The organism is Floridaenema flaviceps BLCC-F50, assembly GCF_041929275.2.
Lineage (GTDB): Bacteria > Cyanobacteriota > Cyanobacteriia > Cyanobacteriales > Aerosakkonemataceae > Floridanema > Floridanema flaviceps.
In genome coordinates this window covers 477,501-535,171 of the sequence record NZ_JBHFNR020000002.1, presented here as the reverse complement: position 1 = coordinate 535,171, position 57,671 = coordinate 477,501, and the positions used below count along the sequence as shown (strand labels likewise).

Sequence of the window (57,671 nt, the reverse complement as noted above, 5' to 3'; positions counted from 1 at the left end):
CCGGTAAATTGGCAGGAGAAAGATTTGCAGGTAAACCCAAAGATTGAACAGTTTCTAATACTTTTTGAATTGGGGTATCGGCGGGGAGGGGTTGTAAATTTGGTTGGGGCGCACTTAAGCCTTGCCAAAAATGTTGTAATTGCTTGCCAGCCAATCTAGCAGATTGAAATAAAAGGTAAATGGGATAAACGAGAATCTGCACTCCCCAGACAGTTGCGACACTCACCTGTCTAGTAGCACGTTCCGCCCGATCTATCCAACGGCGGGTTTGTCGTGATACAAAATTGAATAATCTACTACGATAGCGATCGGCGGAGGATGGCATAGTACAATCACAGGAATTGCGGGATGAGAAACTCTCAGGAAGAGGTTTACTATTTTACTATCCCCTTTTAAGTTTAAAGTATACAGGTTTCGGGCAGTAATATTGCTAATTTTTTGATTCTACCGCAAACTTTCAGTTAATTTCTGGAGCAAGGGTGATTGGGATGAGCGAAGATAACTTATATAATCAGCAAACTAATTTTGCCAATATTTCTGATTCTCAATCTCAAAGCGAACAGATATTAGCAGCGATAGAAAAGTTACGGCAACTGGGGCAGGTAGATATCATATCCCATTGGCGCTATTCGCCGACAGACCTTAATTTATCTGATTTAGAAAATTCTGATTTTTGGGAAAATTCGCCTACCGTCGAACTAAACAATAAAGGTTATGTGATTTGGGAACCTGGAAAAAAGGTTTTGTGGCTGGCACAAAAATTGGTAATTCCCGAAACTTTAACTGGCTATCCTTTAAAAGGTTTATCCTTACGTTTAGCCTTAACTTGGTGGGCGGAAGATGTGCAGATTTTTGTCAATAATCAATTGGTGCAAGCTGGGGATTTATTGGATTACTTTACCAGAGTTTTGTTGAGTAATTCGGTAACTCCGGGCGAGGAAATTCTTGTGGCTTTACGGTTAGTTAGTCCGGGACATGACCGAGGGGCACTGATGCGTGCTTGCTGTGTTTATGAATCGACCCAAACTCAAAATTTAGAACCAGGTTTTATAGCTGATGAGTTAGCGATCGTCCTCAAACATTGCGAAACTTTTGCCAGAGATAAGATCAGTATTTTAGCAAATGCGATTTCGCAGATTGATTGGTCAGCCCTACCAAACAAAGAAAAGTTTGATGGATCTTTGGCGTTTTTGCGGGAAAGTTTAAAGGCAGAAATTCCCGATCGCAAAACCAAAATTTCCCTCTTAGGTCATGCTCATTTAGATATGGCTTGGTTATGGCCTGTCAGTGAAACTTGGTTAGCAGCACAAAGAACTTTTACCTCAGTTCTGAATTTACAAAAGGATTTTCCCGATTTAATTTTCTGCCACACTTCGCCAGCTTTATATGCTTGGATTGAAACCCATCGACCCGACTTATTTGCAGAGATTAAAAAACAGGTAGAAGCGGGGGTTTGGGAAGTAATTGGCGGGATGTGGATTGAACCGGATTTAAATTTGATTTCTGGGGAATCGATCGTTCGCCAAATCCTTTACGGTCAGCTGTATTTCCAAGAGAAATTCGGGCAATTGAGCAAAGTCGCTTGGGTGCCAGATAGTTTTGGTTTCTGCGCGACTTTACCCCAATTTCTCAAACTTGGGGGAATTGAATATTTCGTGACGCAAAAGTTGACTTGGAACGATACGACTAAGTTTCCTTATGGCGCTTTTTGGTGGCAATCTCCTGATGGCACAAGAGTTTTTAGTTTCATGTCTGCTTTAATTGGCGAGGGAATAGATCCAATTAAAATGGCGAATTACGCGGTTGATTGGGAGATTAAAACCGGGGTGAAAAATGCCCTTTGGCTACCGGGCGTGGGCGATCATGGGGGAGGGCCAACTCGTGATATGTTGGAAACAGCGAAGCGATGGCAAAAGTCGCCATTTTTCCCGCAATTAGAGTTCACGAAATCCGAGAGTTATTTGGAGAATTTGCGCGAACAACTGCAACAAGAATCGCAGCCAATCCCTTATTCTTCAATTCCAGTTTGGCAAGATGAATTGTATTTGGAATTTCACCGAGGTTGCTACACAACTCACGCGGATCAAAAGAGGTGGAATCGTCGTTGCGAGGGGTTGTTGTACGAAGCGGAGTTATGGGCGAGTTTGTCAACTTTAACAACAGGCGCGGTTTATCCAAAAGCCCAATTGGAAAATGCCTGGAAGCAGGTTTTGTTCAACCAATTTCACGATATCTTGCCGGGAACTTCGATTAACCAAGTGTTTTTAGAGGCGAATCAAACTTGGCAGGAAGTTGAATCAGTGGCGCGGGAAGTTTTGCAGAATGCTTGGAGTGCGATCGCATCTCAAATCGCCTTCCCCCCACCCCCCAAACCAGGTGCTTTGCCGATACTGGTCTTTAACTCTCTCAATTGGCATCGTTCCGAAGTCGTCACCGTCACTTTACCGAGTTCGGAAACGCTGTGGCAGGTTTGCGACTTGGAGGGAACACCCCTTCCTAGCCAGGATATCGCCGCCGAAAATGGGCAAAAAAGGCTAATTTTTGTCGCACATGATCTGCCATCTGTGGGTTATCGAGGCTTTTGGTTATATCCTGGACAAGCTGAAACGCTTGATTTGCCGTTGGTAGAAGGGGAAAATCCAGCAGAAAGCAATAGAACCGCTAATCATACTATATATATAGTAGCAGAAAATGAACTGGTTAGTTCAAATGACAATTTCGGGGTAAAAGATTGGGTTTTAGAGAATCAATTTCTGCGGGTAGAAGTGAGTGGGGAAACGGGGAATTTGAGGAGAGTTTTTGACAAGGTTAATCAGAGGGAAGTATTGGAAGAAGCAGAGGGAAATCAGCTGCAAGCGTTCCAAGACAGTGGACAATATTGGGATGCTTGGAACATCGATCATAATTATGGGAAAAAACCTTTACCGCCAGCGCAATTGCAATCGATGGAATGGGTAGAAAAGGGAGAGATTAGACAAAGGTTGCAGGTAAGGAGAAAAATCGGGAAATCGGAGTTTGTGCAGGATTATGTGTTGTCAGTGCGATCGCAAATTTTAAAAATCAGCACCAAAGTAGATTGGCAAGAGAGACAAGTTTTAGTCAAAGCAGCATTTCCGTTGAATGTAACTGCGGAAATGGCGACTTACGAGATAGCTTGCGGCGCGATTCAAAGAAGAACCAAACCCCAAGAACCAAGAGAAACAGCGAAATGGGAAGTGCCCGCATTACGTTGGGCAGACTTAACAGAAGATGACTACGGTGTGAGTTTGTTGAATGATTGTAAATACGGCTATGACAGTCAACCAAATCAACTGCGATTAACACTTTTAAGAAGTCCGAATTGGCCCGACCCGGAAGCAGACAAAGGCGAACATGAATTTACTTATGCCCTTTATCCGCACCGGGGAAATTGGAAAAGGGCGCAAACAGTTCGGCGAGGCTACGAATTAAATGTACCATTACAAGTAATGGTGCTAAACTCGGCAAAAGAAAACCCAAATCCAACTTTACCTGCGGTTGGTCGATTGTTAGAATTAACAGACGAGAACTTAATTCTAATGACGATGAAACAGGCGGAAGGAAACTCGAAGCAATGGGTGATGCGGTGTTATGAAAGTCATGGAGAAACAGCAGAATTAAAATTGCGAAGTGACTTAGTGGAGATTGTGCGATCGGTTGATTTATTAGAAAGACAACTTGATGCACCCCAAAGGTCATCGGAAAGAGAAACCTGGAAAATAGACCCTTGGAAAATCGCCAGTTTTGAAATTAAAAAGGTAGAAGGAAATAATAAAGGTAAAATCTAAAAAACAGATGAAAAAATCTCTATCTTCATCTGTGTTTCATCTGCGTTAAAAAAAAGATCTCGCATCCCAACCAGAAATATCCGTGAATCATCTGTGTTCATCTGTGTTCATCTGTGTTCATCTGTGGTTAAAAAAAGAAATCGCATCCCAACCAGAAATATCCGTGAATCATCTGTGTGAGACCGTGATAAAATTATTTAGATTTGTGAGAAGAGCAGAGATAAAGAAAGATGAGTAAAAAGAGATTGGGAAACATTGGCGCTCGAAGTTTAGTAAAGAGAGTGGTGGGATTAGCGATCGCACTTACCCTAATCAGCACCACTTTCGTTGCTACACCTGCCAATGCCGCAACTAATGCAGAATTCAAAATTCATTGCATGAATCGTGTAATGTATTACGGAAATCTGCGTCGTTCAGAAATTAGTGAAACTGCGGCGAATAACGCTTGTCAAAATGCCACAACAGCCCCAGAAAGTAGCTATATTAGTAGTTGTATGAACGACTTAATGTACAAATCGAATACTGTAATCAGAGAGAAAATGAATGCCGTAGCAGCGGCTTCAGTTTGCCAAAAAGCGACTACCCCAATTATGGTGCAAAAAGTTAGTAAATGTATGAAAGATAATATGTATGATGCCAATGGTCACTTAAGAAGAAGTGCCAATGCTAATAGAGCAGCGAAACAGTGTACATTTTCTTAAAATTAAAGGTGAAAGTCGAGCATCAATATAAGATAGAAAACTTGCATCCCAACTTTGAAATATAAGTAAATCATCTGTGTTTATCTGTGTACCCTGCGGGAAGGCTGCGCCTACATCTGTGGATATCTGTGGTAAAAAAAAAGAACTCGCATCCCAACTTTGAAACCTAATAAATCCAAAAATAAGCAATTAGCAAAGTCACCAAAGTCAGAGGCAAACCAAAGCGTAAATGTTGCCCAAAAGATAAACGATAACCTTGCTTACCACCCAACTCCGCCACAATCAAATTAGCTACCGAACCCAAAAGCGTCAAATTCCCTGCCAAAGTAGAACCCGCCGCTAAAAGTAACCAAGCCTTTGTATCGCCGTGAGGAATCATTGATTGTAAAACTAAAACTGCGGGAACATTAGAAATCAAATTAGAAAGTACTACTGTCACCCCCAACAAACTGGGAGGCGCTTTCACCAACTCAGTCAAATCATCTAAAATTCCTAATTCCTGAGTCGCTTTAGTAATAATAAACAATCCCGCAAACATTACCAATAAATCCCAATCTACCGCCTTTAAAATTCGCTGAGGTTTCAGCCGCCGAGTAATGAATAAAAAAGTTGCTGCTATCCAAGCTGATTCTGCTAAAGGTGCGCCTGCTAAAAAAGCTGCTAATAGTCCGATCGTCACTACCAAACTTTTAATCAATAAAGGTTTATATAAACGGTAACGAATTTTGGGAGATGCAGGAAAAGGATTAAAAGAACGCACTTCAGGATATAACCAATATAACCAACCCACTTGGACAATTAAACAAATTAAAGCAACTGGTGTGAGAGAACGGGCAAATTCCAAATAACTAATCCCGGAAAAAGAACCGATCAGAATATTTTGGGGATTTCCACTTAAAGTCGCTACCGAACCTAAATTTGTTCCTCCTGCCAAAGCTAAAAGATAAGGAAGAGGATTAATTGATAAAGTCCGACATAAACTAAGAGTTAAAGGAGTCAAAAGAATCGCTGTTGTATCATTGAGAAATAACGCTGATAAAATCCCACTGCCAAAGGTAATTGCTACCAAAATCCCCAAAGGACTGTTGGCAAAGCGAGTAAAAAATCCCAATGCTAACTGAAAAAAACCTGCTGCACCCAAACAAGAATTAACCACCATCATTCCCAGCAAGAATACAATTGTTCCAGGATCGATCGATTGCCATGCTTCTTGCAGATTTAATACACCTAAAGCTACCATAAAAGCTGAACCTGCGATCGCAATCGTAGCGCGATTCATTCGCAAGGCGGGTAAATATCCCAAACCTAAACCAAGATAAGTTAGGGCTAATACGATATATTTAACCAATAACATCATTTAACTCTTTTTGCCATGTAAATATCTGGTTTTCCCCAACCATTAGCATCTGGCATGACTCCCACAATTACAAAACCCATTTTTTGGTAAAATTCGTAGGGATGAGCGTGCAAATTTTTAATGTTAGCGATATGTTCAAATACATTGGGATAAAGGTCAATATTTCCCAGAGAAGTCATGCCATCTTCGTCATCCGTACCCACCCAAAGAGTAATACCTCCCCGTTGTTTTACTTGTGCTTCCAAGTCAGTAACTAACGCTGTGCCAATACCTTGTTTTTGCCAGTCCGATCGCACAACTAAAGGATGCAATTCCCAAACATTACCATCATATTGACTCATCCCGCCAATCCAACCTAAAACCTGATGCTGTTCATCAATAGCAATTCGACTAATTCTATCCTCGCCCAAAGATAACTTTACCTCTGCCAAAGCATCTGTTAAACTAGGCCAAGCATTCGCCCAATGAGTTTTAAACCCTGCAAATAATAAACTCGCTGTTTGTGTTACAGCGTCTCGATCGTCAGCAACTAAATCAATAATTCGCCAATTAGTCATTTGTTATTGGTCATTCGTCATTTGGGAACTATTATATTAATGACCAATGACCAATGACCAATGACCAATGACTAATTAACTAATTCCCGAAACTGATTTACAACTTTGTCTAATGCTACCGAATGAGAAGCTTTAAATAAAATCCGATCGCCCGGTTGCACCAATTTCTTTAATCGATCCAAAATTGCTTGATGATTAGTAAAACATTCACAAGGAATACCCGCAGCACCATTAGCGATTTCCTGTGTTTCTGGATCGTCCACCAAAATCAACAAACGATCTAAATTTAATTGCTTGACTGTCTCGCCAACTTGAAAATGTAATTGTGCCGATCGCACTCCCAATTCCTTCATCGTTCCCAAAACAGCAATATGCCTTTTTCCTGGTGTTTGAGCTAACAAATGCAACGCCGCGACCATTGATTCTAAACCTGCATTATAAGTCTCATCTAAAATCACCAAATCATTAGGTAAATCATAACGTTTCGCCCTACCTTCTGGTAATTGTACCGTCAAACCCTGACTAAATTGAGTCAAATCAATTCCCAAAACCTTCGCCACCGCCAAAGCAGCTAAATAATTTTGAGCATTATGACGACCAGGTAAAGGTAAAGGTAACTTTATTCCCTCCACCATCATAGTTTGCCCGTCAACTAACTGACCTTGCAAATCCCCATTTTCCAAACCGTAAGTTACCGTTTTTCCCTGCCACAATCTTTCCGCCGTTGCCATTAATAAATGATTATCTGCATTCAAAATCGCCACACTATCTTTAGGCATTTCTACCAATAATTCGCATTTAGCTTGAGCGATCGCTTCAACCGATCCCAACCTGCCAATATGCGCCGTTCCCACATTAGTAATTACACCAATATTAGGTTGTACTATTTTTGACAATAGAGCTATTTCTCCTCGCCCCCGCATTGCCATTTCAATCACCGCAAAATCATGTTCTAAATTCAGTTCTAACAAAGTTTTTGGTACGCCTATTTCGTTATTGTAATTTGCCTGAGTTTTCAGCACCTTTCCCTGAGTTGCCAATACTGCCCCAATCAATTCCTTAGTAGTAGTTTTACCGAAAGAACCTGTAACACCGATTACCGGAATTGTCAGCTGATTGCGCCACCATTGCGCGATCGCCTGATAAGCTTGTAGAGTATCTTTAACAACAAACTGCGGTATCTCCTCTCCCACCTGACTACCAAGATCTTTCCCCGTCACCACCGCCACAGCACCCTTTGCTACGGCAGTTTGCACAAATTCGTGTCCATCAAAGTTGCTGCCTTGCAAAGCGACAAACAGATCCCCACACCGAATACTACGAGTATCCGTAGAAACACCTGTTATTAAGTAATTATTTGCTGACTTAGCCAAACCTTTTGGTGTAGCTACTAAAACCTCAGACAATTGAGATATACTAATTGAAAAGGGCATGGTCAAAAATCAAACCTCAGTGAAACTTGAATCACAGCCCGTAAGTTAACAGAATCTTTAAATAAAATCCAGCTTTTTTTTTAATGTCTTTATCAAAATACTATGTAGTAGACAATTAGATATGGCATCTTAGTAGTGAAATTACTTTTATAGTCGTAAAAAATACAAGGGGTGATAACCCCTTGACAAACTCTGCTTTACTTGGAAACCTTTTAAAGGTGATGAATTCATCAATTAGTTTCTCAGTAAAAATTTATGAAACAGTACAGAACAACCAGACTGAGTTAAAGTGATGTAAGTCACTGGGACTCTTTAGATAGTCTGGTTAGGATCGAGACAAACATGGAAAAAAAACATGGCAAGCTAAACATTCAAAGCAATGACAGCAAGCATCTACTTGACTGAGTGTGCTAAGATTGGGCACTTAGAAAGAATCAGGCAAATAAATTCAACGAAAGAAAACAGGAAATGACGATTAACAAGTCATCATTTTCTCCAAGGTTTCCTTAAAATCCTCATCAGGATAGATTGACAATTCACGAAAAGTTAGTAATCAGGATACAAAAACTGTTGTTGCCAGAATTATATGCGCCCTGGTAAGAGAAAGGGAAAAAAAGTGACTACTTGGAACGAACCATACACACGCCAGTCCTCTTTGGCAGAACAAAAACTGTATCAACACTGGCTAAAATTAGTACAAGTCGAACCGCCAAACCGCCTGATTGAACGCTTTAAACTTTTGTTCATAGAAGGTGGAACATATCCTGAGAACGAAATAATGCAGGCGTTGGATGAGATTATTAGCTCAAAACACGCTGAGGCGCAATTTAAATTTGTGCTGAATCGATGCTGCCATATTTTAATAAACCGTTGGCAAATTCATCCGCAACAGCGATCGACAATTCCCCAATTAATAGCCTGCTTTGAAATTCAATCTACTCATTTTGACCGATCGTTCCGTCACAAATCAGTCAGACGCTTGCGGGAACTAATTAAAAACTTCCGCCAGACGGAACAATACACCACTCTGCAACGGTTATCGCAAGCAGTCACTAAAACAGTAGCGCAAAAAAGTGAAATAAAAACCACACCCTTAGCCAAGTTAATTAATCGCTACCCCTACTTATACGATCATTGCTTACTCAGTGAGGATAGCACCTATGAAGACCAGCAAGCGATCGGGAAAATGCGAAGTGAAGCCCAACGAAATTATGAAATAGAATTATCGCAATACATCACTCACCAAGTAAGACAAATTCAAGTAGCACGTCAGAGACCAGAAGAGCATCCCAAACAAATCATTCGTCCAATTAACAACCCTACTTTATTGACTGATAACGAACTTTTTTCTGCTGTGAAACAATATGTTGGTAAAGTCGAAGGAGCTTATAGCTATCGTGACTTAGCTCATAGTTTCGTCACTCATAGTAGCCAAACTCGTACATATAAAGACTTTAAAAAAGAACTCTATGCTTATTTGACATCTTCCATCGATCCCAATTATGGGAACCGCCAATTTAATAAGCAGTTATACACTTATTTGCAAAATACCCTGCCCCACAACGATGCCCAACCAGTCAGCGAATTTTTAATCATTAGAACCTGTAGCAACCTATTAAACTTTTTGGTAGTTAACAATCAGAAGCAACCCCAACATTTTGTATTTATAGATTTGGTAGCTAATTTGGGTACTACCAGAACAGTAGGTTTACTACTAAAACTGGTGCTAATTTGCCGGAAAGTTAAACCTTACTTAGAAAAGCGATTTTCCATTTTATTTAATCACTATGAGTCAAGCGTTGGCGATGCCGTAATGTGGCTGATTCAATGCCTAGAAAATTTAAATATTGCCCTGAGCATCCACTTTGGGGCAGTAGACCTTTCTTACTTGAGCCGATTGAAATAAGCATGGCTGCAACCCCCGATCTCCTTCAGAGCTAAGGATTTCATGTTAAAGTACTAGTCGTGAATCAAGTTCGGTTGTAGGCTTTGTTCTTTGTTGCAGAGTATAGGCTTCTGTTTTGGCGGGCAGATCTCCGAAACTAGGTTCCTCAATTGACTTGCATTAGGAGATATTGCCTTGCTGATTTATTTGTTCTCTAGGTGAACCTAATTAAATTTACGGCAAAAACAAACCGATCGCACTAAATAGTACCAAACGTAACACATGGAGAAGAAAAAATGACCCAAGTCCTCTTAGGTGAAAATGAAGGATTAGAGTCCGCGCTACGTCGATTTAAGCGTCAAGTTTCTCGCGCCGGGATCTTGGCTGATGTGAAAAATCACCGTCATTTTGAAACCCCCTTAGAAAAACGCAAACGCAAAGCAGTCGCAGCAAGACGTAAAAGAAGAATGCGTTAATTAAAAGGCTCCAAGGCTCCAAGGCAGACGGCAGACGGCAGAAGGCAAAAAGTAAAAATTCTCCTCTGCTCCTCTGCTCCTCTGCTCCCCTGCTCCCCTGCTCCCCTGCTCCTCTGCTCCCCTGCTCCCCTGCTCCCCTGCTCCTCTGCTCCCCTGCTCCTCTGCTCCCCTGCTCCCCTGCCGCATCAAGAACGGGAAGTTTCTGCTACAACTTGGCGGTTATTGTAGAGACTCATTGCTTTTTCCACGCCCTGTTTTAAACTTAGTTCTACTGCATCTACAACTAGTTGAATAACTTCCGACATTAGCCCAGTTTCGTTACTAGAAAAACGGCCTAAAACGTGGGAAATCGGGTCTTTGTCTTCTGTGGGAGTTGGTGGTTTACCGATACCGACGCGCAACCGGGGAAACTTATCTGTGTTTAGGTGTGCGATCGTCGATTTCATCCCATTATGACCACCAGCCGAACCAGACAACCGCAGCCTAATTTTCCCCAAAGGTAAATCCATATCATCATAAATCACCAACACTGAATCTGGAGACAGTTTGTACCAATCCGTCAGAGCCCGAATTGACTGCCCAGAAAGATTCATGTAAGTTAGTGGCTTAAGTAACCGGATTTTTCCGGTTGAGACAGCCAAACCTTCACCAAACAACCCTTGAAACTTGCGATTTTCCGATAAAGTAATTTGCCAACGCCGCGCCAGGGCATCCACCGCCATAAAGCCAATGTTATGCCGCGTTTGCTCATACTTCGTACCCGGATTTCCCAACCCAACAATTAATTGTGGAATCACTAACGCAGGTGAATCGGCTGCCGAACTCATAATTGTAAAATACCTTAACTTTTTTGGCTGGTTTCCGAGTTAGCCTTAGCCACTTCCTCAGACTTAGCTGGTGTTGCTGACTTCATCGAAGCTTCTAACTGTTGAGCTTCTCGTTGAAACTCACTTTCAAATTCCTTGGAAGCATCTTGGAAACCGCGAATCGCTTTACCGAAGCTGCGACCAATTTCTGGTAACTTTTTCGGGCCAAAAACTAATAACGCCACTACCAGAATCACTGCCATTTCCGGCAGTCCAATCCCAAATATGTTCAAACCTTTACCCTCTCTAAGAGCCTCAAATAATTTATAGCACTTCAGTTTTGTTCCCGGTAGAACAAAAAAACCCGGTCAAGCCGGGAAAGCTGAAAATTTATCTCATCACCTTGAATAGCCAGAAATTATCTACCAAGGCTTCTCCAATCTACCTTGAAGCTTTCTAGAATCAGCGATGAGTTGTAAATTTGCAGAATAATCAACAGAAAAACCAAAAACAGTACCATGAAAACTCCCATTACTGGAGTCGTTCCCCAACCGGGAGCAACTTTACCATACTCCGAGTTTAAGGGTCTAAGTACATCTCCCAACCAAGTTCTTTGTGCCATGTGTCACCTAGTATGAATCTAAAATACTTATACTGTGGCAAGAAAAACGACAAGTTTAGCCCACTGCCTAGACTATGAGCTAATTTGGCGCTTTCGTAACGTTCTGTAATATTATAGAGGAATCGTACTCATAAATTTATCTTAGATATGGAACCCGCAACAGTTCTTAGCATTTCCATCGGTGTGGTGATTATTGCCATTACTGCTTTGTCTATTTATACAGCTTTCGGGCCTCCGGCAAAGCAACTGAGCGATCCCTTTGAAGATCACGAAGACTAAACCCCACAGGGTTTAACCTTAGCTGAGGCTAAACCCTCAAAACTTCAACACCTGAAAAACTAATACTTATTAGCAGTGTTAAGAAAGTGACAAAGTATTTTCCGTTTTTTATTAATAAGTAGTTGTATGGCTCAATAGTGATTTAAAACTTATTGTAAATAAACTCAAAATTATGAGTGTTTAATTAAGTTTATTTTCCCAGAATGATTGAATAATAAAGTTTTATTACGAAGAATCAATATTACAGATAAAGATCTAGTGCAAATCAGAAGTTTAGGATAGAATGCTTTCGTTACGGCTGAAAAATTCTGAATTAGCCCTTCAGAAATTAGCCACAAACAAGGAGACAGATATTCATGGAAACGCTTGCATACTTACATTGTGCTTCCACTTGTGAGGAGATTGCTCCTGTTGAGCCAGTTTTCGGAGAAGATGATGCCTATTTATTTGATGGTGTCGTCAGCGTTAAAAGACTCTCCAGCTTAGCTCTGTTGGGACTTCTGCCTCTCTCTGTTGCTTTTAGCGTTATGGCTAACCCCGGCGCTGCTCAAGCTGGTGGTTGCTATGGTGGTTGTGGTGGTTACTATCGTCCCCACTACAGCCTGTACAAGAAGGTAGTGTTCAAGAAGATTGTGTTCAAGAAGGTTGTGTACTTCTACAAGAAACATTACAAACACTACTGCCATCGTCCTTTTCATTACAAAATAGTTTGCTACAAAGTCAAACACTACCATCCTCACTACTACCGCCCTTCTTGCGGCTATGGCTATTAAGTAGTTGAATGTAGCTTGGGAAGCAGAACTATAACTATCAATTCAAGCTAAAAGTAACTTGTATCGACAAGTGAACTTATCATCAAATAAAAAAGGCGTTGCATCTTAGAAAGTAATGGCAACGCCTTTTCTGTTTTTCGGTGGGAAAAATTTTAGATTATACCTTGTCCCCGATGGCGCAGATCGTTTTCCATCGTTAGTTTACCTTGTTCGTCTTCACTTAAATCCTGGATTTCTTCAGCGCGTTCTGCGGTTAATTCTGCTTCTTGTTCTCTTAAATCTCCGGGTTCGTTGATGTACATTTCTGGTTCGATCGCAAAGTTATTGATCAAACCTTCTTTATCAACGGTATATCCCTCGGTAGTATTAAGGCTACCAGAATCTGTTTGGTCATTAGTTCCAGCTTCAGCTTCCCGTCCTTTGCTAGGCGTAGTTTTGAAAGTATCGCCTTCTCTTTCTTTCCGCGCTGCGGTTTCTGCGGGAATTATATGGGGATCGTAGTTATCTGCTTGGACGCGATCGGATGTATCAGCAGTGAAATGCGGTGTTTTATCTTGCTCGTTCATAATCTAACCTTCCTCAAAATTAAACCTCTGATGATTCCAGATTAATTGATGGTTTATTTGAGGGGTAACTGTCTAGGGTGAGAAGTTGCGATCGCTTCCGAATCATCCTTTAGACTAGTAGACAATGGCAGCAATAAAGTTTATTTTTTAACGACTTAATAGTGACCTAACAAGTCTGAAACCATTCTAGCATCATTGAGATTAGTATCTCGTAAATCGGCATCATTGAGAATTGCCCCAAACAAATTTGTTTGAGATAAATTTGCCCATCGTAAAATAGCCAAAGTTAAATTAGCATTCTGAAGATTCGCGTTTTTCAGATTAGCACCTTCTAAATTTGCACTAGTTAAATCAGACTTACTTAAATTAGCACCAGTCAAATTTGCATTATAAACATAGGCATTAATTAATTTAGCTCCTGTCAAATTAGTTCCGGTTAAATTAGCCATATTCATTAAAGTTTTACTCAAATCTGCATTAGTGAAATTAGCCCTACTTAAATCTGCTTGGCTTAAATTTGCCCCTTGTAAATTAGCGTTGCTCATATTAGTCTGTAGCAGTTTAGCTCCAACCAAAGTTGCTGTTACTAGATTTGTTCCTTTAAAATTGGCATTGGATAAATTAGCATCTTTCAAAGTAGCATCGCCTAAATAAGCTGCACTGAAATCAGCATTAGTTAAGTTAGCACTTTCCAATTTAGTAGCTTCTAAGTCAGCATCATTAAGTTTAGCACCTGACAAATCAGCGGCTCCTAAATTAGCATTAGTTAAATCAGCTTCCCGCAACACTGCATCTTTTAAAAAGGTATTCATTAGGTTAGTATTTCTCAAATCAGTTCCTCTAAGTTTGGCATCTCGCATTCTCGCACCCCGAAAATTCGCACCTCTCAATTTAGCGTCTCGCATCATGACTCCGCGCATTTTGGCATTTTTAAAATTAGCTGATTCTAAATTGGCACTTCGGAAAACTGTATTTTGCAATTGCGCGTCTTGGAGGTTAGCATTTTTTAAATTAGCTCCTTCTAACATGGCACCTGATAAGTTAGCATTACTCAAATCTGCACCCTGAAAATTCCCTCCCCGCAAGTCGATTTTACTTAAGTCGCAATTAGGACAATTGTTAGTTGCTAATAGTTGTTTAACATGAAGTGGGTTAGCAGCTTGTGCGGAAGTTGCTAAAAAGATTGATGTTAAAGAAATTACCAAACTCCAGATGTGTTTTTTCATAAGAACCTAATGGATATTTCTGCTCAGATCCCCTCAGATCCCCGACTTCTTCAAGAAGTCGGGGATCTTAATAATTAAATACCATGACTTTTGCCAATTACCCAATGTCGGCGGAAAAATCTTGCTAAAGCTGATTCTTCTAAGGATAAAAAAATCGGACGACCATGTGGACAGGTGCGGGGATTGCGGGTGCGCTGCCATTGTTCTATTAATGTTTGCATTTCTGGTAAAGTTAGGGTTGTACCGTTGCGTATGGCGCTGCGACAAGCAACAGCAACTTGCGCTGTTTGTAAGTCTCCTCCTAAGCTTAATTCTCTTAAAGCGTCTGCACAATCCTCTCTTTGGGAAAGTAAAGTTGGGGCGCTACGAATTGCCCAAATTTGTTCACCAAAAATCTCAATTTCTAAACCAATGCGTTGTAGTTGTTCCAATTGTTGCGGGGAAAGTTGATTGAGAATTATGGGAGGTTCTAAGGGGACGATTTGCCAATGTTCGCAGATTTGTTCGTATAATACTCGTTCGTGGGCAATATGTTGTTCTATTAACCATAATCCGGCTGGGTGTTCTGCTACTATGTAGGTGTTATTGACTTGGGCAACTGCCCGAAGTTCCATTAAATTTATTTGGTCTTTTTTTGCTGTTTCGGGTTGAATAGTCCGATCGATCTTATAACTAGCTTTTTCTTCAGCAACAGTGAGTAATTTTCCGACTCTTTGGTTATGAGCGGTTTCTGAGATATTGTTAGGATTAAGATTTAATGCTTGTTCGATCGCACTCAATATCTGTTTCTGTAAATAACTAACACTATGCAGATAAATTTCTGCTTTTGCTGGGTGACGATTCCAATCTATTTGATCGGGAGATATTTTTAAGTGTAAGAAACAGACGGGAAAGCGATCGCGTGGTAAAGTCCTAGCAAAAGCTGTGAAAATAGTTTGTTCTAATTCTGAGGATTTAATAATTCTGCCATTAGTTGCCACTTTCACCCAATCAGGACGACGGCGATGGCATCTATCTGGTAAACCTAAAACTAACTCTAAATATTCAGTGTTGCTAATTTTTTGCGGTTCATGATTTTCCAATTCTGCTAGTAACTCTACTTTTAAATGTTGCAAATCTCCTAATTTTAAATCGCGGATAATTTGGGGTAAAATGTCTTGAGCAGTGGTTCCGGGACTAATAGTAAACCAAGGGCGATCGCTTTGTTCAACTTGCCAAGTAATGTGGGGATGACAGATAGCAATTTGGTGAATTATGACTTGTAGCGATCGCATTTGTTGGGCGGGAGTTGGTAAACCTTGACGACGCACAGGCCAATTACCGAATAAATTAGAAACAGTGACTATCGTTCCAGGTGCAATGGCGATCGCTTCTTCGATTACAGGTTCTCCCAAGTTATCATATAAAATACGCCATCCTTCAGAATTGTCGATCGCTCGACTAGCAATTTCTAAATCAGATAATTGCGCTAAACTATGTAACGCTTCCCCGCGAAAACCTAAAGTAGTAATCTTCCATAAATCATCATAATCATGAATTTTACTAGTACTATGGGCGGTTGCTGCTAAACGCAAATTATCTAAATCCATCCCACAACCATTATCCGCCACGCGGATTCGCCAAAGATCTGCCCAAACAGAAATTACAATTCTGGTTGCACCTGCATCTAAAGAATTTTCTACTAATTCTCGAACAACTGCGGCTAAAGAATCAATTACTTCGCCAGCAGCTATTAAATTTACAACTTCTTTCGGTAAACTTTGAATAGAGGAAGATGCCATAAAATTAAGTTTAAGGGAAAATCAATTAACTCAACAGTAGAGTAAGTCAGTGATAATCATTAGTGAATAAACTATCTTACAACTTTTTTTACAAGCTTTAGAAATAGCCGATCGCATCTTGATCCCCAACCATCCCGACATCAACACATCAACATAATTCGCCAAAATTTAGAAGCGTTACGCAGCAAAATCAACTCCTCTCTACCAAAAGAAAGAGAGTTGTAGGTATCTATACGATCTCCCTGAAGAAAGATTAATTCGGCGCGACAGCTAGCTACATTTCTAGCAGATGTACTTGAGGAAATAAACAATGGAAAATAATCTGGAAAATAACTTGCAAAATATCACAGATAAGATGGGCGACGCGCAAGAAACCGTTAAAGAAAAACTGTCTGATGATATTAAATACTCCGGTGATAAAGTTTCTGAAGCAATTTTAAATGCTAAGGAAAAACTGCCCAACATTACTCCTACTCCTCCGGGAATAAAAGCACAATCTTCTGCTAAAGACTTGAAAGATCGTTTAGAGTGGGGCGAACCAGCATTGACTATTTTGGATGTGCGCGATCGCGAAACCTTCAACAATGGTCATATCATGGGTGCAATGCCGATGCCAATGGAACAATTATCACAAGGTATTGAACCTTCTCCTTCTTTAGCTCTCAACCGTGATATTTACATTTACTCTGACAGCGACGAGCAAACTTCTCAGGTTGCCAGCGAACTTCGTAACTCTGGCTTTGTCAACGTTTCCGAACTCCAAGGCGGTTTAGCTGCATGGAAAGCGATCGGTGGCCCAACTGAAGGTGTAGTTGAGTCTATGACTCCTCCCAGCGCAGGCGATTACAACGTAGTCAGCCGCATTTCTGAATCTGCAAAACAGTAATTACTCACACTTGCACGCTTGAGGCAGAGCCTCTGTTTTCGTTCCCAGGTTGAACCTGGGAACGAAAACTGAGGCTTTGCCTCTTTTAATTCAAGATTGGAGAACCGATCGCTTCTTTTTTGCCAATTTGGATACAAACGCATAAATTAACACTTATGTAAATACTTTCTCTATAAAAATTTGCAATATCTGAAATATGTTGTTACATTGCAGGTATTGTCAATGAAAAAGTAATACGCTATGAGCCGGATTTTAGACTTGATTCCCAGCCCCACACCCTTACGGGAGAAGTGTTTGGTTTATGATTTAAAAGCCCGTCTGGACTGGGGAGAACCAGCTTTAACAATTATTGATGTGCGCGATCGCAACCAGTTCAACAGCAGCCACATCTTAGGCGCTATACCAATGCCGATTAACCAATTGGTAGAACGCGCCCTCTCCAGCTTAGAACTCAACCGCGACATCTATATATATGGCGAAACTGATGAGGAAAGTGCGATCGCTGCTGCCAAATTACGTGCAGCCGGATATATCAACGTATCGCAAATCAGGGGTGGTTTACCTGCATGGAAAGCAGTAGGATATCCGATCGAAGGCATCCCATTTCCCAGCAACTTTTACCTATAAAAATTCCCAATATCAATGATGTTCTCTCAAAAGTTTAAAAACTTTTAAGCCCGGTAAACACCGGGCTTTTAATTTGAATGGCTGCATTTAAATTTTCAATCTTAAATTTTGAATTGCTGAGGTTAAAACCCCATAGCTTGATAACTCTTAGCTTCTAATTCCAACATGGCATCAATCATTTGTTTGGCATTATAAAGTGATTGTCCCATGTCGCTTACTCTAACACCGTATTGAATTCCTTCATATTTCCATTGCAGCCACATTTCAGTCTTTCTTTTAAATGGCCTCAAATAAATCGGAATTGCATGATAAGTAGTAACTGGGGTGGATTTAACCATTGCTATAGCTCTCGCTCCTTGACGTTTAAGTATGTTCTTATAATTAACGAGTAGCTTGCACCCCGATTTTTTGCTTGTTTTCACGGTAGTTGACTAATTCATCTATACTTATATATCTAACAATGATTTTGATTTGGTAAATCTATCCTAAGTCCCTAGATAAAAGAGTTTTGGCTCTTTCTACAGATAGAAAGATATGCGTAGGGGTAATTCATGAATTGCGTAGAGGTAATTCATGAATTACCCTTACCGATATGTTTAACGCGCATAATACATGGGCAAAGTTACAGTGACAGTTGTTCCTACTCCTACTTCACTTTCTATTTCAATGTTACCTTTGTGTAATTCTACACACTGTTTTACCACTGATAAACCTAGCCCGATGCCTTCTACTTTACCAATATTGCTACCTCGATAAAACCAATCAAAAATATGAGTTCGATCGTCTGCGGGAATACCAATACCGGAATCTTTGATGCGGAAAATTACTTCTTTACCTTCAGTCATTAAATCAAATTGAATTTCGCTGCCATCAAGAGAATAGTTAATGGCATTAGAGAGGAGATTTGCCAAAATATATCGCAGTAATTTTTTATCCATGCAGGCGTTAGTATATTCGCATTTGGCAGAGAAGTTGATTGTGGGTGTTTTCTCTTCACAAAATGGTGCTTGGGCGATCAGTTTTTGGCAGAATTGTTCTAGATCTAATATCGATCGGCTAACTTGTAATTTTCCCGCTTCTGCTTCACTGATTACTATGAGATCGTTGAACAACTGGTTAATATATTTGACGCTTGCTTGTAAGTTTTGCAGTTGCTTAGTTCTTCTTTCTGCGCTCCAGTCTTGCGAATAGTTTGTCAAAATTTCGGCAGAAGCGTAAATGTTCGCTAAAGGTGTGCGAATTTCTTGGGAAACTATGGAGATTAACCGAGCTTTCATTTCATGAAGCTGTTTTTGTTTAGCTAGTGCTTTGTTAATCTCGATCGCTATTTGCTTATGTTTACTAATGTCTCTGAAAGTAACTACGACTGCATTACCTTCTATTAGGGAATCATCTTCTAACGGACCGATCGTATATTCGTAATCAGCTACTCCGTTAATTCCATACAAAGTCAATTCATCTATAATACTGACTTTTGTTGATGCAACTGTTTGTATTTGTCTGTCAAACTTTTCGACTATTTCCGGGGTAAATCCTAAGTCGGGACTAGTTTTCCCAACTATTTCTGTGGCTGCTAAACTAAAAATTTTGGCGGCAGATGGACTAGCATAGAGGTATTTTCCGGTTTCGTCAATTAGGCAAATTTTAGCTGGCGATGCGCTGAGTATTCGATCGAGCATTCGCCACTCTTTTTCGATTTTTTCGGCTTGCTTGCGTTGGGAAATATCTTGAAGTTGCCAACGCAATCCAATTACATATCCGTAAGAGTTTAGTATGGGTACAGCAATACAATTAGCGGGTAATGGTTGTTTATGTCTGGGTTTAATTTCTATTTCCCTTTCTTGAGTTGTTTTGCTTCTTTTTACCTCAATTAAATAATTGTGAAACTTGCGCCGTTCTGTTTCTGATAGGAAGACAATTAAGGGTTTACCAATTAATCGCTCGCACCTCACCCCCAACAACCTTTCTGCCGCTTGATTAGCTTCCGTAATCACTCCAGCAACATCTGTCACCAAGTAAGCATGAGGGGTAAAATCAAACAACTCTTGATATCGCTGCCGTTCCCCTTCCAACAACAATTGCTTAATAGCTAATTCGTCATTTTTGATGTGCATTTCCTCTAATGCACACTGCAATTCTTGTAAGGTATTACCGAGTTCATGCAAACTTTCCTTCAGTAATAACTGTTCAGCTTCGGAACTTGTTTCTTCGGTAAATAGCTGCCAAGCTTGTTTGCTTTTACTGGGAAGCTGTTCAGTTTTTTGCCAAAGTTTCTCTAGTTTCTGAATGGCGGCTTCCAGCTGAGTATCAAAGATGTCTTCCATGATCTAATTTAAATGTTTTGTTAAATGAGATAGTAGAATGCCTGAAAAAAAGTTGCTGGATTATTGGTCACAAAACCATCTTAATCAAATTATTTGGTAATTTTCCGAATAATTTGAATTAATTTATAAATTTCTCCGGTAGTGTTCTGATATCATTAATTTAAACAGGTTTTCTTCTATCTTAAGGCATAAGTAAATATAAAGTTATTTTTTTTTCGTAGCGATCGCCAACTCGCAAAAACTTGCTCAAACCAGTTAAGAATAGATTAACTTACATCGGTTTCCAAATCATTATTTTCGGCGTTTGCTTCCAGATTATCAATATTCAGAATTTGATTTTCGCCTTGTACCAGCACTCGACGGATGACATCGGCTCTTGCGTCCGCTTCCTGTGCTCGTTCTGCAAAACGCTCGGCTGTGATGGGACGATTTTGCGCTTTCGCTCGTTCTGCGAGTTTTTTTGATAAACCTGATTGCTCTTTTAAAGCTCTCAACGCTACCCAAAGTGCTTGTTCTAAAGCTTCCGATTGTTCGACTAACAAACTTTCTGAAGAAAAAGCGTGTCCTGTGCGACAGCGAAACCGCAAAAAGTTGCTGTTATTTATTTCCCACAAAACGCCACCGCATTCTGGACAAGAGTAAGGTGATTCCTTTCCGGGACGTTCTTGGTTTGTACAGCTTCCATCTCCAACTCTGCCATATCAGTTTCCATTGCTAACTGAGAATCTACTGGGTGAGAATCTACTGGGTTATCTTCTGTTTCTACTGATTCGTGAGCTAAATGAACTAATTTTTTGCTAATTTCAACAATGGGTAAGACATAATCTACTGCGACATTTTCGATCGCACTCCCAGGCATTCCATCATAAAGTGCTTCTTCAAGATCTTGCGCGATCGCTATCCCACCAAGTTTTTTTATTGCCAATAAACCAGCCGTTCCATCATCCAGAGTTCCCGATAACACCACACCAACTACTCTTGATTTATAAATCCGTGCTGCTGAACGAAATAGCGGATCGACGGCTGGGCGGTGTCGGTTTTCTTTCGGCCCATGAGCTAAACTAACATATCCTGGTTTAATTATTAAATGAAAATCTGGAGGCGCAACATAGATCTGTCCATGTTTTATTTTCTCTCCCTCTTTGGGATGTGTTGCAGGTAGATGACCACGACGTTGGAGAATTTGTGGCAAAACGCTGTTACTGTGAGCCGCAATATGAATAACTACAAAAATTGCTGCTGGCATATCTGCTGGTAAGCTGCGAACTAATTGAGTTGCTGCCTCTACACCACCTGCTGAAGCTCCAATAACTATAATGTCATGTCCTGGCATTTATTTTAATAGTTAGGGATTTTTACCCTGTATATATCAAATAGGATAAGATGAACGATTTGGTTTATACATTAAACTTTAGAAAGATTCACATAAAAAATTCATATAATTGATTTGGTTTTATACAGTTAATAGTTTACTGAATAAATCCTTTTTTTTTTTTGAAAAATTTATAACTATGGTTTAATTATAAGTATCTTTTCTTTTGCTAGTTACTTACACTTTTTGTAACATTTAGTACTTAATTTGATTGTAAAGATTTGTGGGCTACTGGTTGAGAAAAAGTAAAATCTGTTAAATATATAGTTTGGGGTAGAAAAAATTTAGAATTAAGTAACAGTGAGCTACTCAAATGAAAATCATCAATTAAATCAACCTCAAACGCTATTTTTTGAAGTTGTAGTAATAGCGGCATCTTCAGATGGAACTAATGCTATAATCAGTATTTTAAAGAATTTACCGAAGGACTTATCAGTTCCAATTTTAATAGTAAAACATCTAGCTAATAACTACAAAAGCTATTTTCCAGTAATTTTTGGTTATCGGACTTTGTTAACAGTTAAAGAAGCAGAAAATGGAGAAAAAATCAAGCCTTCTATAGTTTATATTGCGCCACCCAACTATCATTTATTAGTTAATGCTGAAAGAGAAATTTCTTTAACTCAAACGGAAACAGTAAAGTTTGTGCGTCCCTCAGCGGATGTATTATTAAAATCAGTAGCAGAAAATTATCAACAAAGGTCGATCGCGGTAATATTAACAGGTGCAGATACAGATGGGGCACAAGGAGTGAAAGCAATTAAGAAAATGGGGGGAATAGTAATTGCTCAGGATGAAGCAACATCAGGGGTGTTTGGGATGCCTAGAGCAGCAATTGCCACAGGTTGTGTTGACTTTATTTTGCCTATTGATAAAATAGCAGAGGCGATCGTAAACTTAGTGAACACAGGAGCGATCGAATGAACAAAACCACACCAGAACAAGACCCAGAATTTGAAGCATTATTACAGTATTTAAAACGTAATCGGGGGTTTGATTTCACAGGCTATAAACGCCCTAGTTTAATGCGTTTAGTACGAAAGCGCATTCAACGAGTAGGAGTGGAAAATTTCAATGATTATTTAGATTATTTACAAGTACATCCAGGGGAACTAAACATACTTTTTGATACTTTATTGCTTAACGTTACCAACTTTTTCCGTGATACAAGTGCTTGGGAAGTTTTCGCCACAGAAATCATTCCCCGAATTCTGGAAGCTAAACCAAACAACGAACCGATTCGAGTTTGGAGTGCTGGTTGTGCATCGGGAGAAGAAGCTTATACTATTGCTATTTTACTCACAGAAGCTTTAGGAGCAGAAGCTTTTAGAAATCGGGTGAAAATATATGCAACCGATTTAGATGAAGAAGCTTTAGTACAAGGTCGTCAAGCAAGTTACACTACAAGAGCTTTAGAATTTGTACCAGAAGAACTGCGGAAAAAATACTTTGAAGTTTCGGGAAATAACTATATTTTTCGCACCGACTTAAGACGGTGTGTAATTTTTGGTCGCCACGACTTAGTTCATGATGCGCCAATTTCCCGCTTAGATTTATTGGTATGTCGCAACACTTTGATGTATTTTAATGCAGATATTCAAGCCAGAATTTTGGCAAGGTTTCACTTTGCTTTAAATGATACTGGGTTTTTGTTTGTTGGCAAAGCAGAGATGTTATTAACACACGCTAATCTTTTCCAACCTGCGAACTTGAAATATCGCATTTTTTCTAGAGTACCAAGGATTAGTTTACGCGATCGATTATTAATTATGGCAGAATCGGGTAACACTGAAGCCAGCACGCAATTAGTAGGAACTATGCGTTTAAAAGACGAAGGTTTTGAGTCTTTGCCAGTTGCTCAAATAGTAGTAGATATTCAGGGTAATATAGTATTAGCTAATCGTCAAGCCAGAATATTATTTAATCTAAGTACGCAAGATTTAGGTCGTCCGTTACAGGATTTAGAGTTATCATATCGTCCGGTGGAATTGCGATCGCGCATTCAACAAGCATACACCGAACGCCGTTCAGTTAGCATACCAGAAGTAGAATTGATTCGCAGCGAAGAGAGCATTGTATATTTAGAAATTCAAGTAGTGCCTTTATTAGATAACTCCGCTGATGCACTTGGGGTAACGATCGTTTTTCAAGACATCACTCGCTACAACGAATTAGAGCGAGAATTACAGCGTTCCACCCAAGAATTAGAAACCGCTTACGAAGAATTACAAAGTACAAATGAAGAATTAGAAACAACCAACGAAGAATTACAAAGCACCAACGAAGAATTAGAAACAACCAACGAAGAACTGCAAAGTACTAACGAAGAATTGGAGACAATGAATGAAGAACTCCAATCAGCAAACGAAGAATTACAAACAACCAACGACGAACTTCGCCAACGAACAGAAGAACTCAACCGAGTCACCATATTTATGGAATCAATACTGACTAGTTTGCGCGTTGGCATGATAGTGTTAGATAATAGACTCAGCGTACAACTTTGGAACGGGAGAGCCGAAGAATTATGGGGTTTACGAGCTGAAGAAACTGTAGAACGTTTCTTTTTTGACTTAGATATTGGTTTACCAGTTGAGCAATTGCGGGGATTAATTCGCGCCTGTCAAACTGGAAATAGTGAAGAACACACAACTGTTGTCAATGCGGTAAACCGTCGCGGTAAAAATATCCGTTGTCGGGTAATTTGTACATCTTTAATCATAGAAAATCGACCTGAAGGAGTCATTCTATTGATAGATGAAAGGCAGGATTAAGGTAAGGCAGATTAGAGACAATTAAGAGGATATTAGGACTTACGCAAAGACTCTATTCGTAGGGTGCGTTAGTGCTAACGTAACGCACCGTTCCGCTATATAATATGGTGTCAGTGCGTAACTCTTAGATATTTGAAAACACTCTGGCGATTAAAATCGCGACTACACAAAATAAGTCCGCCTACGCGGACTTTAAACCTGCTTTCGGCAGGTTTTGTTTGAATAGCCCCCCGACTTTAGTCGGAGGGGCGAAAACAATTACTTAGCAAACTAAAACTATGTCTGAAGAACAGCAATATATCGCTAATTTAATTGAAAAACACGCTCAGGAAAGTTTCCAACACGGCGAATCAGTAGAATCGCTGGGAAAATCAATTCAAGAAAACGCTCAGTCAATTGAAGAGGAAGAACATGGTAAATTGATTGAACAAAAGGGAAAGTTAATTCAGCAAAAAGCCAAGGTAGTTAATCAACATGGAAAGGTAGCCGGAAATTATGCTAAATCAGTAGAACATTCAAAAGATGCAACCGAAGAGCACGTTAAAGCAACCGCAGAACATATTCAAGCCACAATAGAACACATTGAAGCTACCAGGGAAGTAATTAAATTATCTCAAGAAACTTTATCTAAATCAAAAAGTCAGGTGAAAAAACTAAACAATAAATGAAAGGTTTAGCCGCCACTAATTTTGACTTTGTAACCCAAGGTTTTGAGGATTTCGAGAAGCTTTTGTTTGTGTTCGCCTTGAATTTCGATCGAACTTTCCTTAACAGTTCCCCCAGCACCGCATTGAGTTTTTAGCTTTTTGAGTAACTCGGCTAAAGTTTCCGGTTTCGCTTGAAAACCAGTAATTACTGTAACAGTTTTCCCCTTGCGTCCTTTACTGGAAGCTTGCACCCGTAAATCTTGTTGATTTGGCGGTAAATCTTGAATTGCTCTTTCAAAAGCAGCAGAATTACTTTGGTTGCCAAATTCAGAATAAACAACACGATTTTCATTATTTTGAGAATCAGAATTTTTACCTTTAGAAGACATAACTTTCACCTAAACTATTAAACTAGGTACGTTGTTGGGCTAAAGCCCTACTACGACTGAAGTCGCAACAACGAACCTTTAAATTAGGTTTGTTGTGAGCACTTCAGTGCTCATAACGACTGAAGTCGCAACAACGAACCTTTAAATTAGGTTTGTTGTGAGCACTAAAGTGCTCGTAACGACTGAAGTCGCCACAACGAACGTTAGAATTTTTTACCACAGATGAACACAGATGAACACAGATATAACAGAGAGATTTTACCTATTTTAAAATGCTCCCCTGCTCCTCTGCCCCTCTGCTCCCCTGCTCCCTCGATCGTAGTACATTGGGAGAAGTTGAAATTTTTTTCCGAAATCACTGTGACACTCACCCCTATTAATCCCCAACAAAGTAACGAAGCGACACAAGTACCTGACGCATTAGGACGTTTTGGACGTTTTGGCGGCAAATACGTGCCGGAAACATTAATGCCTGCTTTAAGCGAGTTAGAAGCAGCATTTGGGAAATATTGCGCTGACGCAGACTTCCAAAATCAGCTTCAGCAATTACTAAAAGACTACGTTGGTCGTCCCACACCTTTATATTTTGCCGAACGTCTCACCGCCCATTATGCCCGACCCGATGGCAGCGGAGCGCAAATTTATTTAAAACGGGAAGACTTGAACCACACTGGAGCGCATAAAATTAATAATGCCCTAGCTCAAGTATTGCTAGCAAAACGCATGGGCAAACAAAGAATCATTGCCGAAACTGGCGCAGGTCAACATGGCGTAGCAACAGCAACCGTTTGCGCTAGATTTGGCTTAAACTGCATCATTTATATGGGCGTTCACGACATGGAACGTCAAGCGTTAAATGTATTTCGGATGCGGTTAATGGGTGCGGAAGTTCGTCCAGTTTCCTCTGGAACGGGAACTCTCAAAGATGCGACTTCGGAAGCTATCCGCGACTGGGTAACGAACGTCGAAACTACACATTACATTTTAGGCTCGGTAGCGGGACCCCATCCTTACCCGATGTTAGTCAGAGATTTTCAAGCGATTATTGGTAAAGAAACTCGCGCCCAAGCTTTAGAAAAATGGGGAGTTTTGCCCGATATTCTCCTCGCTTGCGTCGGTGGTGGGTCAAATGCAATGGGATTATTTGCCGATTTTGTCAAAGAAACAAGCGTCCGTTTGATTGGAATAGAAGCAGCGGGTGAAGGTGTGGACACAGGAAAACACGCCGCCACCTTGACAAAAGGACAAGTTGGTGTATTGCATGGTGCAATGAGCTATTTGCTGCAAGACGAGGAAGGTCAAGTAATTGAACCGCACTCAATCAGCGCTGGTTTAGATTACCCTGGAGTAGGGCCAGAACATAGTTATTTAAAAGATTCCGGGCGGGCTGAGTATTACAGCGTAACAGATGATGAAGCGTTAGTAGCATTTCAGAGACTTTCGCGTTTGGAAGGAATAATTCCGGCGTTAGAAACTGCTCATGCGATCGCGTTTTTAGATAAACTTTGTCCTCAGCTAAGTGGTAATCCCCGGATTGTAATTAACTGTTCTGGACGTGGTGATAAGGATGTGCAAACTGTAGCTAAATTCTTGAATTCTTCAGAATCATCACAATAATAATGTTCAGAAAAATCAGCAAAATTGCTTTTGGAAGTTTATTTCTGGTTGTAGGACTGAGTGGCTGTGTTGTAATTAGCAAAGTTGACTCATTTATGCAATCAGAACTTCCTTTTAATAATGCGGAAATTGTTGCCCAAAACCCGAATACACTTACTAATTTAGAAAGGTCAATTCACGAACAAATCAATAAATATCGGCAATCGCAAAAATTACCACCTTTGACATTGAATGCAGCAATTACTCAACAAGCAAGATTGCATAGTCAAGCAATGGCAAGTGGAAAAGTTCCCTTCAGTCACCAAGGATTTGAACAGCGAGTAAATGCGATCGCAAAATCAGTTTCTTACAGTAGTGCTGGGGAAAATGTCGCCTTTAATAAAGGATACAAAGATCCTGCTACCCAAGCAGTTCAAGGTTGGTTAAAAAGTCCCGGACACTTAAAGAATATTCGGAGTAATTTTAACTTAACTGGGATAGGGGTTGCACAGAATAGCAAAGGCGAATATTATTTCACACAGATTTTCATTCGCAGCCGTTAAGGATTTATGGAATTAGAAGACTTTCAAGTTTGCGATCGCGACCTACCCGACGATTTATTATCCCATTATCTGCAAGCAGAAGCCGTAGCTGTGGATACAGAAACGATGGGGTTGGTGCCGTTTCGCGATCGTTTATGTTTGGTACAATTATTTTGTCCAGGTTTTATCACCGTAATTCGCATCGCCAAAGGACAGCAAGAAGCACCAAACTTAAAACAATTAATGGAAGCAACTAGCATCACCAAAGTATTTCACTTTGCCCGATTTGACGTAGCGCAATTACGACATAATTTAGGAATTCAAGTAAACCCCATTTTTTGTACAAAAATAGCCAGTAAACTAGCCAGAACCTACACCCAAAGACATGGATTAAAAGACTTAATCCAAGAATTAGAACAAATAGAATTAGATAAAAGTGCCCAAAGTTCCGACTGGGGAAACGCCGCCAACTTAAGCGACGAACAACTACGCTACGCCGCTAACGACGTGCGTTATTTGTTAAGTGCAAAAGAGAAACTAATTACAATGCTAAAAAGAGAAGAACGTTGGGAATTAGCGCAAGAATGTTTTCGGGCTTTACCCACAATTGTACAACTCGACCTACTACAATACAAAGACATATTTGAACATTAGCTGCGTGAAAAATCTTATAAGTACGTTGTTGCGCTTTAGCGCTAAAGCGCAACAACGTACTTTACAGCAAGTTATTTTTCAGGAGACTGATAGAAAACCTTTGCCCCCGTATTAGGCACAAAAAAGCAACTAACATAAGAACGCCAGAAACTTTCCCAAATAGTTCTATCCGACTTCCGGTAATAATCACCCAAAATCGGCTTAATCGCCTCAGTAGCAGTTATCAAATGATAATGAGGCATATTCAGAAAAATGTGATGCGCCACATGAGTCCCAATATTGTGATGAATGGGATTAATAAAACCATAATCATGGTCAATAGTAGAAATAGCACCTTTCAAGAAATACCAATCATCACCACGATACCAAGGAATATCAGGGTCAGTATGGTGTAAATAGGTAACTAAATCCAACCAAATCACAAACACAATGTAAGGCGCAAGGTAAAACTTAACCAGAAACAAAAACCCAAACTGGTAAGTCAAGAAACCCAGAAAACCCACCATCACAATCATAAGAAACGTACTAGTAAGCACATCCCATTTTTCCGAAGGGCGAAACAGCGGACTACTAGGAAGAAAATGAGAACCCTTTTTCCCAGGAGAACGCTTAAACAGATAAATTGGATAAGCAAACAGTAACAAATTGAAGCGAATTAACTTCTCAGACCAGTGCATTTCTTCATACTTGGACTGAGTGACAGGATACCAACTTTCATCAGTATCAATATTTCCCGTGTTAGCGTGGTGTGTTCTGTGACTAATGCGCCAACCGTGATAAGGTACCAAAATCGGAATGTGGCTGAGGTGTCCGATTAAATTATTTAACCATTTGTGCTGCGAAAAAGAACCGTGACCGCAGTCATGTCCCACCACAAATAAAGCCCAAAACATGGTTCCCTGCATCAACCAAAAGATAGGGAAAAACCACCAGGAATCCAAAAAAAAAGCTAAAGCATAAAGCCCAGCAATAATGGAAACATCCAGAAAGAAGTAAAAAAGTGACTTCCAAACAGAAGGTACAAAACAATAAGCAGGGATAGCAGCCTTAAGGTCTTGTAAAGTAAAGGGCAGTTCCCCTTGACGAGGCGATGGGTCTGCAACAGAAGATTTGAGTTCGATAATATTAGATTGCACTAAGTTTCTATTAGACCCGATTTTTAGACAACGGTATCATTTTATCCTCTTATGTCACTCCAGCGTTAGTACAATTTCTGAGTTAGCTTTAACACTTTTTATTGCACAGAGGATAAAAATTGTAGGGTGCGTCAGACAAGACTATTTGCGGCGAGTCACATAAATTTAAGGTTCTGACGCACCCTACCGAATTTAAAACTCGATATCAGTTCTTCGCGCCCCTTGAAAATCCACTTTTAACGCCTTCACTTCTGCCTTTACTCCAGCTTGCTGCCAAGCAGACTGCATTGCCTGACAAACAACTTCCGCCTTCTCCGTATCTGCCAAAGCCAAAAGAGTTGGCCCAGCACCACTAATCACCAAACCATAAGCCCCAGCATTCACCGCTGCCGAGTAAACCGCATCATAACCCTGAATCAAACTCTTGCGGTAAGGCTGATGTATTCTATCCTGCATCGCCACCCGCAACCAATCGCCCCTACCAGTTTCCAACCCGCGCACTAACAAACCCAAATGCGCCGCATTAAAAATCGCATCCCCACGACTGTACTCACTCGGCAAAACCTTCCTCGCCTCCGAAGTCGAAAGCTCAAAATCAGGAATAGCTACCACCGGAACAACATCCCAATGCCAAGGAATATTGCAAATCTCCCATTCCTCTCTGTGTTCTCTGCGCCTCTGCGGTTCCATAACCAACCCCGTCGCCGCCAACCGACAACCCCCCAACAAAACCGGAACCACATTATCAGGGTGCCCTTCCATTTCAATTGCCAACTGCATCACATCCACCTGACGCAAAGGTTCCCCCGCCAACAGATTAGCACCCACCAAACCGCCAACAATTGCTGTTGCTGAACTACCCAAACCACGCGCCAAAGGCACACCTAATTTAATGTCAATTTCCACAGGTGGCGGAGTTTTTTGAATATGCTGATACAACTGCAAAAATGCTTGATAAAGCAAATTACTTTCGTCTGTTTGTACTCTTTCTGCTTCTGCACCAGTTACAGTAATTTTTAGTGGTGTTTCTGCTGAGTTGATTTGGGTAAATTGGAATTCGTTGTAAAGCGATAAAGCTGCGCCAATGCAATCAAAACCTGGGCCAAGGTTGGCTGTTGTGGCGGGAACGGCAATGCTAACGGTAGACATTTGATATTTGTGTCAACTTACGGCGATTCATTATTCTACATCCTATTGATTCTTGCTTTCATATCTTTTGCTGCTAAGGCATATCCACCATCAGCACCATCGACAAAATGAACGTGCCGTCCTCCTGAGTTTACAGGTACAACACAGGTCATCAATAAGCGATCGGAAACATGAGTGCCGTAAACTAGTTTACCTTTTTGATATTGTTTTTCTAAAAATTTAACTAACCGCTCTCGCTGTTGGCGATCGCCAGATATAATCATCCGTAACATATCATCAAATTTTTTGTAGTCAGTATTTTCTACCAACTCTAATTTATGTGACTCCTCAGCTAAAGTATTGATTTTTAATAATAATAAAAGAGCCGTGTAAAATGTTTTTAATTTTAGTTTAATAAACATCAACATCTTTTTAAAAATACTACTATTTGGCTCTTTAATCTTTGCCATTTTGTATATACTTTCATTTTTAAAACATAGTTTGATATTCTGGGGAACTACTGGGTGAACATTTTCGATCGCACCATAAATTTCATAAATCTCCTCTAAAACTATTTTGTAAACTTCTTTTTCTTCCTGCCAATCGCTTACTGTTGACATTACCAATAAACTAACAACTTCTTCATGAGGACTTAAGATTTCTTGCCAGGGACAACGTAACCCAGAAAAGTTAGCTGCTTCTAAAATATTTTGACTTTGTAAATTATAAATTTCCGCAGTAATCGGATCTTTAATTAATTGTGTAGCGTAAGTCAGTCCTCCACCTGTAAAAATACCTTGATGATAAGTTTCAGAAATTTTGAGTTTGGCGACTTCTACTTGGTAGTTTGATTGATTAACAGCTGAAACAGGAACTATACCTACACGCAAATCTAAATTAAACTCCTGTTTAGCAAAATACTGTGTTGCTAACAATGCTTGTTTTGATTCTGACAACAGATGTGGAGGAATTAAAATCGAAGCACCATCACCACCAAATACAAAAGGTATTTCCCAAGATTGAGCTATATTTAAAATAGCAATAATTGAGCAAGAACCGATTAAATTAATATCTTTATATCGTCCATTTTCTATAGCTTTTGTGGAACCGACAATATCAGTAATTATAATGTACCAATCATCAGGTACAGACCAAAACTTTTGGGATTCTGTAATTTCAAGAAACTTATGTAAAGTTGGTAATTCTGCATAAAAATTTTTTCTAGTCATTTTTTCAGCCCTATTAAATAGGATTAAGGTAGAAATTACTTACTTTACATTCCAAATGTAAAGTTAAAACCTATTTTTCACGTACACCCTATTTTATTTCCATTATAGCATAATATTTTTTTTTGATCCATACTAGACGCTCCAGGACGCTCCAGGAAAGAGAAGAGAGGTATTTTGGGAGTTTATCTGAGAGTTTTTTCTTTTAAGTAGGTTTCTAACCAGGTGGTTTCGGTTTCGGATAATGTGGGGTATGGTTCTTTGGTGTAGTCTATTATATAGTTGTAGGCGGCGCGATCGTACACTCCATCAAGCAAATTTTGCAAATCTACAATAGGTTCACTATCCCCACTTTGCAAAGGTAAGGGAAAAGTCGGAATCGGATTTGGTAAATTAAACAAATACAAATCAGCTTCAGGACGGCAATCTCCCCGACTCACTAAAATACGATAATTTGCTGTAAAATCATTGCCAAAAACTGGCATTGCTTCCCCTGCACGCAGCAAGTCAATTTCTACTAAATGAGTGCTACTACTTAAGATTTTTTGACGTTTATTTAAATAAGCTTCTCTTCCTTCTCCTGGACGTTTATTTTTAGGCGAAAGTAGTTCAATTACTGTAATTACTTTTTGAGTCGCTATTTCTCTCACTTCTAAATAAGTTTCCCGAAATTCCATTAACATCGGCACCCTTACCTTCAAAGCTGTTACGGGTGGTGCAGCAACAGCAATATTAGATGTGGGAGAATTTGACTGATTAGTTATCTTTTGTATGGTAACATCGGGAATTCCGACTAAAAGGGAATTATCACTATTCATTTGATAAACTCTTTTTTCAATTGCTACTCGATATTTCGGTAGCAGTTGAGGGACTAAAGAATCAGAGATTGCTACAATCAACCGATTGTGTACTTCAGGCCAAATTTCAGGGTTTTCTAAATAAGGATTCATTCCCGGAAAAGGTGAAGGCATGGTTTTTTCTCCTTTAAAATTGCTGGGAAAATGGTGCGTTAACGAAGTGTAACGCACCCTACGTTTAGAAGTTGCTGTAATTCTCTATTGCTTGCTTCATCCTTTGTATTACTTCCGCAACTGGAAGTGCGCCTAATTCTCCAGAAGCGCGAGTGCGGATATTTAAAGAATTAGATTCAACTTCTTTTTCTCCAACGATCGCCATCACGGGAATTTTTTGGGTTTCGGCATTGCGAATTTGTTTGCCTAAACGTTCGCCACTGGTGTCAGCTTCGGCACGAATTCCCAAAAATTGCAATTCTTTTACCACATTTTGAATGTAAGGCAAAAATTCATCTTTCACTGACAATACACGAATTTGAATTGGTGCTAACCACAAGGGGAAATCACCTGCATATTCTTCAATCAAAATCCCAATTAACCTCTCTAAAGATCCAAAAGGTGCGCGGTGAATCATTACCGGACGTTTGCGAGAACCATCTTCGGCAACATATTCTAATTCAAATCTTTCAGGTAAGTTGTAATCTACCTGCACAGTTCCTAATTGCCATTCTCTATCTAAGGCATCTTGGAAAATAAAGTCTAATTTCGGCCCGTAGAAAGCCGCTTCTCCAATGCCTTCAAAGTAATTCATTCCCAAAGTTTCTACCGCACGACGAATCGCGTTTTGTGAGGTTTCCCAAACTTCATCGGAACCGATATATTTATCAGATTCAGGGTCGCGGAAACTTAGTCTGGCTTTGAAGTTTTTCAGTTGTAAACTCTTGAATACTGAGAGAATTAAATCTACTACATTCAAGAATTCTCCGTCTAATTGTTCGGGGGTGACAAACAAGTGAGAATCATCAACTGTAAAGCCACGAACTCTGGTTAAACCTCCTAATTCTCCTGATTGTTCGTAACGATAAACGGTGCCGAATTCTGCCAAACGCATTGGCAATTCCCGATAGGAACGTAACTCACTCTTGTATATTTGAATGTGGAAAGGACAGTTCATTGGCTTGAGAACAAAACCTTGTTCAACTGCCTTTGCTTCTTCGTCCTCCGCCATCATCGGGAACATATCTTCTTTGTATTTTTGCCAGTGTCCCGAAGTTTTGAATAAATCGACTCTGGCAATGTGCGGGGTAACAACTGGCAAATAACCCCGTTTAATTTGTTCTTGTTTGAGGAAGTCTTCTAAGGTACTTCTTAAAATGGTGCCTTTGGGAGTCCATAAAGGTAAACCTGGGCCAACATCATCGGCAAAGATAAATAATCCCAGTTCTTTACCTAATTTACGGTGATCTCGGCGCAGTGCTTCTTCTTTGCGGCGCTTGTATTCTTGTAGTTGTTCTGGATTTTCCCAAGCAGTACCGTAAATCCTTTGCAGTTGCGCTTTGGTGGCATCGCCTCGCCAGTAAGCACCTGCAACGGTTTCTAGTTCAATGGCATTGGGGTTTAGTTCTGCGGTATTCTCAACGTGCGGCCCTGCACAGAGATCCCACCATTGCTCACCTAAATGATAAATGGTAATCGGTTCTTGTAAACCTTCGAGAATTTCCAGTTTGTAAGGTTCGTTAATTGCCTTGATGCGGCTTTCTGCTTCTTCCCGGCTGACTTCTTCCCGAATTACTGGCAGTTTGCGATTGATGATCTTAATCATCTCTTTTTTAATCGCTTTTAAATCTTTTTCGGTGAATGGCTCTGGACTATCAAAGTCGTAGTAAAATCCATTTTCAATCCAAGGGCCGATCGTCACCTGTGCTTTGGGAAATAGTTTCTGCACAGCCATCGCCATCACATGAGAAGTTGTGTGACGGATTTTTTTTAAGGTTTCTGATTCACTGGTACGCGGTAAGTGGATTTTTGCTGGCTTTTCCTGAGAATCGGGTGATTCTGAAATGACGGATGGCTGATTAACCATGAGAAAACTATCTTCAAGTAATAAACAAATGTTTCGATCGGGAATTGCATTTCCCTATAGCCTCTATCTTAGCTGTGCAGAGGGGCAGAGGAGATGGGGAGATGGGGAGATGGGGAGAATAAGAGATGGGGAGATGGGGAGATGGGGAGAAATTGAAGCAACAAACTCCCCCCATTCCCCCATCCCCCTACCTCCCCACCTCTTATTCCCAGTCCCCTTCCTAAAGAACAATTTATAAATTGTTAAGAAATGTAAATGAAATTAAGGTTATGATTTAGTTAGATTAGTAATACTCGATTTCATGCTCAACTCTAACCTGCCAGAACCAGAATTGCTGAAAAGCGTGTTAAAACCTTTACTGGAAGATTTTCAGTACTGGTTTGGTCGATCGCGGACTCTGCTGGAAACAGAAACCATACCCTTTTTAGAGTCTCAGCAGCAATCCGATTTGTTAAGTCGGGTGAAGCAAGCTCAGAATGAGGTAAGTACGGTGCAGATAATGTTTCATGCTACTGGCAGTCAAGTTGGTGTAGAAACAACAACGCTGTTTCAGTGGCACCAATTAGTTGCCGAATGTTGGAAAGTTTCCATGAGATTTCGGATGGAACGGGCGAATGAGCAGAAAAGTGATTCTTAGATAATTGTATTTAAGATGTCTGCTCAAAAAAATTTTGTTGATGTTTGCTTAATTTGTGTTGACTGCTTTATAAATCAAAGTACCGTTAAAAACTTTTGACTAGGAGGAGGATTTCTATGTTGCACTTGCTTTACATATTAGCTTTTACTTGTTTGGCATTTCTAGCTGTGGGTAATTTGATTCGTAATTTGATTAGGATTAGTGCTGACTACCAATACAGTACTTCTCCATATAATAGGTCTTCTGCAAGTCAAAGATCTATTCGTCGCGATCGCCCTGTGCCACATCCAGAATTTCTTGATGATTCTGGCAACTTAATTGATGAACCTTTGTTGATTATGAAGTCGATCGCAGTTGAAGATGCGCGGCAAAAATTAGAATCTCTTTACGAAAATCCTCCCGAAAATTCTGCTCCTTAATCTTTTTATGAACTGAGTAAGGTTTAATAAATTGAGTGAAAAAATCCCCGTCTGCTTTTAGTTTTGACGGGGAGAACACTGAAGTGTTCACAACGAACAATGAAGTTTACCTGATTAGAGAAATATTATTGGCAACCCAATGTTTTTTGCGGCTGTTTTCTTTGTGGAAAACGGAGATTGTTTCTGTTGCTACATCACAGGCAACCTGAGAAGGAAGTACTGACTTTTGGACTTGGGAAATTTGTTCTACTAAGTTTTGCCAGTTGACTTGTTCCAGGTTTTCTAACACTAAATGGGCGTTTCCTACTCGTTCGATTGATCCTAAACCGATTACTGACATTCCGCTTGCTAAAGCTGCTGTTACTCCAGCTTCGGCATCTTCGATTACTAAACATTCGCTGGGTGCTAAGTTTAATTGGAAAGCGGCGTGGAGGAAGGTGTCGGGTGCTGGTTTTGGTTTAATGACGCTGTTGCCATCTGCGATCGCATCCACTTTATCCAAAATCCCCAACCGTTGCAATACTTCTTTGGCATTTTTGCTAGATGAACCGATGCCAATTTTAATGTTATTTGCTTGTAATTCATCTAACAAATTGCTCACTCCGGGTAACAAATTGGCGGGTGAAATGTTTTGAATAAATTCCAAGTAATAACGATTTTTGCGAATCATCATTTCATGGAATTTTGCTTCGCTGACTTGGCGATCGCCCAACAGTAACAACAATGCTTCTCTTCTGGTTAAAGCTTGTAAAGCTTCGTTTATTGGCAGATCGAAAGGTAAACTTTCTTCATCAGCTAACTTTTGCCAAGCTAAATAATCATATTCATCAGTATTAGTCAAAACGCCATCTAAATCAAAAATTACACCTTTGATTGTAGTTGGTTTAATGTCGAATTCATACAAGCGATCGCGCCATTGAAAACGGAACTTTAACCTTGTCCAACCTGCGGGTAATTTTGGTGTAGCAACTGGGCCATTTGCAGTTAATTTTATCCCAGCAAAACCAAACACTATTGCTTGCCAAACTCCACCAGCAGAAGCAGCATGAATGCCTTCATTGGCATTTCCTCGCACATCTTCTAAGTCTACTAAAGCCGATCGCATAAAGTGCGTATAAGCTTCATCCAATTTATCCAAATCGCAAGCTAAAATAGCGTGAATTGCTGGGCCTAAAGAAGAACCGTAAGTATGATCTGTGCGAGGTTCGTAATAATCCCAATTTTTTTGCAAGGTTTGGCGATCGTACTTGTCGCGCAGCAAATACATCAACATTAAAACATCAGCTTGTTTGAGAACTTGTCGCCCATTTGCACCTTCAATTCCTAAGATTGCTTGCATGGAACGAGTGCGAGGTTCATAATCAGCTAAATTGATATCTTCGCGATCGAAAAACCCTTCAAATTCTTCTATTAAACCTGTTTCTTTGTTATGTAAAATTAAAATTTTGTCGATGATATCTGCCCATTTTTCTAAATGAGTAGCAGTGATATTAAGTTTTTGTTCTAATTCGGTTGACCAATCAGGATATTCTTTTCTTAACCAAGAGAGGACGGAAATAGCTGTTTGCAAATGCCATTGCACCATGCTATTAGTAAAAGCGTTGTTATCTACGATTTCGTGATTTTCATCAGGGCCAATTACATTTTTGAGTTCGTAACAGATGCGATCGCTATTCCACTCCACACAACTCGCCCAGAAATTCGCCGTATCTAAAATAATTTCCGCGCCATAATCACACATCCAATCATCATCTTCCGTAGCTTGCCAATATTGCCAAACTGCGTAAGCTATATCAGAATTGATGTGAAGTTCGCGATCGCCACACCAAATCCGAATCAACTCACCACTGGGAGTCGGAACCCAACGGGGAGTTACTTCTTCCCCAGTCGCCGCACTTTCCCAAGCATACATCGCCCCGGAAAAACCTGCGTCTTTCGCCTTCTTTCTCGCCCCGGCTAAGGTGTGATAACGATAAGTCAATAAATTCCTTGCTAACTCCGGTTTAGTAAAAGTTAAGAAAGGAACCACAAAAATTTCTGTATCCCAAAAAACGTGACCGCGATAAGCAAAACCCGAAAGAGTTTTCGCCGGAATACTAACTTTATCGTCATCTCTTGGCGCAACTGCCAAAATTTGAAATAGATTATAACGAACAGCTAATTGCGCTTGGCGATCGCCCTCAATTACCACATCACAAGTTTGCCATTCTTGCGCCCAAGTTTGAATATGCAACCGACGCAACATCTCATAACAATCATTTCCCGAATCCCAACCATAGAATAAATCTTTGAGTTTTTCTTGGGCAGTTTGGGCGGGGTTTTTGCAATCCCTAGAAGTGAAAACAGTAACTATCTTTTCTATAGCTACAGTTTTTCCCGGTTGTGCTGGAAAACAGGTTGTCACCGTCGGATAACCCTGACAACCGAAACTTCGCAACAAAGTATTCTCGCAAGACACACTCAAATGAGTCGCCATTCCTAATTCAATGTTTGTGTGGCGACTACGCATCAGCAACCAAGCACTATTATTTTGAATAATGCCTTGATCTAACCAGTTCCAGTGCATTACGCCTTGGTTATCAGCATAGCCATTAATACTCGCTTGAACTTCCACCAAACCAGAAAAATTGACTGGCGTGACTAAACAGCGAATCGCTAAGACGTGGCGATCGGCTAAACTGGCGAAGCGTTCAAATTGCAGATTTACAATATGTCCTTTTGGACTTTGCCAACATACACGGCGTTTGAGTAATCCTTGGTTTAAGTCAAGCCGACGCTCATAATCTAACACTTCACCTTGGTCGAGGCGAAAGCGTTCTCCCCCAAAACAAATAGTCAAAGCTAACCAGTCAGGACAGTTGACTAACTCTGTATGTACTACGGCTACATCGTCATAAACGCCGTGAATGAAGGTAGCTGGTCGATCGTTGGGATAACCTTCTTCAAAAGTGCCACGAGTTCCCAAATAACCATTACCCAAGGTGAAAACTGTTTCTTGATGGTGCAGCTGTTTAGGATTGAACTGAGTTTCGACTACAGTCCAATCGGCGGTGTTAGCTGAAGTTGGTTTTGCAGAGGGTCTACTGAGTGTTTGCATTTTGGAATAATTGCTTGCGTCTAACTGTACAAAGAGAAATTGAGCGTATCCTCACAACCGCCTTGTACTCTGGCTTTGCTTTGTCGCACCCAGTTTCAACAATGCGGAAAGAACAAGAAAGGTCAAAGCTGTATCAGCTCTTCTCTTTATAGGAATCCCTCTAGAGAGGTAGAAAATTGCTATAGGTCGAAAAATTGATGCGAAATGATACTTTTTTTAACAAAACTTCACAATTTTAAATAAAAATTAATGGGAGACTCACATACCAATGAATGCACTGACCTTAAATTTAAACCCAATTATTCAATTAACTGCCGAACAGTTTTATCAGTTGTGTCGAGAAAATCCTGATTTAAAACTAGAAAGAAATGCTAAAGGAGAATTAATTATTATGCCACCAACCGGGGGAGAAACAGGCAGGAAAAACGCTAATCTCAACTTACAAATTGGACTGTGGAATGAGGAAACACAATTAGGTGAAGTTTTTGATTCATCTACTGGTTTTACTTTACCAAATAAAGCAGACCGTTCTCCCGATGTTGCCTGGGTAGAAAAGTCTCGTTGGTCAGCTTTAACACCCGAACAAAGAGAAAAGTTTATTCCTCTCTGTCCTGATTTTTTAATTGAATTAGTTTCGCCTAGCGACAGTTTAAAATCAATTCAAGAAAAAATGCAAGAATATATGGAAAATGGTTGTCGATTAGGGTTGCTAATTAATCGGAAAAGTCGCCAAGTAGAAATTTATCGATCGCAACAACAAGTAGAAATCTTAAACTCCCCCAATACCGTTTCTGGCGAGGAAGTTTTACCCGGATTTGTTCTCAATCTACAAAAAATTTGGTAATGGTGCGTTACGTTGCACTAACGCACCCTACAGATTTATTTCAGTAATTCTTCGTCTGAATCGCTGAGGAATCCTGGCAAGAAATCGGGGTTTTCTATTTGTTGCCAAGTGTAGGTAACTTCAGAGGGAAAAGTTCTGTATTCCATTAAAGTTTCCCGAACAACCAAGTCTACTCCATCTAGATAAGCCTCTGGTATTGCTTCATTTAGGTAAGGTTTCAAGCTAGGGTTTTTCAGGAGTAACTTAGCAATTTTTCTCCGCTGTTCCCTAATTGTTGCCACCCAACTTCTAGACCTTTTGCTAGGTTGATACTCCCACTTCAATAAGTGCCCCAATAGAACTCCTAGACGATTTACTAACTCTTGCTGCTGTTGTTTACCCAAAGAGTCTATTTCCTCAATCAAATTTTCTATGTCCAGATAATCTAATTGATGTTGACGCAACAACTCTACTTCTCTTTGTGTCCAAGCATAAAAGTCTGTTTCGTAAAGGTTGATAATTGGAAGGTTCATTGTTTCTTCTTCAGATGGCTTTATACTCATTTTAAGCCTCTATCACAACTCGTAAATTCCCGCGTTTTTTCGCCACTCGACAAGAAGTTGTATTTCCCGATCGCTGAAATTCCAAATCCAACAAAGTCGAACCAACCTTGAGATTTTGCAGATACAAAGAACCAATTGATTCTGGCAAAGCCGGATCGATAATTCGTAAGCAATTATTCGGCGCATCTGGAACTAAATTAATCATCATTTGTAGCAACTGAAAAATGCTACCCGTTGCCCAAGCTTGCGGCGAACAAGCCACAGGATAACGCACTGGATCGTTATCGCCATCGCGTTCGTAACCACAAAAAAGTTCTGGCGGACGTTGATAAGGTTGGGCTACAGTCATATCAATTAAACCTTGGAAAAGTTCCAAAGATTGATCGATTAAACCCAAACTTCTGACTCCTACAGCAATTAAAGCATTATCATGAGGCCAAACAGAACCGATATGATAACCCATTGGATTGTAAGCGGGAGATAAACTGCTTAAAGTGCGAATTCCCCAACCATTAAACATATCTGGTGCGCGTAATCTTTCGGCAACACTATAAGCTTTTTCGGGGTTAAGAATTCCCAAAGCTAAACAATGACCGGGATTGGAAGAAATGCTATCAACTTTGTTACCATCGCCATCCAAAGCTAAAGCACAAAAACCTTGGTCTTCTACCCAGAAATCCCGGTTAAATCGCATTTTTAGATCTCTAGCTTCATCTTGCCAGCGATCGGCTAAATCCAAGCGTTTTTTCATTTTAGCAATTTCGGCTAATCGCACTTTTGCCGAATAAACGTAAGCTTGAACTTCGCATAAAGCAATAGGCGGTTTAGCTAATTTTCCTTCGCGATCGACAATACAATCACCAGAATCTTTCCAACCTTGATTAACTAAACCTCTTTGGGAACGAACAGCGTAACGTAAATAGCCTGTTTCTTGCAAATTGCGATCGATCCAATCCATCGCCGCTAACGCATTAGGCCACAAACGTTCTAAAGTATCTCGATCGGTTGTCCAAGAATAATATTCCGCATAAAGCATCAACCACAAAGGCGTAGCATCCACAGTTCCGTAATAGGGAGTATGGGGAACTTCTTGAGTGCGTGCCATTTCTCCGAAGCGTAATTCGTGTAAAATTTTCCCTGGTTGTTCATCGCGCCAATCATCATCTATTTTGCCTTGATATTGGGCTAAAACTGTTAATGTTTCCTTGGCAATATCAGGATTTAACATTAAAGTTTGGGAAGCAGCAATAATCGAATCTCGCCCAAATAAAGTAGAAAACCAAGGTACACCTGCTGAAAGTGCGGTGAATTTTTCAAAGGATTGTCGCAGCAAATAAACGTCTTGTTGGGCGCGATCGATCACCTGATTAAAAATCGCTCTATCTAAAGTAATTCGCGTAGTTTGTTGTGCCCAATTTTGTTCTTCCATCAACTCAGCTGCTTTCGCTTGGTTGAAAGTAACAGGTGCATCTAATCGGGAAGTTGGACGATTATTGGTAAACATTTGTAGCCGATAACCGATGGTTTCTTTTTGATGGGTTGCTAAGGTTAACTCCCAAATCGCCGTGTTACCTTTGAAGATGTCTGGTTGGCGATCGTTAAATTGAATCCGCGACTCCATAATCACGCCATCCAAACCTTGATAAGCTAAAACCAATTCTCCTGTTTCTTCTTCGATCGGTTTCTCATCTTTAATCGCCCGTAAAATTCGCCCCCGCTTTTCCCGATTAAATCCCCGCACTTCAAACAAATCCACAAAATCAGCATCAAAACTCAAGCTTAATTGAAAACTCACTTCGTTAGTACTATAATTGCAAATTTCAATTGTGGAAAACAAAGCACCATTCAACAGCAATTCTCGACGAATGCCCAAAGTCTCAGGTGGCAAATGATTAGCAATTTTCGGATTTGTACATAAGACCGCTAGAGAAAAACCTTTATTAGCGGTACTATTGAGCAAAACTGGAGAATGCCCATCTATTTGTAATTCTAAGCGGCTGAGAAATCTGGTATCGGAGCAAAATAAGCCCATGCTGGCGTTAACATCACTTCTAAAACTAGAAGCGATATTACCCAAAGTATCTGTCACCAAAAATAAATCATTATCTTTAATTGTCAATGTCGGCTGTGGTTCTTCGTTGAGTACACAAGGCCATTCAGTAATTGGTAATTCTTCAACAGGAACAAAAGATCTGCCTTCTAGTTCGATCGCATCCATCTTCATAAACAAGAACTCAAAAAATCTGCATTCCTGTATTCTAAAAATTAATTACCCGCAATGCAGGTAGCAGTTTACAATTAAATTGCAGAGATTCAGGAAGCCGTTAAGATTAAATTAACAACTCCTCAGATCGAGTATAAAAAATTGCACTTACCAAGCCAGAAAAATGCCAGATTCATTAATGTATAGCGAAGAGAACTTCGTCGTCCTAGAAACTAATCAGCCAGAACAATTCCTCACTGCCGCCGAATTACTAGAAAAACTAAAAAAGATTTTGGCACAGCGACAAGACAATTTACCCAGAGATTTACAAAAACTTTCAACTGTAGAAGAACAAGCCCAGCATTTACTTAATACATATTATGAATTCGATCTCGGCCCAGGAGAATATTTACAATGGTACGCCGTGCGCCTGGAGAAATGAGCAGGGGGAGCTCTCGGAGCAGGGGAGCAAGGGAGTTCTTAGAGATAAGTTAAAATTTATAACTTTCTTCCTAACTCAAAACTTTCCCTCCTCCCCAGTCCCTCATTCACCCTGGCGACGCAATCAAAGATAGCTCAATCCGATTATCTTCTGGTTGATGTAATTCGGCTTTGATGCCAGGGCCAAAAAAAGTCTCGATTTTCTTCAGTTGTTCTTCCCACACCTGCATCGGTAGTAACGGCGAATCAAACTCCAGCACTAAAGTATAAGCGCCGTTGACTTCCGTTTCCCTGATTCCGGTAATCACTGGTCTTTTTTCTTCGGTAGGGCTTAAACCCACTTGAGCCAAAGCTCTGTCTAAATGGGCATCTTGTCCGTATTTATAACCAGTCAAGTCCTTACGGAGCTTGGTTTGAGTTTTAGTAGCTTGCTGGTTTCGCAGTTCCAGAATGTTTGGCCCAGTAGGTTGAGAAAAGGGTATAGGTTTTAGCTCAGATCCCTTAAGTGCCAGTCCTCCTAGTAACAGTGGAAACCCGTAGAAGAATCCCACTAGGTTCAAGGTAGGATTATTGGCAAAATAAGCGATGAAACCCACAGCCGTTAAAATACTTCCCAGGCTCATCCCTAAAGTTGCCAACGAAGTTTGACGTAACATAGTGTTAGGTAGTTAAATCGGTAATTTTTATTATTCTCTAAATCCGTAACTCAGGTTAAAGTTACCAGATTTTCACCGAATATCTACCTCCGGGAGAATTGATTTTTGGACTACCAACCCAAGCCGGGACAAGGTAAAAAAAATCTGTTCCCTGTTCAGGAGTTCCCTATTCTCTTACCTCACCAAAATGTGCCACTTTAGACCAATAGTTGATTTTTGGATAGAAAGGCAAAAAGATTCTCTGCCGTTATTCTGATTCACTATTTTTGATATTTTAATTACTCAAATCTCCTATGAACCCTAACGGAAACAGTCCTGAAACTCAAGAACGTACCATCCTCGAACAGATTAACTCGCTCAGGCGAGAAGACGAAACTCTGTATAACATACTAGCGGTAGATGTTTGGGCGCTGGCTAAAACTATGGATGAATTTCACCCAGGCTTTTGGGCTGCTTTCATGAAAAATCGGGAAAAAGCTTTAAAGCGCTTTATTGCCGAAACAGTGAAAAATAAGCCTAAAGATGATGAAAGACCACCTTTCCTAAGATAGACTTGAATTTATTGTTTGATTAGCACTTTTGAATAGCACTAATTATAAGATGATCGACCCCCAGACCCTTAAAGAGCGCATCTCTGTAATAGAAAGCAAACGTGAAACCTTGTTGCGGCTTTTGGAGCAACCAGATTTAGGCACCCTTAGAATTGATGTTAATCAAGCACTAGAAGAAATAGACGACCTGATCGAAGAATTTAAACGGACTTTCCCGGAATCGGAAAGCATTTAACCGTTTATTTCCATCTTTACGCCAGAGTTAGTAGGTGAATCAGTCTTTTGTGCTAATTCGTTTACTAGCTCGACTAATTCATGGGTAGCGGTTTCTTTGCTACAAAAGGCATCGAAATTAGATTTTTGCTGGAGAGCGATCGCTTGTGTCTCCTCCATTGCTGAATAAGCAATAATTTGTGTTTGCGGGTCAATGCTTTTGATATAGCTCGAAGCACTCCACCCATCCATAACAGGCATATGGAGATCCAGGATAATTACATCTGGGTGATGGGATTCCACCATTTTAATAGCCTCTTGTCCATTGCTAGCCAAGCCAACAAGCTGGATATTTTTTTGGCTAGAGAGTGCTAGTTTGAGGCTGAGACGAGTTAGTTCATGATCATCAACCACTAGAACACGGACGCTCGACGGATCGTAGTATGACAACATTTCCTCTCAAAGGTTTCTCAACAGTTGGTGTATTATTCCACTAGTTTACGCTGACTAACAGTTTATTCCCTCTACCATTTGATTGAATACAGTCTATATGATTAGTGTTGGTTTTTGAAGAAATTGTAAACTCTAAAAAACCTTAGTTTTTGCCAGTCTTGAAGCCATAAAACTAGATAATATGGAGTCTTGACGAGCAAAAAAGGAATTTTTTAAACATCTTTTTTTTATATATTGCCTTGAAATCGTATTTTTGCAAATCAGTAAATCTAAGGAAATTAATAGGGGAAAACCCGGACTTACAGACCAGGTTATCCCGTATTATCACTTAGATGCTTGGTTTAACTCCCTGAATTGCTAGCCATCTCCATGAGAGTTTTTTGAGCGCTTTGCTCTTGGAGATTGTCAGCAGGACGACGTTGAACATAATTGCCGTCTGATTGTAATTCCCAAGCTTGGCGATTGTCAGATAGCATAATTCCTAAAATTTCCTGCAAATCTTTAGCAAGATTTAAGTCTTCCACTGGAGTAACAGCTTCCACCCGCCGACTTAGGTTTCGATTCATCCAATCAGCGCTACCAATATAAACTTCTTCCTGACCACCATTTTGGAAGTAAAAAATGCGGGAATGTTCCAAAAACCTGCCGATTATGCTGATTACGCGGATATTTTCGCTCACATCTGGGAGTCCCGGACGCAGACAACAAATTCCCCGGATAATCAAATCAATTTTTACACCTGCACGGGAAGCTTCGTAGAGTTTAGCAATAATTTGCGGGTCTACTAAAGCATTCATTTTGGCGACGATCCGACCAGAACGACCTTTTTGGCAATGTTCGATTTCCCTGTGGATTAAGGCGATCATGCGATCGCGCAAATTCACAGGCGCAACCAATAACGAACGGTACGATCTTTGACGCGAATAACCAGTCAAATAATTAAACAAATCCGTCAAATCTGCGCCTAACTCTTCCCGACAACTCAACAAACCCAAATCCGTATATAAACCCGCCGTTTTAGGATTATAATTACCCGTTCCAATATGAACATAACGGCGAATATGATTCTCTTCTCGTCGCACTACCAAAACTACTTTTGTATGAGTTTTTAAACCCACCAAACCATAAACCACATGAACGCCCGCTTGCTCTAACTTTTTAGCCCAAAGAATGTTATTCTCTTCATCAAAACGAGCTTTAATTTCTACCAATACAGCCACTTGTTTCCCATTTTCCGCTGCTGCAATTAAAGCTTTAACAATTGGTGAATCTCCCGAAGTTCGATAAAGCGTCATTTTAATTGCTAAAACATTCGGATCGTGCGCCGCCTGAGTAATAAAACGCTGTACTGTAGCCGCAAAGGATTGATAAGGATGATGCAGTAATAAATCCCGTTGGGAAATCAAATCAAAAATGTTTTCTCCATCACCACCAATTTCTGCAAGGCGACGAAAACGCAGCGGGATTACAGGTGTCCAAGGAGGGTCTTTTAACTCAGGAAGCGGTAATTGCATCAAAGACATTAAATCCCGCAATCCTAGCAAACCATTCACATCATAAACATCATTTTCGCTCAAATCTAATTCCTGCACCAAAGTATGTCGTACCCAATCCGAAGCAGTAGAATCTATTTCCAAACGTACTGCCGATCCCCCAATGCGACGTTTGCGAAGTTCTTGTTCGATCGCTATTAACAAATCATCCGCTTCATCTTCTTGTAAAGCTAAATCCGAATTCCGACTAATGCGGAAAGGATAACATTCTTGCACATTCATTCCCGGAAACAAAGAAGCCAAATTATGAGCAATTACCTGCTCCAAAGGTACACCCATCCAAATCAAAGATTGCGATCCCATGTGTACTCGTAAAGCTTCCGGCATCACCACAAATCTAGGTAACATTTGTGGCACTTTCACCCTAGCAAACAGTTCCTCCTTAGTTTCCGGATCTTGAATCACCACAGCCAAATTTAAACTGAGATTTGAAATATGGGGAAACGGATGTCCAGGGTCAACAGCTAAAGGGGTAAGTACCGGAAAAATTTGCTCATCAAAGTAGTTTTGTAAATAAACTCTTTGTTCTTGATTTAAATCTACATAATCCAGAATATGTACTCCATGTTTTGCCAATGAAGGACGTAATTCTTGCTCAAAATGTTTATGCTGAAGTTCTACTAAAGGGCGCAATCTTTGGCTAATAGCTGTTAATTGTTCTTGAGTAGACATTCCATCAGGACTCAGCTTAGTTACTTGCGCTTCTAACTGTTCTCGTAAAGCAGCTATTCGCACCATGAAAAACTCATCTAAATTCGAGCTAAAAATCGCCAAAAACTTTAATCTTTCCAGCAAAGGTGTTCTTTCATCAAGCCCTTCATGCAAAACTCGGTAATTAAACTCCAACCAACTAAGTTCTCGATTGAAATAGTATTGTGGATCTTTGAGATTGATTTCTGTTGTTGTGTCTTTGGTTTTCGTCATAAAGATAGATAAAAAATTAGGTAGTAAGTAGTGGGTACTAGGTCAATAGTAGTCATCTTTGGTCAAAATAAGTTATGAACTACTAACTTTAAATGCTAAATTGCGGGAATTTGAACTTAACACTTATGCCTGTACTCCTTGATTAAGGGTAGATTACCTTTAATAGGTTAGGGATAGGTTAAAAGAAAAATGAAGAAGAGTAAAGGCAACTTCAAACCCTCACGCCTTAACCTTGCAGTACTTATTACCTAGATTGCGCCCTAAGTACCAAAAACTTCATCTTCCTTGCCAATCCACCATTCTCCCAAGTTCATCAAATCTTGATGAATATCAGCTAATTTCTCAGCATAAGCTTCTGGGGAAAGGTCTGCACGACTTTCTTCCAGTTTTTTCAGTCGCAGTTGTACTAACAGCCAGGATTTGGAAATACTGTCTGTGGTTTCTAAATATTGTGCTAGTTCTTGGCTATCCATTTTTGAAAGATTAATAAAGTTAAACAAGTTGAGCAACCGTACCAAAATTTTAAACTCATCAAAAGACAGCCACGTTTGATTCGTGACTGTCCTGATTTGTATTCAACTGGGAATTGGATTAAGAAGAAGCTTTAAGCTTTAGAGAAGTTCTCTGCTGCAAAGTCCCAGTTAACCAAGTTATCCAGGTAAGTGGCAATGAAATCGGGGCGCTTGTTTTGGTAATCCAAATAGTAAGCGTGTTCCCAAACATCCAAAGTCAGCAGAGGGGTTTGTCCATGAACTACTGGGTTTTCTGCGTTGGGAGTTTTGGTCACTTTCAGCGTACCATTGTCAACTACTAGCCAAGCCCAACCGCTACCAAATTGAGTAGCCGCAGCATTCTTGAACTCTTCTTTGAATTTATCGAAGCTGCCGAAGTCAGCATTGATTTTATTGGCTAAGTCGCCTGTAGGAGTACCACCACCACCTGGTTTCATAGATTGCCAGAAGAAGTTGTGGTTCCAAACTTGACCAGCGTTGTTGAAAATGGGAGTTTTGCCTTCTTTGAAAGAGGTAACAACGATTTCCTCTAAAGGTTTGTTGGCAAGTTCGGTACCTTCAATTAATTTGTTCAGGTTGGTAACGTAAGCAGCATGGTGCTTGCCGTAATGGAAGGAAAAGGTGTTCGCTGACATATACGGTTCTAGAGCATTATCAGCGTAAGGTAAAGGAATTTGATAGTCCATTGTGTTCAGTCCTCTCTTCTAGCTTTTTGTTTCTGAGTTAGTACACAAGCTGCGCTGCAACCTACGGACTCTCTCTGAGATCAAACCCAAACTTATGATAGAACTTTATATCAAAAGTCGGAAGAGGGGGTAGGGGCACACAAAGGTAAGAAAAGCTTTTCAATCAAAGCTCAAAACTTACTTCTGCCTTGGAACCTTCTGCCTTTCTTTTCGGATAGACTATTTTGACGTAGGTAGATAGCATGATTCCAGAATCCTCCTTTTGCAATGGATTATAGATATGTCTCCTGAAATACCGTTCCCCGGAAATACTTCTTCTAGTTCTGCTTCTGCACCGATTCGAGTGTTGATTGTGGAAGATGATCCGATGATGTTGTTAGGGTTGGAGCAGTCGTTGGCGGATCATCCACAGGTTAATTTGGTGGGGCAAGCTGAAGATGGTTATTTGGGGGTACAAGAGGCGATAAAACTTAAGCCTGATGTGGTGGTGATGGATATTGGATTGCCACGACTTGATGGGATTGCGGCTACGCAACAAATTAAAGCGGCTCTGCCGGGGGTGCGAGTGGTGATGTTGACTTCGCACACGGCGGAAACGGAGGTGATTGCGGCGCTTTCTAGTGGTGCGGATGCTTATTGTATTAAGGGTGCGAGTGTGGAACAGTTGTTAACTGCGATCGCAGCTGCTACCGAAGGCGCTACTTACCTCGATCCGCAAATTGCCCGCAAAGTGATTGAGCATCTCAAACCACCCTCTCCTACAGGAAATTTAGCAAATTTATCCCAACGAGAGCTAGAAGTTCTGAAATTAATGGTAGAGGGCTACAGCAATCCTGAAATTGCCGAAGCTCTTTATTTAAGCCCGAATACGGTCAAAACTCATGTTCGTGGCATAATGAACAAGCTGTCTGTGGACGATCGCGTTCAAGCAGCTGTTGTGGTTCTGCGTACAGGACTTGTCTGAGATGTGGAAGCTTTTGACTGTCTTATTTACTGGCTTGTTTTTTAGTAATGCCCTATTGCCAAAGATGGCATTGGGGCTAGAAGAGATGGGGAGATGGGGAGATGGGGAGATGGGGAGATGGGGAGATGGGGAGATGGGGAGATGGGGAGATGGGGACAAGGGGACAAGGGGACAAGGGGACAAGGGGACAAGGGGACAAGGGGACAAGGGGAAGTTAATTAACTCAAAACTCAAAATTCAAAACTCAAAACTTTCTTCTGCCTTCTGCCTTCTGCCTTCTGCCTTCTGCCTTTCCCAGTCCCCAGTTCCCAATCCCCAGTTGCCACCACCGAATTTGGAACCTCGCCCAAATACCGATCGCTTTCTCCAACCTGCACCATTAATTCCCCCAACTACGCCCCTTCAGCAAGCGCCTATTTTAGAAACGCCTACACCAACGCCTACTCAACCTGCACCACCAATTAGGATTCAAGTGCAGAAAGTTGAGGTCACAGGTAATACAATTTTGTCTAATGAAATTAATGCAATTACTAAACCTTTAGAAGGTAAAGAAGTCACAATTCAAGAATTAGGAAAAGTAGCTGATTCTATTACTCAACTTTATGTAGAACGTGGTTATATTACTTCCAGAGCAGTGCTACCAGACCAAAGAATTACTGATGGTGTGGTGCGAATTTTAGTCATTGAAGGCAGTTTAGAAAAAATTCAAATTGAAGGAAATCGCCGCTTAAATGATTCTTATATTCGCAGTCGAGTGCGCTTAGGAGTTGAGCAACCACTAAACAGCGCTAAGTTGGAGGATCAATTAAGATTATTGCGGTTTAATCCTTTATTTAAAAATGTTGAAGCTAGTTTACGTCCGGGAACTCAACAAGGACAAAGTATTTTAGTAGTTAGAGTAACTGAAGCAAGTCCGTTTACTGGTTCTACTTTGGTCATTGATAATTATTCGCCGCCTAGTATTGGTTCGGAAAGATTTGGGGGCAATTTTTTTGTACGGAATGTTAGCGGGATTGGCGATACGTTTTTTGCTTCTTATTTTCGATCGACCACTGGCGGCTCTAACGTTTTAGATTTTTATTATAACGTCCCGATTAATGCAATGGATGGAACTTTGCAATTACGGGCTGCACCAAATTACTATCAAGTAACTGAGCAACAGTTTAAAGATTTAGATATTAGTGGTAATTCCGAACTTTATGAGTTTAGTTATCGACAACCGTTAATTCGATCGCCTCGTCAAGAATTCGCTTTATCTCTGGGTTTTACCTATCGTCGAGGTCAAACTTTCTTGGATGATGACCCTTATCCTTTCGGTTTTGGCCCTGATAAAGAAGGCAGAACTCGCACTAGTGTCATTGGTTTTGGTCAGGATTATGTGCGGCGAGATGTGCAAGGGGCGACAGCTTTGCGATCGCTTTTTAGTTTCGGTATTGGCGCTTTTGATGCTACAATTAATCCCGACCCAATTCCTGATGGACGCTTCTTTAGTTGGCTCGGTCAAGTGCAAAGAGTGCAAAGAATTAGTAACAGCAATATCTTAATTTTACAAGCAGATTTGCAACTAACACCCAATAGTTTATTACCATCTCAGCAATTTGTAATTGGCGGTGGGCAATCGATTCGCGGATATCGTCAAAATGTACGTTCTGGTGATAACGGTTTTCGCGTTTCTCTAGAAGATAGAGTTATTTTGAGTCGAGATAAAACAGGTAGAGAAATCTTTCAATTAGCACCGTTTGTAGATTTCGGTACAGTTTGGAATGATTCAGATAATCCTAATGCAATTCCCAGGCGGAGATTTTTAGCTGGGGCGGGTTTAGGTGTATTATGGGAACCAATTCCCGGATTAAATTTACGAGTTGATTATGGAGTACCTTTGAGCTATATTCGCGATCGGGGAGACAACATCCAAGATCGAGGTTTTTACTTCCAAGTCTTCTATCGATTTTAGTTTTTTGCTAGTGGGTAATTGGCAGTTTTTAGTCACCAAAGACAAATAACAAATGACCAATGACCAATGACCAATGACAAATTATCACCAATCAACCTTATAATCTTGAGCATTATCTGTAATCATAGACACCTATGGATTTAAAATCCCTGATTCGTGATATTCCTGACTTTCCCAAACCGGGAATTTTGTTTCGAGACATCACTACCTTGCTGCGAAACCCCGATGGATTGCGTTATACGATCGATCTTTTAACCCAGCAGTGCAAAGATACCTTCGGTAAAATTGATTATGTGGTGGGGATGGAGTCTCGCGGTTTTATCTTCGGGACACCGTTAGCTTATCAATTGGGTGCTGGTTTTATTCCCGTCCGCAAACCTGGAAAACTTCCCGCAGCAGTTTGTTGTGTGGAATATCAATTAGAGTATGGTGTAGACCGCTTGGAAATGCACGAAGATGCTTTGGGTTCAGGGAGTCGAGTTTTAATTGTAGATGACTTGATTGCTACCGGAGGAACCGCCGCTGCAACAGCACAATTGGTACAGCAAACTGGTTCAGAATTGGTTGGTTTTGCTTTTATCATCGAACTCCAGGGTTTAGGGGGGAGAGAAAAACTTCCTGATGTACCAATTGTGACGTTGATTGAATATTGAATCTTCTCACTATTTTGAGGTAAAAAATGAGTTCTGCTAGGAGTTCTTCGGTTGTTAGAAGCTTTCAATTTGTGGGGGATAAACTATTAAGGTTTGTTCCTTCACAAGATACAGCTTTGTATGTACTGAAGCGATTATTGCAGGCGGCGTTGACACTTTTATTAGCATCAGCTTTAAGTTTTGCCATTATTCAATTAGCACCTGGAAGTTACTTGGATACTTTGCGCCAAAATCCCAAGATTTCCCCCGAAAGAATTGAAGAGTTAAAAATCCAATTTGGGTTGGATAAACCTTTAATTGTTCAGTATTTTTTGTGGTTATGGGGAATTATTTCGCGTGGGGATTTTGGTCTAAGTTTTGCATACCAACGTCCGGTATCTGAATTGTTGTGGGAAAGAGTACCTGCTACGCTATTTTTAGCGATCGCTTCTTTAATAGTCACCTGGGGAATAACCATTCCTCTAGGCATTATTGGCGCAGTTCACCAAAATCGTTTATTAGATAAAGTCTTGCGCGTAATTAGTTACGCCGGACAAGCAGTTCCAACTCTAGTAATGGGTTTATTACTGTTAACTTTCGTCCAAAATATCTCGCCTTTATTTCCCGTAGGCAACATGACCAGCATCAATTATGCTGAACTCACTCCCTTGGGTAAAGTATTAGATATTATTTGGCATTCAGTTTTTCCCGTTTTAGCTTTAAGTATTACTGGTTTTGCCGGATTACAACGCATTACTCGTGGCGAATTATTGGAAGTTCTGCGCCAAGATTATATCCAAACAGCCCGCGCCAAAGGTTTACCAGAAAATCGTGTAATTTACGTTCACGCTTTGCGAAATGCAATTAACCCATTAATTACTTTATTGGGCTTTGAATTCGCTGGGTTATTAAGTGGTTCTTTCATTGTCGAAAACTTCTTTAATTGGCCCGGTTTAGGACGGTTAATTTTACAAGCAGTAACAGCTAAAGACCTTTATTTAGTAATGGCAAGTCTCATGTTAGGTGCAGTTATGCTAATTATCGGGAATCTTTTAGCTGACTTAATGTTAAAAAGTGCCGACCCACGCATCAAGTTGGAAAACCTTAATTAGTTTATTTTAGTAGTAGTTTGTAGGGCGCATCAGACACCACAATGCCTGGTAAATTACAAGAATTTTGCGATTCTGACGCACCCTACGGAATATAACTAGCAACTTCTGTTACTCGGTAGTTGGCTTAAAGAACTGATAAGTTATAACTGTTAACTACGAACTAGACAGTTAAATTTAAAACTCAAAACTTAAAACTCAAAACTTTTCCAACTACCAACTACCAATTTTTGCCATGTTCTCTCAAGTCTATTACGTAATTCGTTCCACTGCTGACGGTCGCTACTTAGCCGCCCATCCAGAAAGCAATTCAGAAACAGCTAATCCCACAGGTTATTTGTTGATGTTCTCTGAAGATTTTGAGGCGTTAAGTTACTTAAATACTCATGGCGCAAATGTGGCAAATCGCTTCGCTGTAGAATCTGTTCCGGGAAGTCAACTCAAAAATCTGCTAAAACGTTGGGGTTTTGCGGGTGTAGGTGTGGTGCGCGACCCACTTTTGCCAACTATTGAGTTTTTTGTCCAAAATTGAGGCTATTATTGCCTATTCCTTCCGGTTGAGTTTGGGTGGGAATTTTCATTGGTACAGATATATCTAGCTACAGATGTTAGAGCGAGAAAAATATGAGCAAATAGTAGGAGGTTGCTGAATTGAGCTTTCTTTAGCCATTATCAACAACTACTCGTTAGTTTTTACTTTAATAGAGAGGAGAAGCCTACTATGCGCTTTATCAATTTTAATCTTTCCAATTTGCTACGCCGCGTTCGTTTTTTCGTAGCTGCTTGTGTCTGTGCTTTGCTAGTAATGTCTTATGCTTTACCTGCTTACAGTGCCACTTCTAAACCTACTGAAGGCGAAGCAAATTTGTTAGAAATTGAAGGGAAATCTCAAGATGCTATTTCTAGTAAAAATCCCTCCGATTTCGGTTTGCACAAGCAAGTTAAGGAAACCAATCCTGGGTTGAACGAAATCCAAGGAACTGCTGATGCTGATAAGATGAAACGCCCAGAAAATACCTCAAATAACACGAAGTCTGTTGAACAAATTATCGGTAACACTTTGGAAAAAGTGACTGGTGAAAAGTAATACCATTTAATTACAATTTGACCATTATCAGAGGGTAGGCTAAGTGTCTACCCTAGTTTTTTTTCAATTTACCATCTGGTTTGTTGTCAGGACTAGCGCTAACGCGCCGCTACGCTAAAAGTCCTTCAACGTGGCAAGTAAACGACTAAAGTCGTTACAACAGACTAACTAATTAAGTAAACAAAAATATATTAGATCTACCTATTGATAGATGTTCAATTAGCAACAGCATTTGAAAATTCAAAAAATGTTCTGGAAAAAATCGATTTTACCCAGTAAAATATGGGTTGTTTAACAAAAAATAGATGGTAGTTACCCATTCTATTTTCAATTTACAGCTAAAATACTTAAGGATGCCGGGATGAGCAGACGCGCAGATTATAGCTTTCCAAATCAAGATGTGGTGGCAAGCTCATCGGCTTCCCCTAAACCAGCGTTAGCATTCACGGATGCGATCGCTCTCATTGTAGGTATCGTAATCGGTGCGGGGATCTTTGAAACACCAGCTTTAGTTGCGGCTAATGCAGGAAGTTCGCCATTAATAATTTTGCTCTGGTTAATCGGCGGCGCAGTATCTTTTATTGGTGCTTTGTGCTGGGCAGAATTAGCCACAACTTATCCTCATGCTGGTGGCAATTATTATTACCTGCGTCGGGCTTTTGGTAAGAATGTTGCTTTTCTCTTTGCTTGGGCAAGAATGACAGTAGTTCAAACAGGTTCCATTACTTTGTTAGCATTTATTTTTGGTGATTATGCTACTCAGTTGTGGAGATTAGGTGATTATTCGTCATCACTTTATGCTGGCATTGTAATTGTGGGTTTGACAGCTTTAAATATAGTCGGAGTTCAGCAGGGAAAATGGACACAAAACTTGTTAACTTTGGCTAAAGTTCTCGGCTTAGTATTGGTAATAATTTGCGGTTTATTTCTGACTTTACCAATGGAAGAAGCGGCAAGTTTGGGACAAAAAACCTCTGGTTCTTGGGGTTTGTCCATGATTTTTGTCTTGCTGACTTATGGGGGTTGGAATGAAGCTGCTTATATTTCGGCTGAGTTGCGAAATGTGCGGCAGAATATGGTGCGATCGCTATTAATTAGCATTGCCATCATTACTGCCATTTATTTGTTAATTAATGTCGCCTATCTGCAAGGTTTAGGTGTTACTGATATGGCGAGTTCAAAAGCAGTAGCAGCTGATTTAATGCAGAAAGCAATTGGTAAACCTGGGGCAATATTTCTGAGTTTATTAATTGCTGTTTCTACTTTAGGCGCAATTAACGCAACGATTTTTACAGGGGCGAGAACTAACTATGCGTTAGGACAAGATTTTTCTGTATTTAGTTTTCTGGGGAAATGGCAAAATAAAAACAGTACTCCGGTCAATGCTTTAATGGTGCAAAGTGCGATCGCTCTTCTCCTAGTTTTATTAGGCACTTTGACACGCAAAGGCTTTCAAACAATGGTAGATTACACCGCCCCAGTATTTTGGTTTTTCTTCCTCTTAACCACAATTTCCCTGTTTATTTTACGTTGGCGCGAACCAGAAACTCCCCGACCATTTAAAGTGCCTTTCTACCCAATTACGCCAATAATCTTTTGCCTAATTTGTGGTTATTTACTTTACTCTAGTCTTGCTTATACTGGAGTGGGAGCATTAGTGGGTGTAGCAATGGTAATCGTTGGCGCACCAATATTAATTTGGCATAATCGTCAACGAGTTTGAACAAAGTTAGTTCATCAAATCAGGAGTGAAGAATGCAGTTGCAACCAATTAAAGTTTTACTGATTGCTGGTTTGAGTATTAGCAGCTTACTATTTGCTGGATGCAATCAATCCGTGCCAAAAAATGACCAAGCTAAAGCACAAGTGGCAAAGCAAACACCCAATATTAACGCCCAATTATCAGATGTGGAAAAAGATGTACCTTTTGTACCCACACCAGAAGTAGTTGTAGCAGAAATGCTCAAACAAGCAAAAGTTACTAAACAAGATCTACTTTATGATTTGGGTAGTGGTGATGGCAGAATTGTAATTACAGCTGCTCAAAAATTCGGCGCAAGAGGTGTGGGAATAGACATCGATCCTGAATTGGTAAAAAAAAGTCAACAAAATGCTCAAAAAGCTGGAGTAGCTAACCGAGTAAAATTCTTGCAACAGGATTTGTTTAAAACCGATCTTAGTGAAGCAACAGTAGTCACACTTTACTTACTTCCTGATATAAATTTAAAACTCCGACCCAAGTTACTTTCAGAACTAAAACCTGGCACAAGAGTTGTTTCTCACAACTATGATATGGGTGAATGGAAACCCGAAACTGTGGTAAAAGTTAAAGGGCCAGTTTACGAACATACAGTCTATTCTTGGGTAGTTCCTCAAGAAATTCCGGCGAATTTGCGCCCCACAACTGGAACTACTCAACCAGCTGTTCCCACTACCAAGTAAGTTCACGCAGATTAAGTAGGGTGTGTGACGGCGTTACTTGAATATTGCACCTTAGTTTCACGAATTTTCGCCGTCACGCACCGCCTTCAGGCAAGAATAAAGTTTTGCGTTTTGAGTGTGTAGATTCTCTCTCCAAGGTAGATGTAACAAAGTGTAACGATCTTCGAGAATCGTAGATACTAATACCAAAACGAACAAGATTCATGATCCCAAGTATTGAAGCTAAACCAAAGAGTCAATTACAACCTACAGAATACGATCGCGCAGAGCAGCAATTTATTCAACTGCTCGAAACAGAAGATTTAGACAAAAAGTTGGCTGCACAGATAGTGAACGCCAGTGAATTTGAAAAAGTACTCAACAAAACAATTGAAGTTGCTTATGCAGGAACATCTGGGGATGATTCTGCACACCGCTTTTTGCAGCGCGTGTTGTATCGCATTAATCGGCTAAAGTTGTTTTGGTATGACGATTTGCGCCATTATACCAATGAGCGATCGCTCTACTTGAGAACAGTACGCGATCAAATAGAGGAAGCTTGGCAGGAGTGGGAAGCGGCACAACTGAATGTAGCGGCGTATCAAGAAATAGATGATATTAAGCAAGCATTGCGCGATCGCTTTGCTGCTGATGTCGATCCTGCGCCATCTGCTGATGGTTTATTCTATCGCGATCGCGTCACGGAAATTGGTTATCGTCATTTGGTGGCGATCGCCTCCCTAGATGGATTAGTCGAAGCAAGTCAGCTTTCCCGCACTCTTGGTGGTGTCGGTAATGAAGTCCATGCCGTGCTGACAAGGTTGTTGATCGAAGAATACGGCGGCGGTCGCCTTTCCCGCAAGCATTCTTCCCACTTTACAACCATGCTGGAAGAACTAGGGATGCTATCCCGACCAGAGGCGTATTTTGATTTAGTCCCTTGGCAACTTCTAGCGATCGTCAATCATAGTTTTCTGCTCACCGAACGTAAGCGCTATTTCCTACGCTATATTGGCGGACTCCTTTACGGAGAGCTTTCCGTCCCAGCTACCTTCCGCTACTATCAAACCGCTGGTGAGCGATTAGGATTTTCAGCTGCGGCAATGAGCTATTGGAATCTGCACATTAAAGTAGACGAACTACACGGTCGTTGGATGTTGGACGATGTTGCTCTGCCACTTGTAGCACAGTATCCCGCTGATGCTTGGGAGTTAGTTTTTGGTTACGATCAGCAGCGACTGTTGAGCGATCGCGCTGGCACTGCTGTAGCCCAAGCAGTACGGGAAGCCGAGCAAACCGCATTAAAGGCTTTTTGATAAATTCTCTC

Annotated in this window: 57 protein-coding genes (1 of these 57 only partly in view); 29 read left to right on the top strand and 28 right to left on the bottom strand. The window is 40.4% G+C overall.

Annotated features, from left to right (window positions below):
• A protein-coding gene (locus tag ACE1CI_RS22325) for a hypothetical protein (protein ID WP_413263622.1) crosses the window boundary here: on the bottom strand, positions 1–325 show its 5' portion. Its footprint begins 1,196 nt before the window's first position; the window shows 325 of its 1,521 coding nt (coding positions 1–325); the start codon lies at positions 323–325; its stop codon lies off the left edge, out of view.
• A gap of 163 nt (positions 326–488) precedes the next feature.
• On the opposite strand from ACE1CI_RS22325, the gene ACE1CI_RS22320 reads away from it, so the two are divergent.
• Together ACE1CI_RS22320 and ACE1CI_RS22315 are read left to right on the top strand one after the other, a co-directional pair.
• On the top strand, positions 489–3,806 hold the full coding sequence (locus tag ACE1CI_RS22320; protein ID WP_413263623.1) for an alpha-mannosidase: 3,318 nt from the start codon (positions 489–491) through the stop codon (positions 3,804–3,806).
• A gap of 230 nt (positions 3,807–4,036) precedes the next feature.
• On the top strand, positions 4,037–4,507 hold the full coding sequence (locus tag ACE1CI_RS22315) for a hypothetical protein (protein ID WP_413263624.1): 471 nt from the start codon (positions 4,037–4,039) through the stop codon (positions 4,505–4,507).
• 166 nt (positions 4,508–4,673) lie between these two features.
• Here ACE1CI_RS22315 and ACE1CI_RS22310 read toward each other — a convergent pair whose 3' ends face one another.
• From ACE1CI_RS22310 to ACE1CI_RS22300, 3 genes are all read right to left on the bottom strand, one after another.
• Positions 4,674–5,861: an anion transporter gene (locus ACE1CI_RS22310; RefSeq protein ID WP_459564034.1), complete on the bottom strand. Its 1,188-nt coding sequence runs from the start codon at positions 5,859–5,861 to the stop codon at positions 4,674–4,676.
• Positions 5,861–6,421: a GNAT family N-acetyltransferase gene (locus ACE1CI_RS22305; RefSeq protein ID WP_413263626.1), complete on the bottom strand. Its 561-nt coding sequence runs from the start codon at positions 6,419–6,421 to the stop codon at positions 5,861–5,863. Before ACE1CI_RS22305 ends, ACE1CI_RS22310 begins: the two co-directional genes overlap by 1 nt.
• A gap of 71 nt (positions 6,422–6,492) precedes the next feature.
• The gene (locus ACE1CI_RS22300; protein WP_413263627.1) at positions 6,493–7,854 is read right to left on the bottom strand and encodes a UDP-N-acetylmuramoyl-tripeptide--D-alanyl-D-alanine ligase; all 1,362 of its coding nucleotides are present in this window, start codon (positions 7,852–7,854) and stop codon (positions 6,493–6,495) included.
• Between the two features lie 616 nt (positions 7,855–8,470).
• Between ACE1CI_RS22300 and ACE1CI_RS22295 the strand changes: the two genes are divergently transcribed.
• Together ACE1CI_RS22295 and rpsU are read left to right on the top strand one after the other, a co-directional pair.
• A complete protein-coding gene (locus ACE1CI_RS22295; protein WP_413263628.1) occupies positions 8,471–9,760 on the top strand; it encodes a Sll1247 family protein in 1,290 nt (429 codons plus the stop codon).
• A 275-nt stretch (positions 9,761–10,035) separates the two neighbouring features.
• Positions 10,036–10,215, top strand: a complete 180-nt coding sequence (gene rpsU / locus ACE1CI_RS22290) for a 30S ribosomal protein S21 (RefSeq protein WP_073592868.1) — start codon at positions 10,036–10,038, stop codon at positions 10,213–10,215.
• Positions 10,216–10,400: 185 nt separating this feature from the next.
• On the opposite strand, the gene pth is transcribed toward rpsU, so the two are convergent.
• The 3 genes from pth to psbH all read right to left on the bottom strand — a co-directional run bounded on the left by pth (position 10,401) and on the right by psbH (position 11,643).
• On the bottom strand, positions 10,401–11,042 hold the full coding sequence (gene pth / locus ACE1CI_RS22285) for an aminoacyl-tRNA hydrolase (RefSeq protein ID WP_413263629.1): 642 nt from the start codon (positions 11,040–11,042) through the stop codon (positions 10,401–10,403).
• Positions 11,043–11,056: 14 nt separating this feature from the next.
• Positions 11,057–11,314 (bottom strand): TatA/E family twin arginine-targeting protein translocase, encoded by a 258-nt coding sequence (locus ACE1CI_RS22280; RefSeq protein WP_413263630.1) that lies wholly within the window; start codon positions 11,312–11,314, stop codon positions 11,057–11,059.
• A 125-nt stretch (positions 11,315–11,439) separates the two neighbouring features.
• Positions 11,440–11,643 (bottom strand): photosystem II reaction center phosphoprotein PsbH, encoded by a 204-nt coding sequence (gene psbH, locus ACE1CI_RS22275; protein ID WP_413263631.1) that lies wholly within the window; start codon positions 11,641–11,643, stop codon positions 11,440–11,442.
• 147 nt (positions 11,644–11,790) lie between these two features.
• Here psbH and psbN point away from each other — a divergent pair, with 147 nt between their 5' ends.
• Both psbN and ACE1CI_RS22265 read left to right on the top strand, forming a co-directional pair.
• Entirely contained in the window at positions 11,791–11,922 is a 132-nt protein-coding gene (gene psbN, locus ACE1CI_RS22270; protein ID WP_193983017.1) for a photosystem II reaction center protein PsbN, read from the top strand.
• Positions 11,923–12,278: 356 nt separating this feature from the next.
• A complete protein-coding gene (locus ACE1CI_RS22265) occupies positions 12,279–12,695 on the top strand; it encodes a hypothetical protein (RefSeq protein ID WP_413263632.1) in 417 nt (138 codons plus the stop codon).
• A gap of 152 nt (positions 12,696–12,847) precedes the next feature.
• Here ACE1CI_RS22265 and ACE1CI_RS22260 read toward each other — a convergent pair whose 3' ends face one another.
• From ACE1CI_RS22260 to mutL, 3 genes are all read right to left on the bottom strand, one after another.
• On the bottom strand, positions 12,848–13,261 hold the full coding sequence (locus ACE1CI_RS22260) for a hypothetical protein (RefSeq protein ID WP_413263633.1): 414 nt from the start codon (positions 13,259–13,261) through the stop codon (positions 12,848–12,850).
• Between the two features lie 155 nt (positions 13,262–13,416).
• Positions 13,417–14,487: a pentapeptide repeat-containing protein gene (locus ACE1CI_RS22255; protein ID WP_413263634.1), complete on the bottom strand. Its 1,071-nt coding sequence runs from the start codon at positions 14,485–14,487 to the stop codon at positions 13,417–13,419.
• A 74-nt stretch (positions 14,488–14,561) separates the two neighbouring features.
• Complete coding sequence (gene mutL, locus ACE1CI_RS22250; RefSeq protein ID WP_413263635.1) at positions 14,562–16,268, bottom strand: DNA mismatch repair endonuclease MutL; 1,707 nt, start codon at positions 16,266–16,268, stop codon at positions 14,562–14,564.
• A gap of 310 nt (positions 16,269–16,578) precedes the next feature.
• Between mutL and ACE1CI_RS22245 the strand changes: the two genes are divergently transcribed.
• Both ACE1CI_RS22245 and ACE1CI_RS22240 read left to right on the top strand, forming a co-directional pair.
• Positions 16,579–17,154: a rhodanese-like domain-containing protein gene (locus ACE1CI_RS22245; RefSeq protein WP_496615706.1), complete on the top strand. Its 576-nt coding sequence runs from the start codon at positions 16,579–16,581 to the stop codon at positions 17,152–17,154.
• A gap of 240 nt (positions 17,155–17,394) precedes the next feature.
• Positions 17,395–17,781: a rhodanese-like domain-containing protein gene (locus tag ACE1CI_RS22240; protein WP_413263637.1), complete on the top strand. Its 387-nt coding sequence runs from the start codon at positions 17,395–17,397 to the stop codon at positions 17,779–17,781.
• A gap of 122 nt (positions 17,782–17,903) precedes the next feature.
• Here the strand turns inward: ACE1CI_RS22240 and ACE1CI_RS22235 are convergent, their stop codons facing one another.
• The 4 genes from ACE1CI_RS22235 to ACE1CI_RS22220 form a co-directional block, all read right to left on the bottom strand.
• On the bottom strand, positions 17,904–18,044 hold the full coding sequence (locus ACE1CI_RS22235; protein WP_413263638.1) for a hypothetical protein: 141 nt from the start codon (positions 18,042–18,044) through the stop codon (positions 17,904–17,906).
• 333 nt (positions 18,045–18,377) lie between these two features.
• On the bottom strand, positions 18,378–20,105 hold the full coding sequence (locus ACE1CI_RS22230) for a sensor histidine kinase (protein WP_413263639.1): 1,728 nt from the start codon (positions 20,103–20,105) through the stop codon (positions 18,378–18,380).
• A 266-nt stretch (positions 20,106–20,371) separates the two neighbouring features.
• Positions 20,372–20,719: a hypothetical protein gene (locus tag ACE1CI_RS22225; protein WP_496615705.1), complete on the bottom strand. Its 348-nt coding sequence runs from the start codon at positions 20,717–20,719 to the stop codon at positions 20,372–20,374.
• A complete protein-coding gene (locus ACE1CI_RS22220) occupies positions 20,707–21,438 on the bottom strand; it encodes a chemotaxis protein CheB (RefSeq protein WP_496615704.1) in 732 nt (243 codons plus the stop codon). Before ACE1CI_RS22220 ends, ACE1CI_RS22225 begins: the two co-directional genes overlap by 13 nt.
• 339 nt (positions 21,439–21,777) lie before the next feature.
• On the opposite strand from ACE1CI_RS22220, the gene ACE1CI_RS22215 reads away from it, so the two are divergent.
• The 3 genes from ACE1CI_RS22215 (at position 21,778) to ACE1CI_RS22205 (ending at position 24,919) form a co-directional block, all read left to right on the top strand.
• The gene (locus ACE1CI_RS22215) at positions 21,778–22,401 is read left to right on the top strand and encodes a chemotaxis protein CheB (protein WP_413263641.1); all 624 of its coding nucleotides are present in this window, start codon (positions 21,778–21,780) and stop codon (positions 22,399–22,401) included.
• Positions 22,398–24,251 (top strand): CheR family methyltransferase, encoded by a 1,854-nt coding sequence (locus tag ACE1CI_RS22210; RefSeq protein WP_413263642.1) that lies wholly within the window; start codon positions 22,398–22,400, stop codon positions 24,249–24,251. Before ACE1CI_RS22215 ends, ACE1CI_RS22210 begins: the two co-directional genes overlap by 4 nt.
• Positions 24,252–24,529: 278 nt before the next feature.
• Positions 24,530–24,919 (top strand): hypothetical protein, encoded by a 390-nt coding sequence (locus tag ACE1CI_RS22205; RefSeq protein WP_413263643.1) that lies wholly within the window; start codon positions 24,530–24,532, stop codon positions 24,917–24,919.
• A 5-nt stretch (positions 24,920–24,924) separates the two neighbouring features.
• On the opposite strand, the gene ACE1CI_RS22200 is transcribed toward ACE1CI_RS22205, so the two are convergent.
• Positions 24,925–25,287: a translation initiation factor gene (locus ACE1CI_RS22200; RefSeq protein ID WP_413263644.1), complete on the bottom strand. Its 363-nt coding sequence runs from the start codon at positions 25,285–25,287 to the stop codon at positions 24,925–24,927.
• A gap of 360 nt (positions 25,288–25,647) precedes the next feature.
• On the opposite strand from ACE1CI_RS22200, the gene trpB reads away from it, so the two are divergent.
• The 3 genes from trpB to ACE1CI_RS22185 are packed head-to-tail and all read left to right on the top strand — an operon-like array spanning position 25,648 to position 28,079.
• Positions 25,648–26,904 carry a tryptophan synthase subunit beta gene (trpB, locus tag ACE1CI_RS22195; protein ID WP_413263645.1) on the top strand — a complete coding sequence of 419 codons (1,257 nt, stop codon included), beginning with the start codon at positions 25,648–25,650 and terminating at the stop codon, positions 26,902–26,904.
• Between the two features lie 2 nt (positions 26,905–26,906).
• Entirely contained in the window at positions 26,907–27,446 is a 540-nt protein-coding gene (locus ACE1CI_RS22190; RefSeq protein WP_413263646.1) for a CAP domain-containing protein, read from the top strand.
• 6 nt (positions 27,447–27,452) lie between these two features.
• Positions 27,453–28,079 carry a ribonuclease D gene (locus ACE1CI_RS22185; protein ID WP_413263647.1) on the top strand — a complete coding sequence of 209 codons (627 nt, stop codon included), beginning with the start codon at positions 27,453–27,455 and terminating at the stop codon, positions 28,077–28,079.
• A 71-nt stretch (positions 28,080–28,150) separates the two neighbouring features.
• Here the strand turns inward: ACE1CI_RS22185 and ACE1CI_RS22180 are convergent, their stop codons facing one another.
• The 5 genes from ACE1CI_RS22180 to thrS all read right to left on the bottom strand — a co-directional run bounded on the left by ACE1CI_RS22180 (position 28,151) and on the right by thrS (position 34,446).
• A complete protein-coding gene (locus ACE1CI_RS22180) occupies positions 28,151–29,215 on the bottom strand; it encodes a DUF3474 domain-containing protein (protein ID WP_413263648.1) in 1,065 nt (354 codons plus the stop codon).
• A 192-nt stretch (positions 29,216–29,407) separates the two neighbouring features.
• Complete coding sequence (gene thrB, locus ACE1CI_RS22175; protein ID WP_496615702.1) at positions 29,408–30,364, bottom strand: homoserine kinase; 957 nt, start codon at positions 30,362–30,364, stop codon at positions 29,408–29,410.
• Positions 30,365–30,399: 35 nt separating this feature from the next.
• Complete coding sequence (locus ACE1CI_RS22170; protein ID WP_413263650.1) at positions 30,400–31,572, bottom strand: DUF3095 domain-containing protein; 1,173 nt, start codon at positions 31,570–31,572, stop codon at positions 30,400–30,402.
• A 182-nt stretch (positions 31,573–31,754) separates the two neighbouring features.
• Positions 31,755–32,540 carry a DUF4058 family protein gene (locus tag ACE1CI_RS22165; protein ID WP_413263651.1) on the bottom strand — a complete coding sequence of 262 codons (786 nt, stop codon included), beginning with the start codon at positions 32,538–32,540 and terminating at the stop codon, positions 31,755–31,757.
• A gap of 64 nt (positions 32,541–32,604) precedes the next feature.
• On the bottom strand, positions 32,605–34,446 hold the full coding sequence (thrS, locus tag ACE1CI_RS22160) for a threonine--tRNA ligase (RefSeq protein ID WP_413263652.1): 1,842 nt from the start codon (positions 34,444–34,446) through the stop codon (positions 32,605–32,607).
• A 301-nt stretch (positions 34,447–34,747) separates the two neighbouring features.
• Between thrS and ACE1CI_RS22155 the strand changes: the two genes are divergently transcribed.
• Positions 34,748–35,083, top strand: a complete 336-nt coding sequence (locus tag ACE1CI_RS22155; RefSeq protein WP_413263653.1) for a DUF2605 domain-containing protein — start codon at positions 34,748–34,750, stop codon at positions 35,081–35,083.
• Positions 35,084–35,199: 116 nt separating this feature from the next.
• Entirely contained in the window at positions 35,200–35,502 is a 303-nt protein-coding gene (locus ACE1CI_RS22150) for a DUF2973 domain-containing protein (RefSeq protein WP_413263654.1), read from the top strand.
• Positions 35,503–35,608: 106 nt separating this feature from the next.
• On the opposite strand, the gene pgmB is transcribed toward ACE1CI_RS22150, so the two are convergent.
• Positions 35,609–38,599, bottom strand: coding sequence for a beta-phosphoglucomutase (pgmB, locus tag ACE1CI_RS22145; RefSeq protein ID WP_413263655.1), 2,991 nt, complete (start codon positions 38,597–38,599; stop codon positions 35,609–35,611).
• Positions 38,600–38,867: 268 nt separating this feature from the next.
• On the opposite strand from pgmB, the gene ACE1CI_RS22140 reads away from it, so the two are divergent.
• Positions 38,868–39,443, top strand: a complete 576-nt coding sequence (locus ACE1CI_RS22140; protein ID WP_413263656.1) for a Uma2 family endonuclease — start codon at positions 38,868–38,870, stop codon at positions 39,441–39,443.
• Between the two features lie 35 nt (positions 39,444–39,478).
• On the opposite strand, the gene ACE1CI_RS22135 is transcribed toward ACE1CI_RS22140, so the two are convergent.
• Complete coding sequence (locus ACE1CI_RS22135) at positions 39,479–39,985, bottom strand: DUF29 family protein (RefSeq protein ID WP_496615700.1); 507 nt, start codon at positions 39,983–39,985, stop codon at positions 39,479–39,481.
• Between the two features lies 1 nt (position 39,986).
• Positions 39,987–42,209, bottom strand: coding sequence for a glycogen debranching N-terminal domain-containing protein (locus ACE1CI_RS22130; RefSeq protein WP_496615699.1), 2,223 nt, complete (start codon positions 42,207–42,209; stop codon positions 39,987–39,989).
• 163 nt (positions 42,210–42,372) lie between these two features.
• Here ACE1CI_RS22130 and ACE1CI_RS22125 point away from each other — a divergent pair, with 163 nt between their 5' ends.
• Positions 42,373–42,630, top strand: coding sequence for a CRR7 family NDH-1 assembly protein (locus tag ACE1CI_RS22125; protein WP_413263659.1), 258 nt, complete (start codon positions 42,373–42,375; stop codon positions 42,628–42,630).
• 106 nt (positions 42,631–42,736) lie between these two features.
• Here the strand turns inward: ACE1CI_RS22125 and ACE1CI_RS22120 are convergent, their stop codons facing one another.
• The gene (locus ACE1CI_RS22120; protein WP_413263660.1) at positions 42,737–43,285 is read right to left on the bottom strand and encodes a DUF2854 domain-containing protein; all 549 of its coding nucleotides are present in this window, start codon (positions 43,283–43,285) and stop codon (positions 42,737–42,739) included.
• A gap of 293 nt (positions 43,286–43,578) precedes the next feature.
• Here ACE1CI_RS22120 and ACE1CI_RS22115 point away from each other — a divergent pair, with 293 nt between their 5' ends.
• A complete protein-coding gene (locus ACE1CI_RS22115; protein WP_413263661.1) occupies positions 43,579–43,836 on the top strand; it encodes a hypothetical protein in 258 nt (85 codons plus the stop codon).
• Between the two features lie 49 nt (positions 43,837–43,885).
• Positions 43,886–44,071 (top strand): hypothetical protein, encoded by a 186-nt coding sequence (locus tag ACE1CI_RS22110; protein WP_459564032.1) that lies wholly within the window; start codon positions 43,886–43,888, stop codon positions 44,069–44,071.
• On the opposite strand, the gene ACE1CI_RS22105 is transcribed toward ACE1CI_RS22110, so the two are convergent.
• The 4 genes from ACE1CI_RS22105 to sodB all read right to left on the bottom strand — a co-directional run bounded on the left by ACE1CI_RS22105 (position 44,068) and on the right by sodB (position 48,177).
• Positions 44,068–44,502: a response regulator gene (locus ACE1CI_RS22105; protein WP_413263662.1), complete on the bottom strand. Its 435-nt coding sequence runs from the start codon at positions 44,500–44,502 to the stop codon at positions 44,068–44,070. The genes ACE1CI_RS22110 and ACE1CI_RS22105 overlap by 4 nt on opposite strands.
• A 341-nt stretch (positions 44,503–44,843) precedes the next feature.
• Positions 44,844–46,979 (bottom strand): polyphosphate kinase 1, encoded by a 2,136-nt coding sequence (gene ppk1 / locus ACE1CI_RS22100; protein WP_413263663.1) that lies wholly within the window; start codon positions 46,977–46,979, stop codon positions 44,844–44,846.
• Positions 46,980–47,239: 260 nt separating this feature from the next.
• Positions 47,240–47,452: a hypothetical protein gene (locus tag ACE1CI_RS22095; protein WP_413263664.1), complete on the bottom strand. Its 213-nt coding sequence runs from the start codon at positions 47,450–47,452 to the stop codon at positions 47,240–47,242.
• 131 nt (positions 47,453–47,583) lie between these two features.
• Positions 47,584–48,177: a superoxide dismutase [Fe] gene (sodB, locus tag ACE1CI_RS22090; RefSeq protein ID WP_413263665.1), complete on the bottom strand. Its 594-nt coding sequence runs from the start codon at positions 48,175–48,177 to the stop codon at positions 47,584–47,586.
• Between the two features lie 280 nt (positions 48,178–48,457).
• On the opposite strand from sodB, the gene ACE1CI_RS22085 reads away from it, so the two are divergent.
• From ACE1CI_RS22085 to ACE1CI_RS22045, 9 genes are all read left to right on the top strand, one after another.
• Positions 48,458–49,141 carry a response regulator gene (locus ACE1CI_RS22085; RefSeq protein WP_496615697.1) on the top strand — a complete coding sequence of 228 codons (684 nt, stop codon included), beginning with the start codon at positions 48,458–48,460 and terminating at the stop codon, positions 49,139–49,141.
• 1 nt (position 49,142) lies between these two features.
• Positions 49,143–51,095 (top strand): ShlB/FhaC/HecB family hemolysin secretion/activation protein, encoded by a 1,953-nt coding sequence (locus tag ACE1CI_RS22080; protein WP_413263666.1) that lies wholly within the window; start codon positions 49,143–49,145, stop codon positions 51,093–51,095.
• 134 nt (positions 51,096–51,229) lie between these two features.
• The gene (locus ACE1CI_RS22075) at positions 51,230–51,748 is read left to right on the top strand and encodes an adenine phosphoribosyltransferase (RefSeq protein WP_413263667.1); all 519 of its coding nucleotides are present in this window, start codon (positions 51,230–51,232) and stop codon (positions 51,746–51,748) included.
• 26 nt (positions 51,749–51,774) lie between these two features.
• Positions 51,775–52,839: an ABC transporter permease subunit gene (locus tag ACE1CI_RS22070; protein WP_496615696.1), complete on the top strand. Its 1,065-nt coding sequence runs from the start codon at positions 51,775–51,777 to the stop codon at positions 52,837–52,839.
• A 232-nt stretch (positions 52,840–53,071) separates the two neighbouring features.
• Positions 53,072–53,368: a hypothetical protein gene (locus ACE1CI_RS22065; protein ID WP_413263669.1), complete on the top strand. Its 297-nt coding sequence runs from the start codon at positions 53,072–53,074 to the stop codon at positions 53,366–53,368.
• 189 nt (positions 53,369–53,557) lie between these two features.
• A complete protein-coding gene (locus tag ACE1CI_RS22060) occupies positions 53,558–53,923 on the top strand; it encodes a low temperature-induced protein (protein WP_413263670.1) in 366 nt (121 codons plus the stop codon).
• A gap of 361 nt (positions 53,924–54,284) precedes the next feature.
• On the top strand, positions 54,285–55,646 hold the full coding sequence (locus ACE1CI_RS22055) for an APC family permease (protein WP_413263671.1): 1,362 nt from the start codon (positions 54,285–54,287) through the stop codon (positions 55,644–55,646).
• Between the two features lie 32 nt (positions 55,647–55,678).
• Positions 55,679–56,365, top strand: coding sequence for a class I SAM-dependent methyltransferase (locus ACE1CI_RS22050; RefSeq protein ID WP_413263672.1), 687 nt, complete (start codon positions 55,679–55,681; stop codon positions 56,363–56,365).
• Positions 56,366–56,568: 203 nt separating this feature from the next.
• Positions 56,569–57,660, top strand: a complete 1,092-nt coding sequence (locus ACE1CI_RS22045; protein ID WP_496615694.1) for an iron-containing redox enzyme family protein — start codon at positions 56,569–56,571, stop codon at positions 57,658–57,660.
• The last annotated feature ends 11 nt before the right edge of the window (positions 57,661–57,671 follow it).

Bases quoted from the DNA above. Each gene is read 5' to 3' on its own strand.
- ACE1CI_RS22050 (WP_413263672.1), top strand. From the start codon at position 55,679: ATGCAGTTGCAACCAATTAAAGTTTTACTGATTGCTGGTTTGAGTATT.
- ACE1CI_RS22305 (WP_413263626.1), bottom strand. From the start codon at position 6,421: ATGACTAATTGGCGAATTATTGATTTAGTTGCTGACGATCGAGACGCT.
- ACE1CI_RS22165 (WP_413263651.1), bottom strand. From the start codon at position 32,540: ATGCCTTCACCTTTTCCGGGAATGAATCCTTATTTAGAAAACCCTGAA.
- ACE1CI_RS22085 (WP_496615697.1), top strand. From the start codon at position 48,458: ATGTCTCCTGAAATACCGTTCCCCGGAAATACTTCTTCTAGTTCTGCT.
- ACE1CI_RS22105 (WP_413263662.1), bottom strand. From the start codon at position 44,502: ATGTTGTCATACTACGATCCGTCGAGCGTCCGTGTTCTAGTGGTTGAT.
- ACE1CI_RS22300 (WP_413263627.1), bottom strand. From the start codon at position 7,854: ATGCCCTTTTCAATTAGTATATCTCAATTGTCTGAGGTTTTAGTAGCT.
- ACE1CI_RS22220 (WP_496615704.1), bottom strand. From the start codon at position 21,438: ATGCCAGGACATGACATTATAGTTATTGGAGCTTCAGCAGGTGGTGTA.
- ACE1CI_RS22205 (WP_413263643.1), top strand. From the start codon at position 24,530: ATGTCTGAAGAACAGCAATATATCGCTAATTTAATTGAAAAACACGCT.
- ACE1CI_RS22130 (WP_496615699.1), bottom strand. From the start codon at position 42,209: ATGAAGATGGATGCGATCGAACTAGAAGGCAGATCTTTTGTTCCTGTT.
- sodB (WP_413263665.1), bottom strand. From the start codon at position 48,177: ATGGACTATCAAATTCCTTTACCTTACGCTGATAATGCTCTAGAACCG.
- thrS (WP_413263652.1), bottom strand. From the start codon at position 34,446: ATGGTTAATCAGCCATCCGTCATTTCAGAATCACCCGATTCTCAGGAA.
- ACE1CI_RS22115 (WP_413263661.1), top strand. From the start codon at position 43,579: ATGAACCCTAACGGAAACAGTCCTGAAACTCAAGAACGTACCATCCTC.
- ACE1CI_RS22075 (WP_413263667.1), top strand. From the start codon at position 51,230: ATGGATTTAAAATCCCTGATTCGTGATATTCCTGACTTTCCCAAACCG.
- ACE1CI_RS22185 (WP_413263647.1), top strand. From the start codon at position 27,453: ATGGAATTAGAAGACTTTCAAGTTTGCGATCGCGACCTACCCGACGAT.
- ACE1CI_RS22260 (WP_413263633.1), bottom strand. From the start codon at position 13,261: ATGAACGAGCAAGATAAAACACCGCATTTCACTGCTGATACATCCGAT.
- ACE1CI_RS22060 (WP_413263670.1), top strand. From the start codon at position 53,558: ATGCGCTTTATCAATTTTAATCTTTCCAATTTGCTACGCCGCGTTCGT.
- rpsU (WP_073592868.1), top strand. From the start codon at position 10,036: ATGACCCAAGTCCTCTTAGGTGAAAATGAAGGATTAGAGTCCGCGCTA.
- ACE1CI_RS22190 (WP_413263646.1), top strand. From the start codon at position 26,907: ATGTTCAGAAAAATCAGCAAAATTGCTTTTGGAAGTTTATTTCTGGTT.
- ACE1CI_RS22055 (WP_413263671.1), top strand. From the start codon at position 54,285: ATGAGCAGACGCGCAGATTATAGCTTTCCAAATCAAGATGTGGTGGCA.
- ACE1CI_RS22210 (WP_413263642.1), top strand. From the start codon at position 22,398: ATGAACAAAACCACACCAGAACAAGACCCAGAATTTGAAGCATTATTA.
- ACE1CI_RS22070 (WP_496615696.1), top strand. From the start codon at position 51,775: ATGAGTTCTGCTAGGAGTTCTTCGGTTGTTAGAAGCTTTCAATTTGTG.
- ppk1 (WP_413263663.1), bottom strand. From the start codon at position 46,979: ATGACGAAAACCAAAGACACAACAACAGAAATCAATCTCAAAGATCCA.
- psbH (WP_413263631.1), bottom strand. From the start codon at position 11,643: ATGGCACAAAGAACTTGGTTGGGAGATGTACTTAGACCCTTAAACTCG.
- ACE1CI_RS22095 (WP_413263664.1), bottom strand. From the start codon at position 47,452: ATGGATAGCCAAGAACTAGCACAATATTTAGAAACCACAGACAGTATT.
- ACE1CI_RS22255 (WP_413263634.1), bottom strand. From the start codon at position 14,487: ATGAAAAAACACATCTGGAGTTTGGTAATTTCTTTAACATCAATCTTT.
- ACE1CI_RS22235 (WP_413263638.1), bottom strand. From the start codon at position 18,044: ATGTGGCTGCAATGGAAATATGAAGGAATTCAATACGGTGTTAGAGTA.
- ACE1CI_RS22135 (WP_496615700.1), bottom strand. From the start codon at position 39,985: ATGAGTATAAAGCCATCTGAAGAAGAAACAATGAACCTTCCAATTATC.
- ACE1CI_RS22200 (WP_413263644.1), bottom strand. From the start codon at position 25,287: ATGTCTTCTAAAGGTAAAAATTCTGATTCTCAAAATAATGAAAATCGT.
- ACE1CI_RS22240 (WP_413263637.1), top strand. From the start codon at position 17,395: ATGAGCCGGATTTTAGACTTGATTCCCAGCCCCACACCCTTACGGGAG.
- mutL (WP_413263635.1), bottom strand. From the start codon at position 16,268: ATGGCATCTTCCTCTATTCAAAGTTTACCGAAAGAAGTTGTAAATTTA.
- pth (WP_413263629.1), bottom strand. From the start codon at position 11,042: ATGAGTTCGGCAGCCGATTCACCTGCGTTAGTGATTCCACAATTAATT.
- ACE1CI_RS22320 (WP_413263623.1), top strand. From the start codon at position 489: ATGAGCGAAGATAACTTATATAATCAGCAAACTAATTTTGCCAATATT.
- thrB (WP_496615702.1), bottom strand. From the start codon at position 30,364: ATGTCTACCGTTAGCATTGCCGTTCCCGCCACAACAGCCAACCTTGGC.
- ACE1CI_RS22310 (WP_459564034.1), bottom strand. From the start codon at position 5,861: ATGTTATTGGTTAAATATATCGTATTAGCCCTAACTTATCTTGGTTTA.
- ACE1CI_RS22150 (WP_413263654.1), top strand. From the start codon at position 35,200: ATGTTGCACTTGCTTTACATATTAGCTTTTACTTGTTTGGCATTTCTA.
- ACE1CI_RS22140 (WP_413263656.1), top strand. From the start codon at position 38,868: ATGAATGCACTGACCTTAAATTTAAACCCAATTATTCAATTAACTGCC.
- ACE1CI_RS22110 (WP_459564032.1), top strand. From the start codon at position 43,886: ATGATCGACCCCCAGACCCTTAAAGAGCGCATCTCTGTAATAGAAAGC.
- ACE1CI_RS22045 (WP_496615694.1), top strand. From the start codon at position 56,569: ATGATCCCAAGTATTGAAGCTAAACCAAAGAGTCAATTACAACCTACA.
- ACE1CI_RS22230 (WP_413263639.1), bottom strand. From the start codon at position 20,105: ATGGAAGACATCTTTGATACTCAGCTGGAAGCCGCCATTCAGAAACTA.
- psbN (WP_193983017.1), top strand. From the start codon at position 11,791: ATGGAACCCGCAACAGTTCTTAGCATTTCCATCGGTGTGGTGATTATT.
- ACE1CI_RS22265 (WP_413263632.1), top strand. From the start codon at position 12,279: ATGGAAACGCTTGCATACTTACATTGTGCTTCCACTTGTGAGGAGATT.
- ACE1CI_RS22080 (WP_413263666.1), top strand. From the start codon at position 49,143: ATGTGGAAGCTTTTGACTGTCTTATTTACTGGCTTGTTTTTTAGTAAT.
- ACE1CI_RS22155 (WP_413263653.1), top strand. From the start codon at position 34,748: ATGCTCAACTCTAACCTGCCAGAACCAGAATTGCTGAAAAGCGTGTTA.
- pgmB (WP_413263655.1), bottom strand. From the start codon at position 38,599: ATGCAAACACTCAGTAGACCCTCTGCAAAACCAACTTCAGCTAACACC.
- ACE1CI_RS22170 (WP_413263650.1), bottom strand. From the start codon at position 31,572: ATGACTAGAAAAAATTTTTATGCAGAATTACCAACTTTACATAAGTTT.
- ACE1CI_RS22120 (WP_413263660.1), bottom strand. From the start codon at position 43,285: ATGTTACGTCAAACTTCGTTGGCAACTTTAGGGATGAGCCTGGGAAGT.
- ACE1CI_RS22065 (WP_413263669.1), top strand. From the start codon at position 53,072: ATGTTCTCTCAAGTCTATTACGTAATTCGTTCCACTGCTGACGGTCGC.
- ACE1CI_RS22245 (WP_496615706.1), top strand. From the start codon at position 16,579: ATGGAAAATAATCTGGAAAATAACTTGCAAAATATCACAGATAAGATG.
- ACE1CI_RS22315 (WP_413263624.1), top strand. From the start codon at position 4,037: ATGAGTAAAAAGAGATTGGGAAACATTGGCGCTCGAAGTTTAGTAAAG.
- ACE1CI_RS22125 (WP_413263659.1), top strand. From the start codon at position 42,373: ATGCCAGATTCATTAATGTATAGCGAAGAGAACTTCGTCGTCCTAGAA.